Source organism: Nocardia pseudovaccinii (assembly GCF_050942345.1).
Lineage (GTDB): Bacteria > Actinomycetota > Actinomycetes > Mycobacteriales > Mycobacteriaceae > Nocardia > Nocardia pseudovaccinii.
The window spans coordinates 7,505,853-7,560,935 of sequence record NZ_CP192074.1 but is presented as its reverse complement, the minus strand read 5'-3'; the positions used below and the strand labels follow the sequence as shown (position 1 = coordinate 7,560,935).

General features: G+C 65.1%; 56 protein-coding genes, 1 tRNA gene and 1 pseudogene (2 of these 58 running past the window's edge). 30 read left to right on the top strand and 28 right to left on the bottom strand.

From position 1 onward, the window contains the following. A protein-coding gene (locus ACQPZ2_RS34145) for a nitroreductase family deazaflavin-dependent oxidoreductase (RefSeq protein WP_433522183.1) crosses the window boundary here: on the bottom strand, positions 1-313 show its 5' portion. 119 nt of this gene lie to the left of the window's left edge; 313 of the gene's 432 nt are visible here — the first part of the coding sequence; it begins with the start codon at positions 311-313; its stop codon lies off the left edge, out of view. A 147-nt stretch (positions 314-460) separates the two neighbouring features. Here ACQPZ2_RS34145 and ACQPZ2_RS34140 point away from each other — a divergent pair. Then, positions 461-534: transfer RNA gene (locus ACQPZ2_RS34140), tRNA-Ile, on the top strand. 92 nt (positions 535-626) lie between these two features. On the opposite strand, the gene ACQPZ2_RS34135 is transcribed toward ACQPZ2_RS34140, so the two are convergent. After that, positions 627-1,568, bottom strand: a complete 942-nt coding sequence (locus ACQPZ2_RS34135; RefSeq protein WP_433522182.1) for a hypothetical protein — start codon at positions 1,566-1,568, stop codon at positions 627-629. A gap of 505 nt (positions 1,569-2,073) precedes the next feature. Between ACQPZ2_RS34135 and ACQPZ2_RS34130 the strand changes: the two genes are divergently transcribed. Further along, a complete protein-coding gene (locus ACQPZ2_RS34130; RefSeq protein WP_433522181.1) occupies positions 2,074-3,423 on the top strand; it encodes a serine hydrolase domain-containing protein in 1,350 nt (449 codons plus the stop codon). Positions 3,424-3,534: 111 nt separating this feature from the next. Here ACQPZ2_RS34130 and ACQPZ2_RS34125 read toward each other — a convergent pair. The 3 genes from ACQPZ2_RS34125 to ACQPZ2_RS34115 all read right to left on the bottom strand — a co-directional run bounded on the left by ACQPZ2_RS34125 (position 3,535) and on the right by ACQPZ2_RS34115 (position 6,272). Then, a protein-coding gene (locus tag ACQPZ2_RS34125) for an IS5 family transposase (RefSeq protein ID WP_433520531.1) occupies positions 3,535-4,361 on the bottom strand; the annotation gives its coding sequence in 2 pieces (ribosomal slippage) (positions 3,535-4,011 and positions 4,014-4,361; 825 coding nt in all). A 43-nt stretch (positions 4,362-4,404) separates the two neighbouring features. Next, positions 4,405-5,085 carry a class I SAM-dependent methyltransferase gene (locus tag ACQPZ2_RS34120; protein ID WP_433522180.1) on the bottom strand — a complete coding sequence of 227 codons (681 nt, stop codon included), beginning with the start codon at positions 5,083-5,085 and terminating at the stop codon, positions 4,405-4,407. A 293-nt stretch (positions 5,086-5,378) separates the two neighbouring features. Beyond that, the gene (locus ACQPZ2_RS34115; RefSeq protein WP_433522179.1) at positions 5,379-6,272 is read right to left on the bottom strand and encodes a hypothetical protein; all 894 of its coding nucleotides are present in this window, start codon (positions 6,270-6,272) and stop codon (positions 5,379-5,381) included. Between the two features lie 537 nt (positions 6,273-6,809). On the opposite strand from ACQPZ2_RS34115, the gene ACQPZ2_RS34110 reads away from it, so the two are divergent. After that, complete coding sequence (locus tag ACQPZ2_RS34110; RefSeq protein ID WP_433522178.1) at positions 6,810-7,022, top strand: hypothetical protein; 213 nt, start codon at positions 6,810-6,812, stop codon at positions 7,020-7,022. Positions 7,023-7,577: 555 nt separating this feature from the next. On the opposite strand, the gene ACQPZ2_RS34105 is transcribed toward ACQPZ2_RS34110, so the two are convergent. From ACQPZ2_RS34105 to ACQPZ2_RS34095, 3 genes are all read right to left on the bottom strand, one after another. Beyond that, complete coding sequence (locus ACQPZ2_RS34105) at positions 7,578-8,411, bottom strand: SAM-dependent methyltransferase (protein ID WP_433522177.1); 834 nt, start codon at positions 8,409-8,411, stop codon at positions 7,578-7,580. A 199-nt stretch (positions 8,412-8,610) separates the two neighbouring features. Beyond that, positions 8,611-9,582: a DUF5996 family protein gene (locus ACQPZ2_RS34100; RefSeq protein WP_433522176.1), complete on the bottom strand. Its 972-nt coding sequence runs from the start codon at positions 9,580-9,582 to the stop codon at positions 8,611-8,613. Positions 9,583-9,641: 59 nt separating this feature from the next. Beyond that, positions 9,642-9,830: a hypothetical protein gene (locus ACQPZ2_RS34095; protein WP_433522175.1), complete on the bottom strand. Its 189-nt coding sequence runs from the start codon at positions 9,828-9,830 to the stop codon at positions 9,642-9,644. A 511-nt stretch (positions 9,831-10,341) separates the two neighbouring features. On the opposite strand from ACQPZ2_RS34095, the gene ACQPZ2_RS34090 reads away from it, so the two are divergent. Then, positions 10,342-10,659, top strand: a complete 318-nt coding sequence (locus ACQPZ2_RS34090; RefSeq protein ID WP_433522174.1) for a hypothetical protein — start codon at positions 10,342-10,344, stop codon at positions 10,657-10,659. A gap of 193 nt (positions 10,660-10,852) precedes the next feature. Here the strand turns inward: ACQPZ2_RS34090 and ACQPZ2_RS34085 are convergent, their stop codons facing one another. Then, on the bottom strand, positions 10,853-11,089 hold the full coding sequence (locus tag ACQPZ2_RS34085; protein WP_433522173.1) for a hypothetical protein: 237 nt from the start codon (positions 11,087-11,089) through the stop codon (positions 10,853-10,855). 285 nt (positions 11,090-11,374) lie between these two features. Between ACQPZ2_RS34085 and ACQPZ2_RS34080 the strand changes: the two genes are divergently transcribed. The 3 genes from ACQPZ2_RS34080 (at position 11,375) to ACQPZ2_RS34070 (ending at position 13,557) form a co-directional block, all read left to right on the top strand. Next, the gene (locus tag ACQPZ2_RS34080) at positions 11,375-12,445 is read left to right on the top strand and encodes a sensor histidine kinase (RefSeq protein WP_433522172.1); all 1,071 of its coding nucleotides are present in this window, start codon (positions 11,375-11,377) and stop codon (positions 12,443-12,445) included. A 151-nt stretch (positions 12,446-12,596) separates the two neighbouring features. Continuing rightward, complete coding sequence (locus tag ACQPZ2_RS34075) at positions 12,597-12,797, top strand: DUF7489 domain-containing protein (protein WP_433522171.1); 201 nt, start codon at positions 12,597-12,599, stop codon at positions 12,795-12,797. Positions 12,798-12,894: 97 nt separating this feature from the next. Next, on the top strand, positions 12,895-13,557 hold the full coding sequence (locus ACQPZ2_RS34070; protein WP_433522170.1) for a response regulator: 663 nt from the start codon (positions 12,895-12,897) through the stop codon (positions 13,555-13,557). Between the two features lie 58 nt (positions 13,558-13,615). Here the strand turns inward: ACQPZ2_RS34070 and ACQPZ2_RS34065 are convergent, their stop codons facing one another. From ACQPZ2_RS34065 to ACQPZ2_RS34055, 3 genes are read right to left on the bottom strand one after another with little or no spacing between them, the layout of a single operon-like run. Next, a complete protein-coding gene (locus tag ACQPZ2_RS34065; RefSeq protein WP_433522169.1) occupies positions 13,616-14,416 on the bottom strand; it encodes a crotonase/enoyl-CoA hydratase family protein in 801 nt (266 codons plus the stop codon). Continuing rightward, positions 14,409-16,577, bottom strand: coding sequence for an acetate--CoA ligase family protein (locus ACQPZ2_RS34060; protein WP_433522168.1), 2,169 nt, complete (start codon positions 16,575-16,577; stop codon positions 14,409-14,411). The genes ACQPZ2_RS34065 and ACQPZ2_RS34060 overlap by 8 nt, the downstream gene beginning before the upstream one ends. 2 nt (positions 16,578-16,579) lie before the next feature. After that, positions 16,580-17,353, bottom strand: coding sequence for an enoyl-CoA hydratase/isomerase family protein (locus ACQPZ2_RS34055; RefSeq protein WP_433522167.1), 774 nt, complete (start codon positions 17,351-17,353; stop codon positions 16,580-16,582). A 160-nt stretch (positions 17,354-17,513) separates the two neighbouring features. Here ACQPZ2_RS34055 and ACQPZ2_RS34050 point away from each other — a divergent pair, with 160 nt between their 5' ends. Continuing rightward, complete coding sequence (locus ACQPZ2_RS34050; RefSeq protein WP_433522166.1) at positions 17,514-18,923, top strand: amino acid permease; 1,410 nt, start codon at positions 17,514-17,516, stop codon at positions 18,921-18,923. Here ACQPZ2_RS34050 and ACQPZ2_RS34045 read toward each other — a convergent pair. Next, positions 18,908-19,798 (bottom strand): MurR/RpiR family transcriptional regulator, encoded by an 891-nt coding sequence (locus ACQPZ2_RS34045; protein ID WP_433522165.1) that lies wholly within the window; start codon positions 19,796-19,798, stop codon positions 18,908-18,910. The genes ACQPZ2_RS34050 and ACQPZ2_RS34045 overlap by 16 nt on opposite strands. A gap of 91 nt (positions 19,799-19,889) precedes the next feature. Here ACQPZ2_RS34045 and ACQPZ2_RS34040 point away from each other — a divergent pair, with 91 nt between their 5' ends. Beyond that, positions 19,890-20,051, top strand: a complete 162-nt coding sequence (locus tag ACQPZ2_RS34040) for a hypothetical protein (protein ID WP_433522164.1) — start codon at positions 19,890-19,892, stop codon at positions 20,049-20,051. A gap of 34 nt (positions 20,052-20,085) precedes the next feature. On the opposite strand, the gene ACQPZ2_RS34035 is transcribed toward ACQPZ2_RS34040, so the two are convergent. Beyond that, positions 20,086-21,315, bottom strand: a complete 1,230-nt coding sequence (locus tag ACQPZ2_RS34035) for a helix-turn-helix domain-containing protein (protein WP_433522163.1) — start codon at positions 21,313-21,315, stop codon at positions 20,086-20,088. Between the two features lie 133 nt (positions 21,316-21,448). On the opposite strand from ACQPZ2_RS34035, the gene ACQPZ2_RS34030 reads away from it, so the two are divergent. Together ACQPZ2_RS34030 and ACQPZ2_RS34025 are read left to right on the top strand one after the other, a co-directional pair. Continuing rightward, a complete protein-coding gene (locus tag ACQPZ2_RS34030; RefSeq protein ID WP_433522162.1) occupies positions 21,449-21,742 on the top strand; it encodes a hypothetical protein in 294 nt (97 codons plus the stop codon). A 1,056-nt stretch (positions 21,743-22,798) separates the two neighbouring features. Then, the gene (locus ACQPZ2_RS34025; RefSeq protein WP_433522161.1) at positions 22,799-23,245 is read left to right on the top strand and encodes a phage tail protein; all 447 of its coding nucleotides are present in this window, start codon (positions 22,799-22,801) and stop codon (positions 23,243-23,245) included. 260 nt (positions 23,246-23,505) lie between these two features. Here ACQPZ2_RS34025 and ACQPZ2_RS34020 read toward each other — a convergent pair whose 3' ends face one another. From ACQPZ2_RS34020 to ACQPZ2_RS34010, 3 genes are read right to left on the bottom strand one after another with little or no spacing between them, the layout of a single operon-like run. After that, entirely contained in the window at positions 23,506-24,186 is a 681-nt protein-coding gene (locus ACQPZ2_RS34020; protein ID WP_433522160.1) for a GntR family transcriptional regulator, read from the bottom strand. Beyond that, entirely contained in the window at positions 24,173-24,904 is a 732-nt protein-coding gene (locus ACQPZ2_RS34015; protein ID WP_433522159.1) for a maleate cis-trans isomerase family protein, read from the bottom strand. Before ACQPZ2_RS34015 ends, ACQPZ2_RS34020 begins: the two co-directional genes overlap by 14 nt. 10 nt (positions 24,905-24,914) lie before the next feature. Beyond that, positions 24,915-25,655 carry a maleate cis-trans isomerase family protein gene (locus ACQPZ2_RS34010; protein ID WP_063040696.1) on the bottom strand — a complete coding sequence of 247 codons (741 nt, stop codon included), beginning with the start codon at positions 25,653-25,655 and terminating at the stop codon, positions 24,915-24,917. An 85-nt stretch (positions 25,656-25,740) separates the two neighbouring features. On the opposite strand from ACQPZ2_RS34010, the gene ACQPZ2_RS34005 reads away from it, so the two are divergent. Together ACQPZ2_RS34005 and ACQPZ2_RS34000 are read left to right on the top strand one after the other, a co-directional pair. After that, the gene (locus tag ACQPZ2_RS34005; RefSeq protein ID WP_433522158.1) at positions 25,741-26,706 is read left to right on the top strand and encodes a D-2-hydroxyacid dehydrogenase; all 966 of its coding nucleotides are present in this window, start codon (positions 25,741-25,743) and stop codon (positions 26,704-26,706) included. 89 nt (positions 26,707-26,795) lie between these two features. Beyond that, positions 26,796-28,184: an amidase gene (locus ACQPZ2_RS34000; protein ID WP_433522157.1), complete on the top strand. Its 1,389-nt coding sequence runs from the start codon at positions 26,796-26,798 to the stop codon at positions 28,182-28,184. On the opposite strand, the gene ACQPZ2_RS33995 is transcribed toward ACQPZ2_RS34000, so the two are convergent. Beyond that, positions 28,160-28,585, bottom strand: a complete 426-nt coding sequence (locus tag ACQPZ2_RS33995) for a MerR family transcriptional regulator (RefSeq protein ID WP_433522156.1) — start codon at positions 28,583-28,585, stop codon at positions 28,160-28,162. The genes ACQPZ2_RS34000 and ACQPZ2_RS33995 overlap by 25 nt on opposite strands. On the opposite strand from ACQPZ2_RS33995, the pseudogene ACQPZ2_RS33990 reads away from it, so the two are divergent. Together ACQPZ2_RS33990 and ACQPZ2_RS33985 are read left to right on the top strand one after the other, a co-directional pair. Next, a pseudogene (locus ACQPZ2_RS33990) lies at positions 28,584-28,925 on the top strand (methyltransferase domain-containing protein); the annotation flags it as partial. The gene ACQPZ2_RS33995 and the pseudogene ACQPZ2_RS33990 sit on opposite strands and share 2 nt — an antisense overlap. A gap of 182 nt (positions 28,926-29,107) precedes the next feature. Then, a complete protein-coding gene (locus ACQPZ2_RS33985) occupies positions 29,108-29,302 on the top strand; it encodes a hypothetical protein (protein WP_433527723.1) in 195 nt (64 codons plus the stop codon). Positions 29,303-29,317: 15 nt separating this feature from the next. Here the strand turns inward: ACQPZ2_RS33985 and ACQPZ2_RS33980 are convergent, their stop codons facing one another. Beyond that, on the bottom strand, positions 29,318-29,812 hold the full coding sequence (locus tag ACQPZ2_RS33980) for a DUF3830 family protein (protein ID WP_433522155.1): 495 nt from the start codon (positions 29,810-29,812) through the stop codon (positions 29,318-29,320). 16 nt (positions 29,813-29,828) lie between these two features. Further along, on the bottom strand, positions 29,829-31,076 hold the full coding sequence (locus tag ACQPZ2_RS33975; protein WP_433522154.1) for an aspartate aminotransferase family protein: 1,248 nt from the start codon (positions 31,074-31,076) through the stop codon (positions 29,829-29,831). Positions 31,077-31,199: 123 nt separating this feature from the next. Here ACQPZ2_RS33975 and ACQPZ2_RS33970 point away from each other — a divergent pair, with 123 nt between their 5' ends. From ACQPZ2_RS33970 to ACQPZ2_RS33940, 7 genes are all read left to right on the top strand, one after another. Continuing rightward, positions 31,200-32,672 (top strand): NAD-dependent succinate-semialdehyde dehydrogenase, encoded by a 1,473-nt coding sequence (locus ACQPZ2_RS33970; protein ID WP_433522153.1) that lies wholly within the window; start codon positions 31,200-31,202, stop codon positions 32,670-32,672. Further along, positions 32,666-33,751 (top strand): tartrate dehydrogenase, encoded by a 1,086-nt coding sequence (locus tag ACQPZ2_RS33965; RefSeq protein WP_433527600.1) that lies wholly within the window; start codon positions 32,666-32,668, stop codon positions 33,749-33,751. Before ACQPZ2_RS33970 ends, ACQPZ2_RS33965 begins: the two co-directional genes overlap by 7 nt. A gap of 98 nt (positions 33,752-33,849) precedes the next feature. Further along, complete coding sequence (gene ehuB, locus ACQPZ2_RS33960) at positions 33,850-34,737, top strand: ectoine/hydroxyectoine ABC transporter substrate-binding protein EhuB (protein WP_433522152.1); 888 nt, start codon at positions 33,850-33,852, stop codon at positions 34,735-34,737. Positions 34,738-34,741: 4 nt separating this feature from the next. Next, on the top strand, positions 34,742-35,467 hold the full coding sequence (locus ACQPZ2_RS33955; RefSeq protein WP_433522151.1) for an amino acid ABC transporter permease: 726 nt from the start codon (positions 34,742-34,744) through the stop codon (positions 35,465-35,467). Next, positions 35,467-36,135, top strand: coding sequence for an ectoine/hydroxyectoine ABC transporter permease subunit EhuD (ehuD, locus tag ACQPZ2_RS33950; RefSeq protein WP_063040682.1), 669 nt, complete (start codon positions 35,467-35,469; stop codon positions 36,133-36,135). Before ACQPZ2_RS33955 ends, ehuD begins: the two co-directional genes overlap by 1 nt. Positions 36,136-36,139: 4 nt before the next feature. Beyond that, positions 36,140-36,904, top strand: a complete 765-nt coding sequence (gene ehuA / locus ACQPZ2_RS33945; protein ID WP_063040680.1) for an ectoine/hydroxyectoine ABC transporter ATP-binding protein EhuA — start codon at positions 36,140-36,142, stop codon at positions 36,902-36,904. A gap of 25 nt (positions 36,905-36,929) precedes the next feature. Next, a complete protein-coding gene (locus ACQPZ2_RS33940) occupies positions 36,930-37,667 on the top strand; it encodes a glutamine amidotransferase (protein ID WP_433522150.1) in 738 nt (245 codons plus the stop codon). 6 nt (positions 37,668-37,673) lie between these two features. Here the strand turns inward: ACQPZ2_RS33940 and ACQPZ2_RS33935 are convergent, their stop codons facing one another. The 3 genes from ACQPZ2_RS33935 to ACQPZ2_RS33925 form a co-directional block, all read right to left on the bottom strand. Beyond that, on the bottom strand, positions 37,674-38,567 hold the full coding sequence (locus ACQPZ2_RS33935; RefSeq protein WP_433522149.1) for an MHYT domain-containing protein: 894 nt from the start codon (positions 38,565-38,567) through the stop codon (positions 37,674-37,676). 364 nt (positions 38,568-38,931) lie between these two features. Continuing rightward, positions 38,932-39,423 carry a YybH family protein gene (locus ACQPZ2_RS33930; protein WP_433522148.1) on the bottom strand — a complete coding sequence of 164 codons (492 nt, stop codon included), beginning with the start codon at positions 39,421-39,423 and terminating at the stop codon, positions 38,932-38,934. Further along, on the bottom strand, positions 39,389-40,018 hold the full coding sequence (locus ACQPZ2_RS33925; RefSeq protein ID WP_433522147.1) for an NADPH-dependent FMN reductase: 630 nt from the start codon (positions 40,016-40,018) through the stop codon (positions 39,389-39,391). Before ACQPZ2_RS33925 ends, ACQPZ2_RS33930 begins: the two co-directional genes overlap by 35 nt. 138 nt (positions 40,019-40,156) lie before the next feature. On the opposite strand from ACQPZ2_RS33925, the gene sigJ reads away from it, so the two are divergent. After that, a complete protein-coding gene (sigJ, locus tag ACQPZ2_RS33920; protein WP_433522146.1) occupies positions 40,157-41,047 on the top strand; it encodes an RNA polymerase sigma factor SigJ in 891 nt (296 codons plus the stop codon). 89 nt (positions 41,048-41,136) lie between these two features. Here the strand turns inward: sigJ and ACQPZ2_RS33915 are convergent, their stop codons facing one another. Together ACQPZ2_RS33915 and ACQPZ2_RS33910 are read right to left on the bottom strand one after the other, a co-directional pair. Next, positions 41,137-41,967 (bottom strand): helix-turn-helix domain-containing protein, encoded by an 831-nt coding sequence (locus ACQPZ2_RS33915; RefSeq protein WP_433522145.1) that lies wholly within the window; start codon positions 41,965-41,967, stop codon positions 41,137-41,139. A gap of 115 nt (positions 41,968-42,082) precedes the next feature. Continuing rightward, positions 42,083-43,765 (bottom strand): hypothetical protein, encoded by a 1,683-nt coding sequence (locus tag ACQPZ2_RS33910; RefSeq protein ID WP_433522144.1) that lies wholly within the window; start codon positions 43,763-43,765, stop codon positions 42,083-42,085. A gap of 38 nt (positions 43,766-43,803) precedes the next feature. On the opposite strand from ACQPZ2_RS33910, the gene ACQPZ2_RS33905 reads away from it, so the two are divergent. The 3 genes from ACQPZ2_RS33905 to ACQPZ2_RS33895 all read left to right on the top strand — a co-directional run bounded on the left by ACQPZ2_RS33905 (position 43,804) and on the right by ACQPZ2_RS33895 (position 47,456). Then, positions 43,804-44,550 (top strand): NADPH-dependent F420 reductase, encoded by a 747-nt coding sequence (locus tag ACQPZ2_RS33905; RefSeq protein WP_433522143.1) that lies wholly within the window; start codon positions 43,804-43,806, stop codon positions 44,548-44,550. Positions 44,551-44,961: 411 nt separating this feature from the next. Beyond that, positions 44,962-46,224 carry a cytochrome P450 gene (locus ACQPZ2_RS33900; protein WP_433522142.1) on the top strand — a complete coding sequence of 421 codons (1,263 nt, stop codon included), beginning with the start codon at positions 44,962-44,964 and terminating at the stop codon, positions 46,222-46,224. An 11-nt stretch (positions 46,225-46,235) separates the two neighbouring features. Next, positions 46,236-47,456 (top strand): cytochrome P450 family protein, encoded by a 1,221-nt coding sequence (locus ACQPZ2_RS33895; RefSeq protein WP_433522141.1) that lies wholly within the window; start codon positions 46,236-46,238, stop codon positions 47,454-47,456. Between the two features lie 94 nt (positions 47,457-47,550). Here the strand turns inward: ACQPZ2_RS33895 and ACQPZ2_RS33890 are convergent, their stop codons facing one another. The 3 genes from ACQPZ2_RS33890 to glpK (ACQPZ2_RS33880) all read right to left on the bottom strand — a co-directional run bounded on the left by ACQPZ2_RS33890 (position 47,551) and on the right by glpK (ACQPZ2_RS33880) (position 51,655). After that, the gene (locus tag ACQPZ2_RS33890; protein WP_433522140.1) at positions 47,551-48,327 is read right to left on the bottom strand and encodes a hypothetical protein; all 777 of its coding nucleotides are present in this window, start codon (positions 48,325-48,327) and stop codon (positions 47,551-47,553) included. Positions 48,328-48,458: 131 nt separating this feature from the next. Next, a complete protein-coding gene (gene glpD / locus ACQPZ2_RS33885) occupies positions 48,459-50,138 on the bottom strand; it encodes a glycerol-3-phosphate dehydrogenase (protein WP_433522139.1) in 1,680 nt (559 codons plus the stop codon). A gap of 47 nt (positions 50,139-50,185) precedes the next feature. After that, positions 50,186-51,655, bottom strand: coding sequence for a glycerol kinase GlpK (gene glpK / locus ACQPZ2_RS33880; protein ID WP_433527599.1), 1,470 nt, complete (start codon positions 51,653-51,655; stop codon positions 50,186-50,188). A gap of 196 nt (positions 51,656-51,851) precedes the next feature. Here glpK (ACQPZ2_RS33880) and ACQPZ2_RS33875 point away from each other — a divergent pair, with 196 nt between their 5' ends. The 4 genes in view from ACQPZ2_RS33875 to ACQPZ2_RS33860 are tightly spaced (at most 48 nt apart) and all read left to right on the top strand, a layout consistent with a single transcriptional unit that may run on beyond the window. Then, positions 51,852-52,616, top strand: coding sequence for an IclR family transcriptional regulator (locus ACQPZ2_RS33875; RefSeq protein WP_433522138.1), 765 nt, complete (start codon positions 51,852-51,854; stop codon positions 52,614-52,616). Positions 52,617-52,664: 48 nt separating this feature from the next. Next, positions 52,665-54,170, top strand: a complete 1,506-nt coding sequence (gene glpK / locus ACQPZ2_RS33870; protein ID WP_433522137.1) for a glycerol kinase GlpK — start codon at positions 52,665-52,667, stop codon at positions 54,168-54,170. A 45-nt stretch (positions 54,171-54,215) separates the two neighbouring features. Beyond that, complete coding sequence (locus ACQPZ2_RS33865) at positions 54,216-54,890, top strand: hypothetical protein (RefSeq protein ID WP_433522136.1); 675 nt, start codon at positions 54,216-54,218, stop codon at positions 54,888-54,890. Positions 54,891-54,936: 46 nt separating this feature from the next. Then, a protein-coding gene (locus ACQPZ2_RS33860) for a DUF5995 family protein (protein ID WP_433522135.1) crosses the window boundary here: on the top strand, positions 54,937-55,083 show its beginning. 747 nt of this gene lie beyond the right edge of the window; only the first 147 of its 894 coding nucleotides appear in the window; the start codon lies at positions 54,937-54,939; the stop codon falls past the right edge of the window.

The following is a 55,083-nucleotide window of genomic DNA, read 5'->3' as shown; positions in this document are numbered from 1 at the left end:
CGTCGGGCAACGTCGCCCGCGCGATCACCGCCACCTTGCGCCGCCCGACCTGAATCTCACACTCCGGCTTCGCCTTCACATTCGCCAACCACCCCGGTGGCCGCGGCGACCCACCATTCGATGCGGTCACCAAATAATTCGCCCCATCCCGCCCGTATGTCAGCGCCGACGTCCGCGCCTGCCCCGTCTTGCGCCCCACCGTCCGCAACAACAACGTCGGATTCCCGAACAGCAGCCGATGCCCCACCACCCCGCCACTCTTCTCATAAACCCACTGATGCACCTTCAGCACATTCGCAAACAAACTCGCCACAGCCCACCCTCCAGCCTGTTCCGGGTTACACCCCCACCCTATCCACCCCCACCCTCAACTGCCCGTCACCACGCCACCCCCATCCGACTGGTGCCACCCCCACCCCACCCGGTACCATCCCCAACGCTGTCGGTATCCACCACACACGGGGCGGTAGCTCAGTCGGTTAGAGCCGTGGACTCATAATCCATTGGTCGCGGGTTCGAGCCCCGCCCGCCCCACAAACCCCCTGGTCAGCGAGCCAAGGGATCGGCTGGTGCGCTAGTCCTCAGCTGTCACCGGTATGTGCGGATGGCGGCCGAAGCGGCGTAGGTCAGTCCTCGCACCGCGACTTGATCGGGCTGCTGTTGGGTGATTTGGTCGATGCTGTGACTGTCACATCCCGTGCGGGTAGCCGCACCGTGGTTTCCGCATCAACATCGAACACGACGACAATGCCTCCCGCTTGACCGAGATACATCAGGCAATGGGCCAGGGTCTCGCCCAGCGCAGTATTCGGCTCACCCATCCAGATGATTGAGGCCGGCAGGGTCGGCGGAAAGAGCCCGCCCGAAATGCCGTGTCCCGCCGACACGTCTCGTGCGGCCCTGCTGGCGTCATAGGGCAACCTGACCAAGTGGGCAATCACGAATACAGCCACCGTACAACCTGCCATGAGAACCGCGATGCGCGCTCTGTCTCGCTTGCCCTGCCGTTGTGGTTCTGGCTCTGGTGGTTGCACCGATCTGTTCAAACGTGCGAGGACCACCCACAGCGCAATGAAGCCGACGACTACGACAGTTGCCAAGTTGGCCCAAGAGAATCCGAACGACCGCTGTCGGTCGTTTACAACCGGCACGACGGCGAAGAACGCCACCACCGACCCGGCGACCGCAGCGCGATGAAGAAACCACAAGGCGACCTTGCGATTGCCCCCAGCCGAATACAACGAGTGCACGGTGGCACGAAGTTTGAGCCACATTCCGGCGACAAGCACTAGTCCATACACGTACATCAGCACGGCCATCGCTACCGAAGTCACACCCAGCGTCAGCACCGAGCGTTCAACAGCAACGGCGGTTGCGCCGACCCCGACTTCCTCCGGCGTGACACCCAGTCGGAAATAGAAAATTGAGATCGCCCACCGATGGAACGCGAACACGATTCCCACAGTCCCGGCCACCAGCACCGGCCACGTGAGTCTGTCCTCTGGCAGCAGACGCCGCAGGCCAAGGCTCTTGGCCTGCTGGGACCCGCCTTCCGCTGAGCGATCCACCTGTCACATCCCTACATGCTCGCAGGAGAAACGATGTATCGCGGCATGCAATGCCGAGCATCAGCATGATGCATTCCGGTGACCTATTTCCGGGGTTCCGCGCAATCGGCCACAAGGCACGCCGACATGGTCGAGTGCTGTCGCAGGTGTCGAAGGCAGCCGGCATCGCTCCTAGAGGTCGACGCCAGTACCCGCCGACACCACGGCTTCCTAGCCGGCGCCGACGTCGTGCGCGTCGTCGCAGGCCTTGACCCGCCCTAGCGACGAGAACGCGCTACTTGGCCAGCTGTGCGGGAAGACGCAGCGGTGTTGGGGATTACGCGGCCGCGGTGTTATGCGATCCTGCGGGTGAAGGGCATGGTTCGCAGAATGGACATGCCGCCGATGTCCTGCAAGAGGAATCTTGGAATATTCGACGTCGAGCGCGACACCTGGCTCATAATCGGCTGAACCGTGTTCAGCCTGTTGTCCGCTCTGGCTCGATTGGGCACGATAGCCTTTCGCTATGTGTCGCATCTACAGATTCCTGGCCGGAACTGCGGTGGTGTCGCTGGTGGCGGGGAGCGTTGTCGCCGGGGGCGTGCACGCCGCGCCCGCCGAGCAGCTGTCGTGTGGGGTGTCTTCCGGGCGCGAGCCGGAACGGGCGGCACCGGAACAGGTTGGACTGGATTCGGGGCGGCTCGCGGAGGCATTGGAATTCGCGAGCGGCCGTAATCGGTTGAATGTGCAGGTGTTCCGGCACAATTGCCTGATCGGTGCGGGGCCGACGAACGACCAGACCGGGAATGTCGCCTGGAATATCTGGAGTGCGACGAAGAGCGTTGTGTCGTTGCTCGCCGGAATAGCCTGGGATCAGGGGAAACTCGATATCGAAGCGCCGATCGATCGGTATCTTCCGCCCGGGCTCGGTGATGCGCAGCATCGGTCGATCACCGTGGAGAATCTGCTGACCGAATCGTCCGGCCTGGCGGTGGGTATACTCTCCGAGGGTATCACCGGGGTGATTCCGATCGATCCGAATACTGCCGTGCAGGCGCTCGGAGTGCCGTTGGAGAATCCGCCGGGCGCGGCATTCAGTTACAGCGAACGCGCTGTCGATCTACTCGCCTATGTCATCGAGTTGGCCATGGGTGAGCCATTGCAGCAGTTCGCGCAGCGTGAGCTTTTCGATCCGCTCGGTATCGAACGCGGTGATTATTATTGGGCGCGCGATCGCGCCGGGCACACCTACGGATACGCCCATCTGCTGATCCCGCCGAACAATTTCGCGAAGCTCGGCCTGCTGGTGAGCAACAACGGACGCTGGGGCACACGGCAACTCGTCTCCGAGACCTATCTGCGCATGGCACGCCAGCCGTCACCAGCGAACAAGTGCTTCGGCTACCTGTTCTGGATCGGCCTCGGATGCTCTGAGAACTCCGGCTTCCAGCCCGCCGACATGTACTTCATGGTCGGACTCGGCATGCAGAACGTCTTCATCGTGCCGAGTCTGGATTTGACGGTGGTGTGGACCGGAGTCTTCGGAAGTGTCAGCAACCAGGGCATTACGGGGGCCCTGCAGGACACCACGGAGCTGCCGTACGAATTCTTCCGCCGACTGTTCGCGGCATTCCAGGACCATCCTGTGTCCGATCCCGGTCCGTATGTCGAACCGCCGCAGCGCGCGGATCCGAGCCGGTTCGTGGATACGAATCTGCTGCTCGGGGTCTTCGGTGTCGGGCCCGCGGCCTATCCGGGCTGCAATGTCTTCAGCTGCCTGAACTACCCGTTGGCACCCCCATCAGCGGATACCCCGCCGGGCTGCGTCGTTCAAGTCTGCCTCGGTCCGGATCCGCGCACGCCGGGCATCCGCTGAATCGGACGCCGAAGAAGGGGCGCCTATCAGCTCGGAAATTCGGCGTCAGCGATCATGTCGCTACGAGATCCGCAGGAGATCATTTCGGTGGATTCGGGCTAAGAGCGTGTCTCACGTCGCTGTTTTCCCGGCTTTCGCGAGTTTCTTGTAGCAGGTCAGTGTGGCGGCGAGGGTGAGGAAGCCGAGGTAGTGGGTGGCCTTGCGGTCGTATCGGATCGAGAGCCGGTGGTAGCCGAACAGCCAGGCGATCGACCGTTCGATGACCCAACGGTGGCGGCCGAGTTTCTTGCTGGATTCGATGCCCTTGCGAGCGATGCGGACGGTAATTCCCCTGTCTCGCACCCATTTTCGTAGTTCGACATGGTCGTATGCCTTGTCGGCGTGCAGTTTGGTGGGTTTGCGTCGCCGCGGTCCGCGTCGGGACTTGATCGCGGGGACGGCTTTGACGAGAGGTTTGAGCGCGTCGGCGTCGTTGGTGTTGGCGGCCGATATCGCCACCGACAGCGGCAGGCCGGCACGGTCGGACATCACGTGGATCTTCGAGCCGGCCTTGCCCCGGTCGACGGGGTTCGGGCCGGTCATGGATCCCCTTTTTTCGCCCTGACCGATGCCCCGTCCAGGACCGCGCGTGACCAGTCGATCAAGCCTTGGCTGCCCAGTTCGTCGAGGACCGCCCGATGCAGGCGCCGCCACAGACCGGCCTCGGTCCACGCCGTGAACCGGCGATGCGCGGTGGGCACCGTGACCCCGAACGACGGTGGCAGATACCGCCAAGCGCATCCGCTGGTCAGCACGAACACTATCGCGGTGAACACCGCCCGATCATCCATCGGCGCGGTACCCCCACCCTGCGGGCGCGCCTCGAACCGCGGAATCAGCGGTTCAGTCAACGCCCACAACTCATCCGGCACCAGGCGCCGCGAAAGTTCGTCCACCACAACATGATCACAGGATCAGACCCAGATCCACGTGAGACACGCTCTAAGAGCGTCGGCCATCCGTTTTGGTCGCTGCGCCGATAATCAGCGGTCGGACAATGGGGACCATCATTCCGCGCCACGTCGCTTCCTGGACGTCGTCGAGCTCCAATCCGGATGCCCGGATCAGCTCGAGCGTGGCACGGTTGCAGCGGCAACCCTCCGCGAACCGTCGCCACGGGCCTTCGAGGCGGTCTTGCCATTGGGCAAGTCGCGGCGACTGTGAGCGGACGTGTTCGAGGAACAGCAGCTTGCCGTCGGGGCGCAGCACGCGCTTGATCTCGCGCAACACCGCATCGGGGCTGTCTACAGTGCACAAGACAAGCGTGGAGACGACCGTGTCCACGGATTCTTCCGCGAACGGCAGCTGATCCGCCGACGCGTCGAGCACCTTCGCCCGACGTTGGGTGCCGCGCAGCCTCCGGTCCAACCGCGCACGCATCGCAGCCTCGGGTTCGGTCAGGATCAACTCATCGAGGTGGTCGGGGTAGTACTGCAGGTTGAGGCCGGTACCACTGCCGAGCTCGACCGTCCGTCCTGCTGCGCGGCCGAGCAACTGGCGTCGGCGAGCCCCCATGCCCGCCCGCTCGCCTCTCCACAGGAGCGGGTCGTACAGTGCCGCGAACGCCCGCGCCCAAAGGTCCGATCCCTGTCCGGCCGCCGCCGGTGCGGTGCCACTGGTCATACACTCGACTATACGTCGGCAGGCGTTGTCGCGAATCTCCAGCTACCTCGACTGAGGGCCGGTGCGCAGATGCGACTGTGCCGCCGCAGCGGTGGAGCGCCGTGGGTGCCCGGTGGCGCGCGCGGGTCTGTTCGCCTCGACCTTCGGTCACGCCCGCACCGCCGGACTGATCACCGCCACCGAGGTCAACTCCCGCGACAAACTCTCCGAAGCCACCTGCCACCAGAAAATCAACTACTGGAAGGCCGAACTCGCCCCGCTCGCACGCACTATCAGCAAACTCGACCAACAGTTCAAGATGGACTATCGGACGGCTCCGCATCTTGTAAAACAGCTCGCAGCAGGCGATGCCGTCGTTCGTTCGCCTCTTCATCGGAAATCGACTGAACGTGAATACGTCTCGCGATATCGGGTGATACATCCAAGATCGCATCGAGCGAGCGGCGCGCCGCTGCGGCCTCTGTCGAGGTTCGGATTATCTCCAACAGAGCCTCGTTCTGGTGGATAGACGCTTCCGCTTCCAATGCCGCGATCCGGGCCGCTCGCTCCGCCTTGATGGTGGTTGCCCGCACGATGACATCGAGAATCGCCGGTACGTTGCGTAGTGCGACCCACCCCGCGCGTGCCGCAGCGGCCATCAATCCACCTGTCGTGACGGCAGGAACTGTAACTTGAACGACCTCTTGCCACGGGTTGACCGTCACACTGCTGGAGATCGACAACGATGCTTCGATCCGTGCGGGAAGCCGCCCCGCGAGACCGGAGACGACCGTGGCCAATACATCGGCATCTTGGGTCTTGAGGATTTCCCGGACCAAGTCGCCGACTTCGGTGTGATCCTCGGCAGCCTCGTTGATGATCTGCATCAACTTTTCCGCGGTCTCCGAGTCCGGATCTGGGCGTCGCTCAGGAAGTTTCGATACCTCGTAGTCGACGAGCGCGAGCAGTAGCGCCCGGACCGCCCTCTGTGTCTCGGACACGTCCCGCAGATCTGGAAACTCTCCGAAGTCGACTTCTATCAGCAGCGCATGCCCCACGTCCGACCCGACAGCCCGCACCACCATGTTCACGCCTGAATCGACATATGCGACATTGCGTGGCCACGACAAAGTGACAGGCATGTCGACCGGTTTTCCCGGCTGGGAGTCCCCGGGGACGTCGACTCGGCTCGGCTCCCGATCAGTCATCGGTGCATCTTAAATGCCGCCCTTGTCGGCGATGAAGTCTGCAATCCTTGCCGCGCCCGAGGGGCCGATCTCTGGAATCGGCCTGGATACCAGCCCCGCAAACCCCTCAGAGCCCGTGCGGAACGTCGGCGTTCCGTAGGTCGGCAATCAGGGCCCGACCACGGTGAATTCTTTCAGGAGGGCACCATCATGCCCGTTCAGCACACTGCCTGTTACCGCGCGGTCACTGCGGCGACGATGGCAGCCCTCGCATTCTCCCCGCATACAATTCTGCGGCAATCGCGTCGGCGCAGGTGTTCCACGCATCGCCCGCCGCGACAATGCAAACCGAGCTCTACACCGAGATGCGCACACTATGGGGTCAGCACATGGACGGCACCTGGTCGACCGTGGTCGCGTTCGCCGACGACCTCCCTCGCGCTGCCGTCCAGTCTGGACCGACTGCTGCGCAACCAGGTCGACATCGGTAACGCGTTCGCGCCGTACTACGGCCAAGAGGTCGCCCGGCAGCTCACCGGCCTGCTGACTGTCCACATCTTGGAGGCTGTGCCAGTCCTCACCGCCGCCAAGATCGGCTACAAACCGGCAATCGACACGGCAGTCGCGGCCTGGCATGCCAATGCTCGAGATATCGCCGACTTCTTCGCTGGGATCAACCCCAACCGGTCGCAGCAGGACATGCGTCAGGCGATGAGCATTCACATCGACCAGACCGTCGCTTACGCAGCCGCCGTCATCGGCGGCAAGTAGAGCGACGCGACCGCCAAGTTCGACGAGGCCAAGGCACACATGATGGACGTCGCCGTCGCCATCAGCCACGGCATCATCACCCAGTTCCCGGACAAGTTCTGAATTCCCGGACCGGTGGACGGCAGGTCGAGCCGGTCATGCGTACATAACCCGAAAGTAGAGACATGGTGCCGGTTCCGCGGAGTAGCCTACGGTTCCATGAGCGCATGCGAGGTTTGCGGTAACGATTACGCTATGCCGATCGTCGTCGAGGCTCAGGGAACACGGCATGTCTTCGACTGCTTCGAATGTGCGATCCACCGGATGGCACCTATCTGCGAGCACTGCGACTGCAAGATCATCGGCCACGGAGTGGAGTCGGATGGTCGATTCTTCTGCTGCGCGCACTGCGCCGTGTCCGAGGGTGCCAGAGGCTTGGTCGACCACGTGTGAGGGTGGTGTCGTCCCGGGACCCGAGACCGAGGCACGGCTTGCCCGCCTGAGTGCCCCGGATACGAGATCACTGAGCACTTTCCGGGTTTCCTCCCGGGTCGGTGTGCTGGGTGCGGGGTTGTATTACTTGCGTGCAACGCCCGCGTAGGCGGACACTTGCTCGTCCATTTTCTTCGGGGGTATGACACCGTCCGGGTGCCAGCGGTGCGGCACCTCTATACCCGGATCGACCAGTTCTAGTCCCTCGAAGAACCGCATGAATTCGTCTCGGCTTCGAACTTGGCATGGCAGGCCGCTGCGGCGGTAGATGTCGACCACGGTAGCTATTGCCGTCGGATCGAAGTCGGGCGTGACGTGTGTCATCACCAAATACGAGCCAGGAACGAGCTCGTTCATCAGCGTATCGACGATTCCGTAGGCATCCTGCTCGTCGGGGATGAAATGCATCAGTGCATTGAGACTGAGCGCGACCGGTTGGGTCAGGTCCAGTGTCTCGCGTAATCCCGGAGCGTTGAGGATCTTTTCGGGTGTCGTGACATCGGCGGAGACGTAGTTGGTACGCCCCTCCGGTGAGCTGACCATCAGAGCCCTGGCGTGGACGAGCACGATCGGATCATTGTCGACGTAGACGACTCGCGCGTCAGGCGCGACCTGTTGGGCCACCTGATGCAGATTCGGCTCGGTCGGGATACCGGTTCCGATATCGAGGAATTGACGAATGCCCGCGTGTGCAAGGAACCGCGTCACGCGGTGTATGAAGGCCCTGTTCTGCCGGGCGGCCACCCGCACTCCTGGCCAGATGGCCACGACCTGTTCGGCCGCGGCCTCGTCCGCGCTGTAATGGTCCTTGCCGCCGAGGTAGTAGTCATACATTCGGGCGGTGTGCGGCTGATTCTGCCGCAGGTCGACAGGAGAGCTGGGTTCCACGGTCGGAGTCTTTTCATAGTCGAGGCCCATGCTTGCCACGCTAGCCTATTCCGCGCCTTTGATCTGGCCATCGGTCCGCCCTACCGCCGGATCCGAGATCGCAAGCGGTGGACCGAGTTTCGAGCAGTCATGTGCGCCAGCGCCGCCCGGGCGAGAAGTTGGATGTGATCGTCGATAACGTCCGGGCGCCAACGCTGTGAGGCGCTCGAGCGTTTCCTGTGGCGGACGGTCAGCGCAGTGACCACGGTGCGGCGGCTCGCTGTTGAGCCCACCGATGCGGATCGCATTCGAGTGTGCTGCGATCCCAATGGCCGAGTTCGGCTGCGGCCTCATATGTTTCGTGGAGGAACGCGGCGACCGCGGCGTTCGGATCGTCCGCGGTGCGGACCGTTTCGTAGGGTAGGACGAATTCACCCAGGTTGGGGTCGTAGGTCGCGCCGGGCACCTGCAGGCGGCGTTCGCGGTAGCCATCGGGTTCGGGATAGGAGTAGGCGTAGAACGCGCCTTCCGCTCCACCGCCGGGCCAGAATCCGCAGCTGCTGAGCTCGTGCGAATAGCCCTCCACCATGACCCAGTCGGCGCAGTGCGGTGCGCCGCCACTGTGTTCGGGAGCGGTCCGTCCCGAAAAGCGGGTGTAGGCAAGATCCATTGCGCCCCAATAGAAATGAACCGGACTGTTCTTGCCGGTGTAGCCGGAGCGAAACTCGTTGAGCAGGCGGTTGGCATGGACGAGCTGCCGCCAGAATGCCTGCGCGGACATCGGATCGTAGGCGGCGTGCTGGGTGTCCTCAGCGAACGGAATCGACACCTCGACTTCATTGGGGTGCCCTTGAATTCGGGTCTCGAACCCGAGTTCGTCGAGCGCTTGCATGGTTTCGGTGTAGAACTGCGCCACCGATTTCGGCGCGAGTGCCACGGTGCGGGTATCGCCGTTGTCGGCGCGGATGACCAATCGGTGCGCGAGGAAATCGAATTCGATATCGAAGAGGCGGTCGGCGTAGGGGATTGCCGAGGTCGTCAGCCCGCGCGGGCTCACATACAGGGTCACCTGCCACCAGTGATTCAACAATGGGGCGTGGGCGAGCCGGATCTTTCCCACCACCTGCGTCCACATGTGCAGGGTGTCACGCGTACCCGTCCAGTCCGCCACACGCAGCCGCGGCCACGTCGCGGTGGAATTCGCTGCCGATAGCTCCGACATGTCAGATTCCCTTCGTCGCTGGATTCGATTCAGTCGTGGATTCCGCGGAACGGGCCTATTCAGCGTGTGAGGGTTCGTTGCGTCCAGTAGCGAGACGACGTCCAGTCACCCTGGGGGTTCGAGCGATGCAGCGCATCGATATCGACGCAATAGCCGCCGCCGTCGAGGAATGTCCACATGGCGTGCATGTCCGCGGAGGATTTGTCACAGCACCCCAATCCGAGCAGTAGGTCCGAAAGTGCCGACATAGCTACCGTAGCGCGAACTCTGAAGGTCGTGGCAGGGTCCGCCGGACCTCGTCGGCTCATGACCCAGAGGTCGCAGGTTCGAATACCGCGCAGAAGGAATACCTCGACGTTGGTGGCACCGGTCGGTGGGACGCGTTCTGCGCCCGATACGCGGCCCACACCGCGACACTTCCGGTCCTTGCAGGCTCAGTGTTAGCTGCGGCGGGCATTTTCGCGCTCTGGCGCGATGGCCTTTCGCCATATGGGATGGCTGGTCTCGCCGCGCTTACTGTTGTCCTCGCCGCCGCACTGCTCACCACGACCCGGCGAATCACCCCGCCCGCTGGTTACAGCCCGTCATCGGCGCGGACCGGATGACGGCTTTCGGATGCGCGAGCCGAAGGGGGTCTCGATGAGTCCAGCCGCCGCGCTCCCGCTGGCGGTTCCGGATCAGCAGGTGCCGGTGCCGAGCATGGCGATCAGGGTCTCACGCCGTGGCGCTACGATCAGCCCAACGTTCTGAGAGGAAATCATGACCAAGTCGACGGCCTTCGCCGCTGTGCTCTCCGCGGCCGCTGCCGCTCTGCTATTCCTGCCCGCCGCACCCGCGCACGCCCAGTCCCCCCACTGCGCCAAGGCTATCGAGCTGATCAACGTCGCGATCGACACGAGCGGTGGCACCCTGGACGGCGCGACGGCGACAGCGCTGTCCAGCAGGCTGAGCGGCCTGGCCGATCTGGCCCAGGGCGCGGAGAAGGATGTCATCGCCGCCTACGCCGACGCGCTGGTAGATGAGAACGTCGCCAACCTCGACCCCTACACCGACGAGCTCAATCGCGTCTGCGCCTGACCACTACCAGGCCTGAGTTGCTGAGCTGAAGCTATGTAATCTCGAGGCTCGTCGAGATCGCTGGATGAGCGGCTCGACTGCGATGTATTTGCTCGAATGCTCTGTCCTGGCCAGCGTTTCGCCTGGCCAGGACAGCGGCACCCGAAGACTCCACGTCGTCTGCGTGCAGGGATGCCGCCCTTTCGCCATGTCGCTATGCGGGACGATGATCGACCAGCCGGGCTTCGATGGTCTCCCCGAGCTCGCCCATCGTCTTGGTGAAGACGGTTTCGAGATCTCTCTCGTATCGGTGAGCCAGGATCAGCACTGACCAAAGGCAGTCGGCGAGTTCGTGTTCCAAAGCCGCGTGGCCTCCGGGCATCGACCGGGTGCCTTCGGCCGCCATGACCAGCTTCGCGAGATCACCGACATCGCCGACGAACCCGAGCATGAAGTCCCGGCGACTCCATGGGCGGCCTCGCCCGGCGAGGTTCAGTGCGTCGTAGAGGTCGTGAATCGTGATCGCGCGGGTCTGAAGTTCCGGTAGACGGCTGCATCTGCCGAGCCTGCCGCACCGATCGGGCGCGACCTACTACTGGATTTTCGCCGCTGCGTGGGGTGTCAACTGCCGCAGGGAGTTTCCGATCTCCCGACGTCACACGCGAGTCGATGGGAGTAGCCGACGATCCGGTTGGAGATACGGCGGCTGCGGTGTCGGAGCGGTAGCGTCGGTGACGTGCGGGATCAGTTCGAGGTGGGGCTGTCGCGGCGTTGGAGGGTACTGCTGGTCGCCTGCACCAGTGCCACGTTGTTGCCGGTAGTGTTGCTCGTTCCGCAGGGGGTACCCACGGCCCGTGTCGTTGTGATCGGATTGGTGGTGTGCCAGGCGGTCGTCGTTTGGTGGATGGACCGTCGGCCTGTTTTCGTCACGATTGCCTCCCTTTTCGTGGGAGCAACGTTGGAACTGCTGCACGTTCCGGTGGGGTCGGGCGTCGCCCTGATCGTGTTGACGACCCTTTCCTGGCTGCGTCCCGCGCGTACGTCGTTGTCGGGTCTTGCCGCGGCGGTGTTGTTCTTCGTGCTCGCGTTGGGAACGACCGGGCGAGGGGTGCAAGCCTTGCTGTGGTCTGGTGCCGCCCTGCTGGCCTGGAGTTGGGGCGCGTTGGGACGCGCGAGATCTGCACAGCGCAACTCCGAAGCCCGGCGTATGGTCCAGCAGGAACGTGCCCGCATTACGCGCGAACTACACGATGTGCTCGCGCACACGGTGTCGCTGATGGTGCTGCAAGCCGCAGCGGCCAACGATGTTTTCGACACTCACCCGGACAAGGCCCGGGAGGCTGTCGCCGCCCTGGAGTCCGTTGGCCGACAAGCTCTCGGCGAAGTACGCCGGCTGCTCGAGGTGATCGACCGCGACCCGAGCGTTTCCTCCGGACTGGAGGATCTGGACAGGTTGGTGGAGTCGATGTCACAGGCGGGAGTCGAGGTGGTCGTGCATCGGCACGGGACGGACGACGCCGCTGTCGCGCCGAAGGTTGCGGAGACTGCCTACCGGATCGTGCAGGAGTCCCTGACCAACGTCTTGCGCCACGCGAGAGCCGATCGAGCCGAGGTCGAGGTTCGGATTGCCGCGGGGCAACTCATGGTGGCGATCACCGATAACGGCGGCGGTGGCCGGCCCGGTCACGGTAGCGGTCGGGGCATGGACGGCATGCGGCGACGTGCCACAGAACTTGGCGGACGATTCGAGGCAGGCCCTTCCACTGGTGGTGGCTTCCGCGTCGCGGCGTGGCTTCCGGTCCGGTAGTCGGCAGCCCTTCCGATGGCTGTCTACAACTTTCGACAGAGGCGAATACCCGCCTGCAAGTTGATGTTCCCGGCTCGGCGACAAGAAACACTGAAGTTACGCCGTTAGGGATCCCGCGGCGTGAACACTCGGTGGAGTAAGGAGTCGATCAGTGGTACGGCAGGAATGGCGCGGAACGGTCATCAAGAAGTCGCGTGGATTGTTCGACGGGGCAAACCTGTACCGGCGCTTGATTATTCGGCTAGAGGACGGCAGTACCATGAAGGTCCGGGTAAACCGGGAACTGTGGAATACGGTGGAAGCCGGTGATTCGGTGACCAAGCACGCGGGAGCCGATCCGGTGAAGGACTGACATGCCCGCATGGATCTCCGCACCCGGATGATCGGATGCTCGCCATGAACCGGCCACCGCGACGTGCGTGCACCCGGCAGATCACATGGAGGCGGGGATGACTGTCAGTGTGCTGGTCGCCGATGATCAGGCCTTGGTCCGTACCGGGCTTCGGATGATCCTGGAGGCCCGTGAGGACATCCGAGTCGTCGGTGAGGCTGGGGACGGGGAGGAAGCGGTCCGCTTGGCCGCTCAGATGCTGCCGGATATCGTGCTGATGGATCTGCGTATGCCCGGCGTCGACGGTGTGCAGGCGACACAACGACTTTCCGCATTCCAGCGCGGGCCCTCGGTCATCATCCTGACCACCTTCGACGAGGACGAACTGCTCTACGCGGCCCTGCGTGCCGGTGCGGGCGGGTTTCTGCTGAAGGACACCCGCCCCGCCGAACTGGTCGAGGCGATACGGGTGGTGGCAGGCGGCGAGGCACTGCTCGCGCCGCGGGTGACGCGTCGGCTGCTGGATCGGTTCGTCGCCGACATACGCCCCGAAAAGGCGGCAATGCCGGATCTCGCCGATCTCACGCATCGAGAGGTCGAGGTCCTCACGCTCATCGCGCAAGCGGCCTCCAACGCCGAGATAGCGGCGAAACTGGTTGTCACCGAAGGCACTGTAAAGAGCCATGTCTCGGCGATTCTGCGCAAACTCGGCCTGCGGGATCGAGTGCAGGCGGTGGTACTTGCCTACGACATCGGCTTGGTCCGGCCCCGAAATTCCTAGGGGCCGCAGCATGGTCCATGCATTGTCCGCGTCGTTGAAATCGTCTTCGCGAGACCGCTCATCCGCCGGTGAAGGCAGGCGGTCTGCGCTCCAGCATGGCCGTGACCGCCTCGCGGTGATCTTCGGTGTGGTGGGCGGCCGCCTGCATCGCGGCGGACAGTTCGAGGTGGCTGTCGAGGCTCTGGTGTCGGCTCTCGCGGAGTAGTCGCTTCGTCATTCGAAGTACGTGTGGTGGGTTGGTGGCTATCCGGGCGGCGAGGCGGTGGGCGGTTTCGAGGAGGGCGTCGGGTTCGACGACATCGGAGATCAGGCCCCAATCGAGTGCGGTTTGCGCATCGATCGGCTGACCGGTGAAGGCCATCTCGCATGCTCGGGCCATGCCGATTGCCTTCGGCAACAGCCACGAGCCACCGTCGCCGGGCACGAGTCCGACCCGGACGAAGCTCTCAGCGAATACCGCGGTGCGCGCGGCGATCCGCAGATCGCACAGCAACGCCAGATCACACCCCGCACCGATGGCCGCACCATTCACGGCTGCGATGGTTGGGATCTCACAGTGGTACAGCGCTTTTGGAATGCGCTGGATGCCGTGCCGGTACCCCTGTCGCAGTTCCACCGGTGCGCCACTGAACATCCCGGCACGATCGCGCATCTGCTTTACGTCGCCGCCGGAGGAGAAGGCCGTTCCCGCGCCGGTGAGAATCGCCGCCCGTACGCTGTGGTCTCGATTGACCGCCGTCACCGCGTCCTCGAGGGCGGTTATCGTGTCGACCGCGGATATCGGGTTGCGCGCTGCCGGGCGGTTCAGTGTCCAGACGACGACATGGCCGACACGGTCGACGAGGACCGGCTCAGTCATTGTCGTCTCCAGCCGTCTCGCGCAACACAATTCGAACGTCGACCGGGACTATGCCGGAACCGGAAGCAATCACCGGATTGAGATCGAGTTCGGATATCTCCGGGTGCGCGGCTACGAAATCGCCTACGCAGACCAGAAGTCGGGCCAGCCGGTGCCGGTCTACCGCCGGGAGATGGCGATAGCCGTCGAGCATGCGTGCGGCGATCGTCTCGTCGATCATTTCGCGAGCCTCGAACTCGGTGAAGGGCGCGGCGCGAAATGTGATGTCGCGCAATGCCTCGACCATCACCCCACCGCTACCGAAGGCCACCACCGGCCCGAAAATCGGATCGCGAGTGGCGCCGACCAGCAGTTCGATTCCAGCATCGGCCATGGGGGCGACGATCATCCCGTCGATGCGGGCGTCGAGTATGTGCGCGTGGACAGAGTCGATGATGGCCTGTGCGTCCTGGGCTGCTTGGACGGACAGCACGCCGACCTTGACCCCACCCACCTCGGATTTGTGGATGACCTGCGGGGAAACAACTTTCAGTGCGCACGGTCGCTGATAGTTGGCGACGGCCGCAACCACATCCTCGACGGTCCGTGCAAAAGTCCATGCGCCGAGGTCGATTCCGGCGGCGGCGACCACCCGTCGTGCGGTCGGTTCATCGAGGAGTCCCGATCCGGGGATGGCGGGTGCCTGCGGTGGAAGTACGAGCGCGGAGCGTTGCGGGGCAGTCGCCAGCAAGCGACCACGCCGCTCCAGGGCCGCCACGACCCGCACGGCGTGATCGATGGAGCTGATCACCGGTACGCCGCCGGCTCGCAGACGGTCGTGGTTGGCGATGGCGAGACCGGCGTAGCAACTCTGGATCACCAGGGGGACATCGTGTTCGGCGACGAGTGTGAGCAACACTCCGGCAGCGGCATCCTCGATTGCGCGCAGCTTTGGGTCGAAGCGCAGGTGGTAGCCGCCATAGAGACCGATGACCAGCACGAGACCGACATCGGGATCGCACATGAGGATTTCGGCGGCCTCGGCGAACACCAATGGGTCGGTGTCGGTGGCGCCGGCCACGTCGACCGGACCGGCCACGGCAGCGGTAGCGCCGAGTAGGTGCCGCAGCCGCTTCTGGGTTCGCTCGCCGAGCCGGGCCACTTCGATGCCGCGCGCGGCGAGGGCGTCGGCGGCCAGCGTGGCGTGGCCACCACCGTCGCTGAGGATCGCGACCTTGCGCCCGGGGGCGATCGGGGCGCAGTCGGCAAGGGCGCCCGCGACGACCGCGAGCTCGTCGGAGCGGTCGACCAGCTCCACCCCGGCTTGCCGCAGCACCGCGGTCGCGACGGCGTCGAGTCCGGCGATCGAGCCGGTATGCGATCGCGCGGCGCGGCGGCCCCCTTCCGAACGGCCACCGCGCAGCACGGCAATCGGTTTATCCGGAACCGCCCGAGCCGCGGCGATCAGGAACGACCGTCCGTCGGTAAACCCCTCGGAATGAATGGCAACGACGCCCGTACCCGGATCGCGGACGAATTCGGTGAGGCACTCGTCGTACCGGATATCGGCCTGGTTACCCAGTCCCACACAGATGTGGAAACCGGGGCCTTTGATCGCCCGATCATCATTGACCAGCGACAGCAGCATATTCCCGCTCTGCGTGATCACACTGATCGGGCCACACGGAACACCCTCGAGGCCAACGAGATTCGCGCCCGATGCGACGTTGAGCAGGCCGGAGGTGTTGGGCCCGATGACCCGAATGCCGGTCTCGGCGATCGCCGCTGCGAGCGCGGCGGCGAGTTCGGCGCCGGTTCCCCCGATCTCCGCGAAACCATTGGCGAGCACGACGGCTCCGGCGATACCGGCAGCGGCGCACCGGCGCAGCATGTCGGGGACGGCGGCGGCGGGTAAGGCGATCAGCGCGACGTCGATGCCGTGCGGGAGCCGATCGATCGAGGCGTAGACGCCGAGGCCGAGGATCTGCTGTGCCGTCGGGTGAACCGGGTAGATGGGATGGGCATAGCCGGACTGCTGCAGGGCGCGGATGGCCTGGAACCCACGCTTGGCCGGATTGCCGGACGCGCCGATGATGGTGACGGAATGCGGGTCGAACAATCGCTCGAGTGCGGTGCGGGCGGGCGCGCCGAGGCTGGACGTGCGGTCGTCGATGCTGGTCATCGCTACTTTCCTTCGAAGACGGGGGTGCGGCGTTCGGGGAATGCGGCGACGCCCTCGGCCCAGTCCCGGGTCGCCATCAATTCCAGGAGCTCGCGCTGCTCAGTGGCGAACGCGACGTCGAGGGGATCACCTCGGTGCAGCGCCGCTTTCATCCGGGCCAGCGCGAGTGGCGCCTTCGCGGAAAGGGTTTCGGCAAGCGCTCGAGCCGACCCGAGCAGAAGGTCCGTGGCTACCGCGGAATGCGCCAACCCCCAATCGAGTGCCTGCCGACCGGTGAATCGCTCTCCGAGGATCAGCATGTCCGTAGCCCTGCGCAGGCCGACCAGACGCGGGAGCCGGTTGGTCACGCCACCACCGACGAAGGTGCCGATGCTCACCTCGGGAAACCCCATCTGCGCGTCCTCGGCCATGACCAGGAAGTCCGCGCTGACGGCCAGTTCCGCACCGGCACCGAGGGCGTATCCGTTGACCGCCGCCACCACGGGGGTGCCCATCGTCTGGATCTGCTCGCAGGCGCGCTGGCCCAACTCGACGTAGCGCGCCTGCTCCGCGGGAGTCCTGGTGCCGGAGTTGTGCGCTTTCAGGTCGGCACCCACGCAGAACGCCCGTCCGGCACCGGTGAGGACGACACAGCGGATACCCGGATCGGTGTCGGCGGTATTCAGCTCGTCGACCAGCGTCCGGTACAGCTCCGCACTGACGGCGTTCAGTCGTTCGGGCCTGTTGAGAACGAGCGTTGCGATGGAACCGGATCTGCTCACCAGCACGGTGGACATGGGCCTCACTTCTTCCTCGGCGGGGTCTGCGACTGCACTATGCCATAAATTTTGCATAGTTCAAATGTTCTGCAATTACTATTGCGTCTAACCGGCTGGGCGTGTTCCATGTCACTACTGCTATCGGGCAACGGCCCCACGGTTCAGGGAAGAAGGCATCGTGCCAACCTCGGGAAATCTGAAGCACAGCATCAACACTCGGCAGCTGACGATGATCGGCATCGGTGGAGTGATCGGCGCCGGGTTGTTCGTCGGCAGCGGCAAAGCGATCTCCGCGGCAGGCCCGGGCATAGTCATCGTGTATCTACTCACCGGCCTGGTGATCATCCTGGTAATGCGCATGCTTGCCGAGCTGGCGACGGCCAGCCCCGAAACGGGATCGTTCTCGAGCTACGCCTCCCGTGAACTCGGTACCTGGGCTGGACTGTCGGTGGGCTGGGTCTACGCCTATCACTGGTGTGTCACAGTCGCTTTCGAGGCCATTGCCGGCGCGGCGGTCGCCCATCAGCTCCTGCCGTCGGTGCCGACCTGGCTGTATTCGCTGATCTTCATGAGCGCCTTGACCGGCGTAAACCTCGCGGCGGTAACGTCTTTCGCGCGTTTCGAGTTCTGGTTCGCGATGATCAAGGTCGTCGCGATCGTCGCCTTCATCGCAATCGGCATCGCGGCCGTCTGTGGCCTGCTTCCGCACTACCGGGCGCCGGGAACGGTCAACCTGTTCGGGCACGGCGGCCTGTTCCCGAATGGCGCGATGCCTTTGCTCGTGGCGTCGTTGACGGTGTTCTTCTCGTACTTCGGCACCGAGCTGGTAACGATCGCCGCGGGCGAGGCGCAGGATCCGGTCAGCGCGGTGCGCGCGAGCATGCGCAGCGTCGCCGGCCGCATCCTGATCTTCTATGTCGGCTCGGTACTTGTTGTCGTCACGCTATTGCCCTGGAACACAACGCAAGTCACGGAGAGCCCGTACACCGCGGTGCTGGACCAGCTCGGCATTCCCGGTGCGCGGACAATCATGAATCTGGTGGTACTCACGGCGGTGCTGTCGTGCCTGAACTCGGGTCTGTACTCGTCATCGCGGATGCTGTTCTCGCTCTCGCGCCGCGGTGAAGGCCCCCGCGTGCTGGGCAGGACCGCTCGTTCCGGGGTCCCGGTCGCCGGTGTTCTCGCCGCTTCGAGCGCCGGATTCCTGGCGGTCGTGGCGAACTACTTCCTGCCCACCGGAGCGGTTTTCACCTTCCTGCTCAGCTCCTCGGGTGCGGTCGCGGTCGTGGTCTACCTGTGCATCTGCGCCACTCAGATCGTCGGGCGTCGCCGTAAGACCGCCGCGCAGATCACTGCTCTACCGGTGAAGATGTGGGGCGCCCCGTACGTGTCCTACGCGGTTGGCATCATCCTGCTGGCCATCGTCGGTGGAATGGCCCTGAATTCCGGCACCCGTACGCCGCTCGCGCTGACCCTACTGGTCACCACGACCGCGGTCACCGCGGGCGTGATTCATCAGCGCCGGTCCGTTGCGGCCCAACTGGCCACAGCGGAACAGCTGACGCGCCCAGGTCAATCGGGGGCGTAGACGCCGAACTCGCTCAACAGCTTTTCCTCCTCGAGCAGTGTCGGGCGCACTTCATGCCCAAGGACTTGTGCAACGGCACCCGTCATCGCCTGGGCGAGGGAGGTGAAGGCGGTCATCGATCGCAGGATGCCGGCGCTGGACGCATCGACGTAAAACGTATCGTGCGCCGACACCGCGAGCGGTGATACGGCGGTATCGGTCAATGCGATGACGTGGGTACCGCGCTGGCGAGCCCACTGCGCGGCGCGCACGGTGTCGAGGCTGTATCGGTGGATCGACATCGCCACGAAACAATCGCCCGCACGCACCCGGCGCAGTTCATCGGTCAGCGTGCCCGCAGTGGCATCGATCGCCGAAACATCCTCCCGCAGCATCCGCAGCAGGTAGGTCAGCAGATACGCCGGAGCGTGGCATTTGCGCAGACCCATCACGTGCACCCGGGGAGCGTGGGCCAGCCGATCGACGGCCGAATCCCACATCGCGTCGTCGATACGCGCGAAGGTGCGGGCGATATTCGCTTGATCCAGCGCCACGGTCTGTTCGCGCGTCCCGACACCTTCGGCGACGAGGTGTTCGAGGTTGTCGAAGCGGCGCAACAGTTGCGCTTGCTCTTGCAACCGTTCGCGACACAATCGCGTCAGCCCCGGGTACCCCTTCAAGCCCAGACCATTGGCAAAACGTACGACCGTGGCCTCGTTGACATTGACCGCGCTGGCGAGCTCGGAAACAGTCATGAACGCCACCGCTTCGGGATCCGACAGCACTCGCTGAGCCAGTTTCTTGTGCGCGGTGGACAGCGAATCCATCCGGCGGCGTATCTCGACTGCCAGTTCGTCGAAGCTCGCCGAACCCGTCGTCTCCGCGCTCGTATCCATCGAACCTCCTCCGCAACCTCGCACCGCTTGCCTTGCCACGCGGTTCTCTGCCAAGTTAGCCGACTCCGCTGATGGCGGATCGCCAGGTTCGATGGCGGCTGGAGACCGCCCCGCTGGCGAATCGCGCAATCCGCCGCGGCGGCGGCGCGAACGCATCCGGCGCCGTGGCCGCAGTGGGTACCTATCGGCGGCGCAGGCGCTGGACTGTGCCGTCCACGTGCTCGACGAGGAGGTGGAGCAGGTCGGGCAATGATGCCCGCGCACAACTTTCCGGTCGGCAGCGCCGCCTATGACGGGACCACGCCTACCCGCTGCGCCAACCGGCCGAGATCGCCGGTAGTCAGGTCTCGGCGGGCGGTCCGCATCATGTGGGCGACGAGTTCGCGGACGTGGACCATATTCCGGACGTGCTGCGGGGCGGTGTGCTCGGCCCGCAGCAGCGCGTATAGCGAGTCGCGGTAGTTGCGCTGCATGGCGTGTGCGCGGCCGATCTCTACGAAGTATTGCGCCCGGCGGCCCTCGGCGGGCAGATCGTCTGGCGACAGCTTCGGCGCGAGTGCGAGCACCTGGCCCGGTTCCCGTCGTTCCATCGCTGCCGAAATACGCCACAGCGCTACGTTCGCTGGGCCGAATGTCGGGTTGCGCAGAATCGACGATCCCGGTCGCGCGTCGGCGAGCCTGGCCGCTTGCTCGGCTGCCTCGTCGAGGTGCGGCTCCGGGTCGCCGCCGAGCGCGGCCACGACGAGAGACGCTTGTAGGTGCAGCATCCCGTATGTCTCGATCTCGCCGACCGTGTGGACGTTGGCGGCGATTTTGTCGGCTGTGCCTTCGGCGTGGTCCAGGGCGGCGGGCAGGCAGCCGGGCCGGGACAAGAGCACCTGACTGCGCGCGAACGCGGTGGCAGCGAGTGCGGCTGTCCCGCCGATATTGCGGGCCGCATTCTCTGCCTCCTGCGCGGCCGTCCACGACAGCGCGCCGTACCCGCGTGCCTTCAGCGCCGCCGCCGTGGTGTGCGCGACCGTGGACAGTACGTCCCAAGCCCGCTCGTGGTCGGCTCCGGTTGCGTCCTGCGTATGTCGGTAGCAGTCGGTCAGCATCGGCGCGAGCATTGGCCCCAGTGCGGCGTAATCGCACGCGATGCGCAGTTCGGCCGCGCGCTGCGCGGCGGTGCTCAGCTCGTCCATGGGGCGCGGCGGCGCGGCGTCGGTGGTGTTGCCCGCCGTCCACAGTGCGATCTCGACTTCCGGGACCGCCATATGGAACCCGGCGGCGGCGGGGTCGAGCTTTTCTTGTTCGTGGCCAGTCAGGTCGGTGATGGTGACGCCGAGCGCCGACGCCAGCGCGAGCAGCGTCCGGCGTGAGTCGACCGGCCGTTCGCCGTTCTCGTACTTGGCGATAGCGCCGCGAGACAGCCCGGCCCGGTCGGCGAGAACCTGTTGTGAGATGCCGCGCCGGGCGCGGATGACTCGCACCTGACGACCGACATAACGGCTGTCGTCTGGCTCGAATGCACTCATAGCCTCACTGTCCCACAGCGGGACCGGTTGTGAAGGTTGCGCTGTCAAGGTTCCTGTTCAGGCCCCGCCGCTGGGTTGACGGTGTTCCTCGGCGGCGGGAGCTTGCCAATCACAGGGGACGAAAGGCAGGGGAATGTACGCACTCGGATGGATAGATCCGGCATCACCGACACCCGAATGGGATTCGGCTCAGGTGCGTCGGTTAGCGCGCCGGTTGGGCTATCCGCTGCACTGGGCGGACCCGGGTTCGGCGCTTGGTCTGGCTGAGCAGGTCGAGTCATCGGGGGCCGATGTGGTGTTGCTGCCGTCGTCGGCGCATGTGGACGCCGTGACGCTGGATCGTGTGATGGCTGTTGCCGATGTCGAATGTGCAACGCCGCGAGCGTCGTTCGGCCGCTGGTCGCCCTTGGGCGGGGTGCGTCGATGAGTGTGGCGCAGGTCGGACTCGTGTTCGCTATCGGTCTGCCTCTTGCGGTGTTCGTCGCAATGATCTTCTGGCCGTCCGACTATGACGACTGAGAACGCCGTCTGGCTCGAGCCCCGGGTCGTGGGGTGAAGTGTCGTTCCCCCAGTGGACCAGTGGCGGCCGACTCCGTCACCCATCCTGGCGGGGCCTCCGACCCCGGCATCTGTCGCGACGGCTCGAAATACTGTTGAGTTCGTTGCGGCGGCGAGTGACCGAGTCTGAAACTGCTTGGTGCAGTTCGGAGTTCGACGACGTTTATTGCCACAGTCGCTGACAAGGCAGGGGCTGCAGGGCTTCTCGCATATCTTGGTCGATCAGAATTGTTGCCAGTTGCATGGTGTGCACTGCCTTGGCGAAAGTGTGGGCTGCTATGGAGTCTGCCCAGTAGTGCAGGGACGGCCAACCCGGAAACTTAACTGTGACATGGCATTGCATTGCGTTACTCGGCTATGTGGTGGACATGCGGTGCGTGGTCCGAGGTCTGTCGTTGCATAGGGATGTTCGCTTGGGCGAAGCATCGCGTCGGACTCGTGGTCCGATTGCGGGCATTCGGTGGGATTTACCCGTGCCAGCCGCATACCGCGCTGACCGATGGCGATTGGTTTCTCCGGACCTGCTGGTCCGACCGGAGGGAACCTCCGACAGGTGGTAAGTACAGCGGTTCGCCAACTGGGTGGCCAGTAACAAGAAATCCAAAGTCTGACTCGGTTTGTCCGATTGTCTTTGTATGATCCTCCAAAATCACCCCGTATATCGCCCGATCCAGGTGTTGTACCTCCGGGTTGCGATCGACGTGGCGCCCCCGTCGCAATGGCACCCTGCTTGTCGGGGGGCGGATAGGTCCGATCTGCTGCGGACCCGCCACGGATCGCCGCATGATGGGTGATGTGGGAATCGCCCCACGGGTTCTGGCCGAGTTCGTTGTGCTCTCCATGACGTAGACGATGGCGCGACAGTATGTACAGGCCACGCGGGTAGCGAGGGCTGTGCCGCGCCCCGACAGGCAAGGAGATTTCCATGGCTATCGGCGACACAATCAGCGGTTCCACCTTCGTTGTCGATTTGGGAAAGTTTCAGGTGGAAACGGTTCAGCAGATCAGTGGGCTGTCGCTCGAGGAGGACGCGGTCGAAATCAAACAGGTGACTCCTGATGGCGAGGTGATCGTCGGGAACCAGCCGGGCTCCGCGCGCAGTGGGGAGATCACGATCACTCGCGGGTTGGACCAGAGCAAGGTGTTCACCGAATGGATCTATACGACCATGACCATGCGGGGTGTGGACGATGCTCGCCAAGACATCACGTTGATGGTGCTGGACCCGAATAAGAAGCCGGTCAAGCGGGTGCACTTGGCGCGCGCTCGGGCGTCCGACTGGCGGGGGCCGTCGCTGGATCCCGGAGCGAACAGTCCGGCGACCGAAGCGGTGACGATCGTCTATGAGGACATCACGGTCGAGAACACCTGAATGTCGTCGCGGACCGAGCAGCAGGCGGTCCATACCGGCTCGAGCTGACTTCATCCTCGCGATGTGCCGCGGGAAGGATCATCGCGCGGGATCGTCGGCCGGTCGACGTGCTGATCGCGAAGCAGCTGACGAGGGCCGAGGTGGGTAAACTTCGCACCCTCGCCAGCTGCCCTTCGGTCGATCGTTGGACCCGCGCCCAGCGAGCTTCTGTTAACCGGCGGAAACACCTGCGGGTGGATTCGCTTGGGTAGCAGTCGACTTCAGGTTGCCTGCTCGCCGAGGGTGTACTGGTGGTGGAGGCGCTGGACCGCGTCGTCCATGTGCTCGACGAGCAGCGTGCGCGCTCGGCGCACCGGGCCGGAGCCGATCGCGTCGCGCAGCTCGACGTGCTCTCGGGCCTGCTCACGCAGGTCCGGATACGTTGTCTGCAACGCCCCCAAGCACATTCGGGTTTCGATCAGAAGGGTGCGGGCGGCGCGGACCAGGCGGGGGCTGCCCGCGCTGTCGACGAGGGTCTCGTGGAAGGCTTGGTCGGCGTCGGAAACGCCTGCGGCGTCGCCGTTTTCGGCGTGGGCGCACATGGCGGTGACACTGGGCTCCAAAGCCGCATAGGCGAAATCTCGGCGGCCGTCGAGGATGAGGGCCAGGGCGCCGCCTTCGATGGCGGTTCGGGCGCGGTAGATGTCGACGACATCGTCGATGGTCAGTTCGATGACGAAGATGCCGCGGTTGCGGATGCTGTACAGCAGGCCCTCGGTGAGCAGGCGCTGCAGTGCTTCGCGGACCGGGCCGCGCGATACGCCGAATCGGGTTGCGAGGTCGGCTTCACCGAGTTGGGCGCCGGGGGCGAGATTGCCGCGCATGATCGCCTCACGGAGCCGGTCGGCGATCATTTCCGCCGTCGACTGCCGGTTCACCGGCTCGAAATCAACGACCGACATGGATGTGCCTTTCCGAGAAGAGAGAGCCGAGCACCCCGGATGCCATTGTGCTGCCGGTCAGTCGCAGGCCCTCCCAGATGGTGACCTGATTGGCCGTCAACACGATCTTGCCCAATCGGGCCTCGAGTTCCGGCAATACCCCGAGGGTGTGCATGGCGGTATCCGGGATCAGCAGCGCCTGCGCGTCGGGATGATCGTTGGCGGCCGCCAGCTCGCGCACTTGCTCGGCGGTCAAAGTGCCGACTTCCGCGGCGGTATCGATACCGGCGCTGGAGAAGGCAACCACCTCGATTCCGGCATCGGCCAGGAACTCCACGAACAGCCGCGCGACCTCGTCCGGATAGCTCGCGGCGATCGCGACGCGGCGCACGTCGAGCGCCTGCGCCGCCGCGACAAAGGCGAGGCTGGTGCTCGAGGCAGGCACCCCAGCGGCCGAGGCCAGTTCGCGCACCTGCTCCCGCGCACCCTGCGGTCCGTATACGAAACTCCCTGAGGTGCAGGCCCATACCACTGCGTCGGGCTGGTCGGGCGCGAGCAAGGAAGCGCCGTGGCGCAGCTTGTCCGGACTGCCCAGATCGAGCAGCTCCGGAATGGCGTGCAGATCGGTGCCATAGATGTGGGCCACCGGCAACCGCACGCCGAGCAGCGATGCTGCGAGTGGGTAGTCGTCCTCGGCCGCGTGGTCCGGGTAGATGAATCCGACGGTGGGTGCCTGCATGCTCTTCCAATCAGAAAACGTTGAGTAGCCACTTTCCCGGACCGGTCATCGGCAGCTTCATCCGGCCCAGGCAGGCCCACATGGTGAGCTGATTCGCGGTGAGTACGGGTTTGCCGAGCGCCTGTTCGAGCGGCTCGATGACGTCGTAGGTGGGCAGGTTGGTACAGCTGACGAAGATCGCCTGGGCCTGCGGGTCGTCCGCGCCGACGATGCGTTCGGCGATGGTGCGGTAGTTGACCTTCCAGATGCCGCCGCCCAATCCCAGGTGGTCCGAACGGATTACGGTGCAGCCCGCCTCGGCCAGGAAGTCGTGCAGTTTGTGGGTGAGGATTTCGTCGTAGGGGGTGAGCACCGAGACTCTGCTGATGTCCAGATGCTGGATCGCCTCCACGAGCGCACCGGAGGTGGTGACGGCGTCCTGCGCTCCGGCCCGGCAGATGGTGTCGCGCAGCGACCTCTCATAGGCGAGCCCCCGGATGAAACTGCCCGAAGTGCACAGGTAGGCAACGACTTCCGGCTCGACATGCATCACATCGCGGGTCGCCGCCGTCAGATGGACCGGATTGGAGACCAGCTCGGCCATCGCCATCGAGACCGGCACCGGTTCATACGGCGTGCGGGCCAGATGCAGGCTGACGTCGAGCGGCGCCCAGCGCCAGAGCTCGCGTTCGAGTGCGAGGTCGAACGGTGCGATGATCCCGATCCCCCGTTGTGCAACGGGCCCTTCGATATCGGGAAAGCCGAGTTCCAATGCGGCCCCTCTCGCGCTCAGCCGTCAGACCTCCGAGAACGATCGGATTGTTGACAATCATACGATGCGATTTTAGTGTGTCAATGTGGAACAGGGCCCGATTGTCACCGTCCTGCACAGTGACAGTGTGCCCGACGCGGACCTCATGGCCCCGGTGGCCGATCGAGCCGAAGTGCGGTACACGGAAGCGCCCGGACTCGCCGACGCATTGCGCGGCGCCGACGCGTTGTTCGTCTACGACTTCCTGACTCGTGCGATCCCGGGCGCCTGGCACGCGGCCGATCGTTTGCGCTGGCTGCACATGGGTTCGACCGGGGTCGATCCGGTGATGTTCCCCGAACTTCGGGAAAGCGAGGTCGTGGTCACCAATACACGTGGCGTATTCGATACGGCCATCGCGGAATACGTCTTGGGTCAGATCCTCGGTTTCGCCAAGGATCTGTCCGGATCGCTGCGTTTGCAGCAACGACATGAATGGCGGCACCGCGAATCCGAACGCATCTCGGGCGCCTCCGTCCTGATAGTCGGAACCGGCTCGATCGGTCGTGCTATTGCGCGGTTATTGCGCGCGGCCGGTATGACTGTGCGGGCGGTGGGACGCCGGGCGCGGGCTACCGACCCGGATTTCGGCACCGTGAGCAACGACATGCTCGCCGAACTTCCCATTGCCGATTACGTCGTCGCGGTCGCGCCGTTGACGCCGCAGACCCGGGAAATGTTCGATGCCAAGGCATTCGCCGCGATGAAGCCACATGCGAGGTTTGTCAATGTCGGCCGTGGGGAACTCGTTGTGACCGACGACCTTCTCGCCGCACTCAGCACCGGATCGATAGCCGGGGCGGCACTCGATGTGGTGGATCCGGAACCGCTACCGGCGCGGCATCCGCTGTGGGATCTGCCGAATGTGCTTATTACTCCGCACAATTCGGGTGATTTCAGCGGCTGGCGAACCGAGGTCGTCACGGCGTTCACCCGCAATTTCGATAATTGGATCGCCGGCCGGACTTTGGACAACGTGGTCGATAAAGAGCTGGGGTACGTGCCCGGCTGAAGGAGCCCTGCCGTGAGCGAACGAAGTGAGCGAACCATGTGCCAGCGCGCCTTGCGCATGCCGGAGCCGAGCGTTGGCGAGGCGCAGGCATGAGCTATCCGGACAAAACGCAACCGGCCGCGATGACCGCCGTCGAATTGGTTTCGGCCTACGCGGCCGGCACCCTGTCCCCGGTCGAGGCGACCGAGGCGATTCTGGAAGCCATCGCGGCGCGCGACGGTGAGGTGAATGCCTACTGTCTGGTCGATCCGGATCGCGCATTGGTGCAGGCGAAAGATTCTGAGGCGCGCTGGAATTCGGGTTACGCCCGAGGGCTGCTCGACGGTGTACCGATTTCGATCAAGGACATTTTCCTGACCGAGGGCTGGCCGACTCGGCGCGGCAGCACCTCGGTCGATCCGAGTGGTCCCTGGCAGGTGGACAGCCCGGTCGCGGCCCGGCTGCGCGAGGACGGCATGGTGTTCCTCGGGAAGACGACAACGCCCGAAATCGCTTGGAAGGGCGTCACCGACAGCCCGCTGACCGGCATCACCCGCAACCCGGTCGACCCCACGACAACCTCGGGCGGCTCCTCCGGCGGCAGCGCGGCTGCGGTGGCGGCGGGAATGGGTCCGGTGTCGGTCGGCACGGACGGCGGTGGGAGCATTCGCATTCCGGCCGCGTTCTGCGGCATCGTCGGTTTCAAGCCGACGCATGGCCGGGTCCCGCTGTATCCGGCGAGCCCGTTCGGTCCGCTGGCTCACGCCGGGCCGATGACCAGGACGGTCGAGGATGCCGCGCTGCTCATGGACATTCTGGCGCTGCCCGACCCGCGCGATCCGACCGCACTGCCGCCCACGGTGACGACCTTCCGCGGCCAGATATCGCGCGAGGTGCGCGGACTCACCGTCGCCTACTCGCCGACGCTCGGTTATGCGCACGTCGACCCGGAGGTCGCCGCGATCGTGGATGCGGCGGTGCGGCGGCTGGCCGATGCCGAGCTACGGGTCATCGCGACAGATCCGGGTTTCGAAGACCCGCGCGACGCATTCGAGGTGCTGTGGGCCGCCGGTGCGGCGACCATGTTGGCGAAATTCCCGGACAGTGCGCGCGAAAAGGTGGATCAGGGGCTGCGCGCGGTCTGGGAACGCGGCGAAACCGTCAGTGCCGTCGACTATCTCGACGCTCGCGCGGTTGCCGCCCAACTGGGCATCACCATGGGTGCCTTCCATGACACCTACGACCTGATGATCACCCCGACGATGCCGATCACCGCATTCGAGGCGGGGCACGATGTGCCGCCCGGCAGCGGACTCGACGGCTGGCCGCAGTGGACGCCGTTCACCTATCCGTTCAATATGACCCAGCAACCCGCGATCAGCATCCCCGTGGGCAAGACCGCCGCGGGTCTGCCGGTCGGACTGCAGATCATCGGGCCGCGCCACTCCGATGACCTGGTCCTCGCGGTCGCCCGCTACGCCGAATACGTCCTGGGCTGAGTCGCGTCCTCGGGATTGGTCACCGAAGAGGACTGCAGTCGATCATCCAGGAGTCCCTGGAAACGCGGGCACGTCATGATGTCGTCGTACGGGCATTCGCCCTCGAGCATGTCGAGTGCGGCCTGCGCCCGGGCGATCCGGGCCAGCAGCCTCTCACGGTGGCGGACCGTCACCTCGTGGCGGTCCGGTGCGGACCGGGCAGCCAGCATCGTCCGGATGTCGGCGAGTCCGAAGCCCGCCTCCTTCGAGATCAGGATCGCCGCCACTCGGTGCAGGTCCGCATCGGTGTAGCGGCGACGGTCACCGACGCGGGCCGGTGCCAGCAGTCCTTCCGCCTCCCAATGTCGCAGCACATGTGTCGGCAACCCGAACCGAGCCGCCACCTCACCGATTGACTTCATGTCGACATTAAGTCGCACAATTGCGGCCATGTCCACGCTGCTAACTCTTCTCGACGCCCTTGACGACCTTCCCCAGGCTTGTAGCCTGCGGGAACGCACGTATGAAGCGTTGGGCGACATCATCGTCGACGTCGGTTGCGGGAGCGGGCGCGCCGTCGGCGAGCTGGCCGCTCGCGGGGGGCGGGCCATCGGCGTCGACCTCGACCCCGCCATGATCGAGGTCGCCATCGAGCGCTGGCCCGCAGGTGAGTTCCATGTCGGCGATGCCACTGCGCTGCCTCTCGATGACGGCTCGGTCACCGGCTACCGCGCCGACAAGGTTCTGCACACTCTCGCCGAGCCCGAGCTAGCCGTCGCCGAGGCCCGTCGAGTACTGGCCCGAAACGGCCGCGCGGTGCTCATCGGCCAAGACTGGGACACGTTCGTGATCGACTCCGACGATCCCGAACTCACCCGCACGCTCGTCCACACTCGCGCGGACGGTATGGCCACCCCCGGGTCGCTCGCCGTTACCGAAACCTCTTGCTGGACAACGGGTTCGTCGACATCACCGTCGAGGTTCACACGATCGTGTGGACCGACGCCGCGTGCCTGCCGATGCTCGCCGACATCGCGGGAGAAGGCGCTTGGCTCGACGGTCAAGTCGCCAGGGCACGCGATGATCGGCTGTTCGTCGCCGTCCCGATGTTTCTCGCCGCCGGGACGCGCGCCGATTGAGCCGATCACGAATTCTCAGACGCGGGCGAATGCCAAGGTCTCGCCTTGGACACCGTGCAGCCAGAGCGCGTTGCACGCCGTCGCGATATCGGCGAGGCCCTCCTCGATGGTGGCGAAGACATTTCCGGGCACCCAGCCCAGATCGCCATTGATCAGTAAGTTGTTGCGGCCGTAGAACAAAGCGAGGTCGGTGGCGCCCTGCTCGTGGTGCGCCGCCGTACCGGGCTCATAGCCGTAGGCCGGGTTGCCGATCTCCCACGCTTCGAAATCGAACAGGCATACGTCGCCGGGAATCGGGGTGACGGTCGGGTTCTCCCGATGCGGTGCCGCAACGATCCGCGGCAGCAGGGTGTACACCTCGTTGCGGGCGTATTTGGCGTGGAAGGCGTCGCCTTCTTGCGGCAGCGCATCCCACACCGCCGCGCAGGTCCGCGGTGCCTCCGCGTCGAGCAGCCGGGCTCGGCAGGTCACGCCCGCCTTGGTCAGAGTGATCGAGATGTAGCGGGCCATCGGTTCTGCCTCCTGGTCACGCGGGGAGTTCGGCGAGCACGGTGGACCAGATCGCGAGCGCATCGTCGATCTGGGTATCGGTCACGATCAGCGGCGGGATCATCCGCACCACGTTCATATACGCACCGCAGGTGAGCAGCAGCAGCCCCTTCTCGACCGCGAGCCGCTGGGCCGCGACGGCGGTCGCGGTATCGGGTTCGCCTGTGGCGGTAGTGAATTCGGTTCCACAGAGCAGTCCGAGGCCGCGCACATCGCCGATCGCCTTGGTGGCGCCCTCGCACAGTCCGGTCAGCAGTTGTGCGCCGCGCGCGGCGGCGTTGTCCACCAACCCCTCCGATTCGATCACCTCGAGTGTGGCGATCGCGGCCGCACAGGCCACCGCATTGCCGCCGTAGGTGCCGCCCTGCGAGCCCGGCCAGGCCTTGGCCATCAGCTCGCGCGGCGCCGCGATTCCGGACAGTGGGAACCCACTGGCCAGGCCCTTCGCGATGGTGATGATATCGGGCCGGACGCCGAAGTGCTGATGTCCGAAGAACTTTCCGGTCCGGCCGAAGCCGGTCTGGATCTCGTCGAAGATGAGCAGAATGCCGTGCCGGTCCGCGCGTTCACGCAGCCCGCGGAAGAACGTGGCATTGCCGGGGACGTAGCCGCCCTCGCCGAGCATCGGCTCGACCACGAATGCGGCGGTTTCGGCGGGGGAGGTGACGGTGGCGAAGAGGTAATCGAGTTCGCGCAGTGCGAAGTCGGTGGCCTCGGCCTCTGTCCAGCCGTAGCGGTAGGCGGTGGGGAACGGAGCCACGTGCACACCGGACATCAGCGGGCTGAATCCGGCGGAGAAGCGGGTGCCCGAGGTCGTCATGGTCGCCGCCGCGACGGTGCGACCGTGGAATCCGCCTTGGAAGACAACGATATTCGGCCGCCCGGTGGCCTGGCGGGCCAGGCGCAGCGCGGCCTCGACCGCCTCGCTGCCGGAGTTGGCGAAGAACAGCGTGTCCAGACCCTCGGGCAGGACGGTGCCGAGGCGCTCGATGAGTTCGAGCAGCGGCCGGTGCATGACGGTGGTGTATTGGCCGTGGATCAGGCTGGCGACCTGGGCCTGGGCCGCCGCGACCACATGCGGATGGCAGTGACCGGTGCTGGTTACGCCGATGCCCGCGGTGAAGTCGAGATAGCGGCGGCCGTCGGTGCCGTAGAGGTAGCAGCCCGATCCGTGGTCGACGGTTACCGGGGTGGCCTGCTTGAGAACGGGGGATAACTCGGTCATGATCCGCCTCCCGGGCGCGTATCCGCTGATTGTCTATTGTCGGATTGTTGACAATATGCATAACATGGGCACGGGGTTCACAGCAATGGCCGAAGGCCGCGTCGGGAATGAAAAGGAGCCCACATGCTCACCGAAACCGCCCTGACCGCAGCCGAACGCGCGGCGATCGACACGGTTCCGACCGGACTGTTCATCGACGGCGGATGGCGCGGAACGGCCGCTACGCTCCCGGTCGCCGATCCGGCAACCGGCCAGTTGCTCTGTGTGGTGGCCGATGCCGATGCGACCGACGGGCTGGAGGCATTGGCCGCGGCCGATCGGGCCCAAGCGGAGTGGGCGCGAACGACGCCGAGGCAGCGCAGCGACATCCTCATGGACGCGCACCGGGCACTGCTCGCCGATACCGAACGACTCGCGCTGATCGCGACGCTGGAAATGGGTAAGCCACTGGCCGAGGCGCGCGGTGAAATCGCTTATGCGGCAGAGTTTTTCCGGTGGTTCGCCGAGGAGGCCGTCCGTCTGGACGGTGGGTACATGCCTGCACCGGCGGGTGGTTCGCGCTTCCTGGTGACCAGACAGCCGGTCGGTCCGAGCCTGCTCATCACGCCGTGGAACTTCCCGATGGCCATGGGGACCCGCAAGATCGGTCCGGCACTGGCCGCAGGATGCACCTGCATCGTGAAACCCGCTGAGCAGACACCACTTTCGATGCGGGCGCTGGCCGACATCCTGGATCGGGTGGGGGTCCCGGCGGGGGTCGTCAATGTGATCACCACATCCGATCCGGCGGCGGTGATGACGCCGCTGATTCTGGACAGCCGTTCGCGCAAGCTGTCGTTCACCGGTTCGACCGCCGTCGGGAAGTTGCTGCTCGAGCAGTGCGCGCGGACCGTGATGCGCACCTCGATGGAGCTCGGCGGTAACGCGCCGTTCATCGTATTCGACGATGCGGACCTGGATGAGGCCGTCGAGGGCGCGCTCGCGGCGAAGATGCGCAATATCGGGCAGGCGTGTACTGCCGCGAACCGAATCTTCGTGCAGCGCGGTGTCGTTGACGAATTCGCGACTCGGCTCGCGGACCGGCTGACGGCGCTGCCGATGGGGCGCGGGACCGAGCCGGGAGTCGTGGTCGGCCCGCTGATCGACGCCGATGCGGTGGCCAAGGTGACCGGTCTGGTCGCCGATGCGGTCCGCCGCGGGGCCGCCGTGCGCACCGGCGGCGCTGCCTTGGCGGGACTCGGAAACTTCTATCCCGCAACGGTATTGACCGATGTGCCCGATGACGCCGAGATGTGCCACACCGAGATTTTCGGACCGGTCGCGGCGATCGCCGCCTTCGATACCGAAGACGAGGTCGTCGCGCGCGCGAATAACACGCCATACGGATTGGTGAGCTATGTTTTCACCGAAAATCTGCGGCGCGGACTGCGGGTGTGTGAGGCGCTGGAATCCGGCATGGTCGGCTTGAACCAGGGAGTAGTGTCCAACCCCGCCGCACCGTTCGGCGGCGTGAAAGAATCCGGGCTCGGCCGTGAGGGCGGACTCACCGGCATAGACGAATTCCTGGAGACCAAATACATCGGAGTGCGATTGTGACGACCTATCGGATAGCTACCATTCCCGGCGACGGCATCGGTGTCGACGTCACGGCCGAGGCGGTAGCGGTACTGAACGCGGTGCTGCCCGGTATCGAATGGACCGAATTCGACTGGTCCTGTGAGAATTACCTGCGCACCGGAGCGATGATGCCCGCGGACGCACCCGGTCAACTGGCCGGATTCGACGCGATCCTGCTCGGCGCGGTCGGCTTTCCCGGTGTACCCGACCATATTTCGCTGTGGGGTTTGCTGATTCCGCTGCGTCGCGCCTTCGCCCAGTACGTGAATCTGCGTCCGGTCCGCCTGTTGCCCGGCACCGAATCGGCCTTGCGCGACCGTACCGCCGAAGACCTGGACATCCTGATCGTGCGGGAGAATTCCGAGGGCGAATACTCTGCGATCGGCGGCATGCACCATCCGGGCCGCACCGACGAATTCGTCCGGCAGGAGTCGATCTTCACGCGGGTCGGCTGTGAACGGATCATCCGCTACGCTTTCGAACGGGCCCTCGAACGCGACGGCCGCCTGTGCTCGGCCACCAAATCGAATGGGCTGCTGCACTCGATGCCGTACTGGGACAGCATCTTCGAGCGCATTTCCTCGGAATATCCGCAGGTGGAGACCCGACAGTTGCATGTCGACGCGCTGGCCGCCGAAATCGTGCTGCATCCGGATCGGCTCGATGTGATCGTCGGATCGAATCTCTTCGGCGATATCCTGTCCGACTTGGCCGCCGCGGTAACGGGTGGCCTCGGCCTCGCCCCATCGGGCAACATAAATCCCGAGCGTACGGCGCCGTCGATGTTCGAGGCGGTACACGGTAGCGCACCCGATATCGCCGGGCAGGGCATCGCGAATCCGGTGGCGCAGATTCTCGCCGGAGCAATGTTGTTGGAGCACTTGGGCGAGCATGCGGCCGCCGCGGCGGTCGATCGCGCGGTCTGCGATGTGCTGCGCGAAGGTCGGATTCGTACACCGGATCTCGACGGCACCGCGACGACCGGTGAGTTCGGCAGTGCCATTGCGCACCGTGCGGTCGAATTGGTCGAGACGGGTTCGGTATTCGCGCAACCCTAGATCCGTATCGTCATGTGACCGCAAAGAATTCGGCGGGCCGATCGCAAAGTTCATCCGAGATCATGGGACGACTCGCGTGTCTGCGGAAGGACTGGGTCATGACGTTCGAATTCGGGGGTGCGCGTAAGCGATTGCGCCGCGCCATGGCCGCGGCGGTGGCTGCGGCCAGCCTCGTGGTGATAGCGGGCTGCGGATTGGGCGGCGACGATGCGGCTGCGGTGACCTACGAGGATGCGAAATCCTCGGGCAAGATCAAGGTCGGCTTCGCCAACGAGGCGCCGTGGGCATTCCTCGGTGCGGACGGCCAGCTGACCGGATATGCGCCGACCGTCGCTCGCGCGGTATTGAAACGACTCGGCATCAACGAAATCGAAGGCGTTGTCACCGATTTCGACGGACTGATCGACGGCGTTCGGGCCAAGAATTACGCATTCGTCGCGGCGGGCATGTTCATCAATCCGAAGCGGTGTGCGAGTTCGGCATTCGCCACTCCCGACTACCAGGTGGGTTCGTCATTCCTGGTGCCGGAAGGCAACCCACGCAATATCAACAAGTTCGAGGACATCACCCGGGAGAACGTCCGGATAGCCACGCTGGGTGGCGCGGTCGAGAACGGCTACGCGCAATCCTCGGGCGTGCCGTCCCAACTCATCGAGCCGATGGCCAAACAGGACGACATCCTGCGCGCGGTGCGTAACAAGGACGTTTACGGCGCGGCGATGCTGGACGTCACGGCCGCATGGCTGGTGAAGAACAATCCGGACGCCAACCTGGCGGTGGGCCCGTCCTTCCGCTTCGGCAATAAGCCGGATGTCGGCACCTTCAACTTCCGCATCGGCGACGACAAGTTCCGCGAGGACTTCAATCGCGAGCTGCGCGCACTGCACGAAAGCGGTGAATGGTTGAAGCTGGTGGAGCCGTTCGGCCTGACCAAGGCGAACGAGGCGGATCCCGCGGCCACGGCCGAGCAGTACTGCACGGCTTGACCTCGTGTCATCACACTTCTCGACCTACCTCGAGCGGGTACTCCAGGGTCTACCTTTCACGCTGTGGGCGGCGGTCGGCGGCATCGCGCTGACCGTCGTGCTGTCCTTCGTCGCCGGGATCGCCATGCTGTCGCCGTATCTGCCGGTGCGGTTCGTCACCCGCATCTATGTGGAGGGGTTCCGCGGCAGCTCGGAGGTGGTGCAGCTGTTCTTCTTCGCGGTGGCGATACCGATCTTTTTCGGAGTATCGCTCGGTGCGACGGCGAAGGGTCTGCTGGTCATCGGCATTATCGTGCTCGGTCTCAACCACGGCGCCTACGGTGCCGAAATAGTCAGGGGTGCGATCGGATCCGTGCCGCGGGCACAGGTCGAGGCCGCGATCGCGCTGAATCTGTCACCGGCGCAACGCATGTGGCGGGTAATCCTGCCACAGGCCGTGGTGGAGATGCTGCCGTCGTTCAACAACCTGTTCATCCAGCTGGTGAAAGCAACTGCGCTACTGAGCTTTATCGCGGTGCCCGAGGTTTTCAAGAAGGCCGATGAACTGCGTGCGGTACCTGCGTTCTCTCGCGAACTCGGTCTCATCTACGGGATTCAGCTGGTCGTGTACCTGCTGATCGCGGTCGTGATCACGGTGATCATGCGGGTACTGGAGCTGTTGGCGGCCCGGCGGGTCGGGCGGCGGCCGAAGCGATCGAGCATTCGACTCTCGGCACATGTGGGGGTCTGATGGAGAAATGGCGGTGGGACCGCTTCTTCGATGCCTTTCCCTTCATTTGGGACGGGCTGCTCGTCACGATCCAGTACACCCTGCTCGGGTCACTGGTCGCGTATGTGCTCGGTCTGATCTTCGCGGTGATTCGGCGGCTGCGGATTCCGGTGGTCGATCAGTTGTTGTGGGCATTCATCGAATTCATCCGCAGCACACCGCTTTTGGTGCAGATCTTTTTCCTGTACTGGGTGGTGCGTCCGGATCTGCTCGGCGGGCTGTCCATCGACACCCAACGGCTGGTTGTCGGCGTGACCGCACTAGGCGTGCACTATGCCTGTTACACCTCGGAGGTGTTCCGCGCGGGCATCGACGCGGTGCCCGCCGCGCAATGGGAGGCGGCTACGGCGCTGAATCTGCCGCGCACCCGCACCTGGGTCGATGTGATTCTGCCGCAGGCGGTGCCCAGGGTGCTGCCCGCGCTGGGCAACTACACCATCGCCATGTTCAAAGAGGTGCCGCTGCTGTCCTCGATCGTCATCCTCGACATGGTCTATCAGGTCAAAACCGAGTACGCGGCCGATACCGGCGGCGCGGGACCCGAGGCCTGGTTCGCGGCCGGTCTGACCTTCCTCGCGCTGAGCTATCCGTGCTCGATCCTGGTACGAAAGTTGGAACGACGTGTCTGAACCGATGATCCGGTTCACCGGTGTGGAAAAGCGCTACGGCGCCACGGTGTGCCTGGACGAACTCGATTTCGCCATTGCGCCAGGTGAATTCGTCACTTTGATCGGGCCGTCGGGCTCCGGCAAGACCACCATTCTGCGTCTGCTCATGGGGCTCGAGCGGATAGACGCGGGCACCATCGAGGTCGGCGGAGAATTGCTCAGCCACCAGCGGCGCGGCGACAAACTGGTGCCCGCCGGTCCGGCACACCTACGCCGGATGCGCCGCAAGATCGGGATGGTCTTCCAGCAGTTCAATCTGTTCCCGAATATGACCGTGCTGCGCAATGTCACCGAGGGCCCGGTCCGCGGTCTCGGCCAGTCCAAGGACGCCGCCGAGGAGCGGGCACGAAAGTTGCTCGAACTGGTCGGGCTCACCGACAAGATCGACGCCCGTCCCGCGCACCTGTCCGGCGGCCAGCAGCAGCGAGTCGCCATCGCCAGGGCGCTTGCCATGGAGCCCGAGGTGCTGCTGCTCGACGAGGTGACCTCGGCGCTCGACCCGGAGTTGGTGACCGGAGTTCTGCATTTGCTGGCGGATATCGCGGCCGATACCGAGATCACCTTCCTTTGCGTCACCCACGAAATGCAGTTCGCCCGCAAGGTTTCCGATCGCGTAATGATGTTCGACGCGGGGCGCGTGCTCGAGGACGGTGATCCGGAACGGATCTTCACCGATCCCCGGCAGGATCGGACTCGCGAATTCTTACAGGCGGTGTTGGATGAAAACTGACCGCCGATCTTCCACAATCTGAAGCATGACCAAGCCGTGTCTAGTCCTGCAGTTGCGGCCGGAGCGACCCGCCGCGGATGACGAATACCGCGCCGTCCTGCGCATGGCCGACCTCGCCGAGGGGGACACGGTGCGAGTGCAGATGGATCAGGAATTCCCGGATATCGATCTCGACCATTACTCGGCGGTCATCGTCGGTGGCGGGCCGAGCAATGTCAGCAGTCCGGATGCCAAGAAATACGGTTACCAGCGGACATTCGAACCCAAGCTGAAGAAGCTGATGACCGAGATCGTCGGCCGGGATTTCCCTTATCTGGGCGCCTGCTACGGATTGGGCATCCTCGCGGACGTGCTCGGCGGCGAGGTGAGCGTCCAGAAATACAGTGAACCGGTCGGTGCGCAGACCATCGATCTGACCGAGCACGGCCGCACGGACCCGCTGCTAGCAGGAATTCCGCAGACATTCCGAGCGTTCGTCGGACACAAGGAAGCCTGTCAGGAGGTGCCACCCGGTGCGGTGCTGCTGGCCGGATCGGCCGATTGCCCGGTGCAGATGATTCGCGTCGGGCAGCACGTGTACGCGACTCAATTCCATCCCGAATTGGACAGCGACGGATTGGCTTTGCGTATCGAAGTTTACCGGCACGCAGGCTATTTCGAACCGCACGAGGCCGAGGACCTGATCGAGCTCGGTCATCGGGAATCGATCACGGTGCCCAGTGTGATTCTGAGCCGATTTGTCGCGCGGTACTGCCGCGGGTAGGTCCGATTACCGATCGTCGAGGCGATGGCGATTTCGGTGTTCGGTGCGCGAGCTGGTACGCAGCGCCCAGCTGGGTGAGTCGAGGTCGGTGCGCGCGTCGGTGATCACGGGCCAGGATCCGGTCGTCGTGGCTGACGGTTCGCGTGGTGCGCGCCGGACGGGCATCGCTTCGCGGGTGCTGCGGTCGTCGATTTCGGCGAGTCCGACGACGACCATCAGGATCATGATGACCAGCGTGACGGTCACGATCAGTGGCGACACCAGCTGGAGGGGATCGATGCCGCCGCTGTCGACCTGGTGGTCGGCATGGCTGGCGTGCATGGACGTCATCCCGACGTAGTGCATTCCGCAGACCGCGACACCCATGATCAGCGCGGCGCCGATGGTGGCGAACAGACCGCGGACATGCAGCATGAACCACAGTGCAGCGGTGGCCGCGACCACCGCGATCACGATCGACACCACCACCGTGTTGCGGTCGTATTCGACGTGTGCGTTGGTCTTCATCGCGTACATGCCCAGGTAGTGCATGGCGGCCACGCCGAGTCCGGTGACCGCGCCGCCGATGGGCAGTGCCACGAACTCGTTTCGACCACGTACCACGATCGATAGCCCGACCCACACGACCACGATCGCGATGACGGCACTGAGCAATGTCATCGGAATGTCGTAGCGAATGGTGGCGCCGTGGATGGAGAAGCCGAGCATGGCGGTGAAATGCATGACCCAAATGCCTGCCCCGCCGAGGGAGACGGCGGCGGTGGCCAGCCACCCGGCCGGCCAATCGGAGGACCGAGCGTGCGTCACACAACGGAGCGCGAGGCCGGATCCGATAAAGGAGACGAGGTAGGCCATGACCGGGGTCAACCAGCCATGGCTGAAATGATCGAGTTCTAGCATGTGTACTCCGCGTTCACCAGTTGTGCCGTGGTGGCCGAATGCCGGTCGGTCGGGGCGACCCGCTATCGGTCGGCGGCAACCAGCTGTCCGTCGAGCACAGCGGCAGTAAACCAATGAACATCGGGTGGAACCTCACGATCTGCGGAAATTTACAGTGATATTTCCGCCAGGCGCTGACAATAGCCAGACCGGACGCGCATGGCCAGCGCGGGTCCCGGATTCACAGCTAACGCATGGTTTCCTGATGGACGTACAGAGAGCAATCGGCCAGCGATCCGTTTCGGCCGGGCTGGCGCAAACTGCCCGCTATGACGCACGAAAGCCCCCGCGCAGCGGGGGCTTCGTCGATGTCGGAGAGAAGGCCCTAGGTTTTCGTCACCGGCTCGAGGTCGACCACTCCTTTTCCGCTCGCGATGTCGAGCGGCACCGAGACCTGGTCGTGCGCGATCAACCACGTGTCGTCGATCTTCCGGAAACCGTACGTGACTCTGACCCACATACCGCTCGTCGTCGCCCCGTTTCGCAATGTGCCGCTGAGACGAGCGAAGGCGTGCCCGAACGCCACCTGATCGCCCATCGTGAGTGTCAGGTCGCGCACCTCGTAGCTCACGCTTTCGAAGACCTCGAACACCCTCGTCCAATTCTCGAGTTTCGCCGCTATGCCGACATGCTGGAGCGGCGGCTCGACATCGAATGACACGACGTCGGTTGTGTACGCCTGCTCGAGGGTCTCGAGATCCTCGGCTCGCAGCGCTGCGACTATCTTGTCGATTTGCTGGCGAACCTTGGCCTCCTCCAGCTCGCGTTGCGTTTCGATTCGGTCAGCGGGTGACAGAAAGTCGTTCGGTGTCGTCATGATTGGCTCCATCAACGGTGTGCGGGGTATCGGTGCCGGGCTGCCGCAGCGGCGCGAGCGCGTTGCTCCATGCGACGAGCTGATCCAGCAGCGTGTTCAGGGCTGTGAGGTGCCGGTCGCCGGGCGTGAAGGTGGTGAAGTTCTCGAAATCGTGGTGCAGCGAGATCGTGACCTGGGGGCCCACACCAGCCATGCCCAGCGTGCTGCAGATCAGCCGCAGCTGGTCCACCGCGTGGCCGCCGCCACCCGCACCGTAGGAGACGAATCCGACTGCCTTACCGGCCCATTCCCGGAACAGGTGGTCGATGGCGTTCTTCAGTACACCAGGGAGGCCGTGGTTGTACTCGGGAGTCACGATCACGAACCCGTCGAAGGGGGCGATCCGCTCGGCCCACGCGCGGGTGTGTTCATGGACCGACGGGCCGAACATCGGTGGCACCGGTTCGTCGAGATGCGGTAGCGGGTGGTCGCGCAGGTCGATCAGTTCGAACTCGGCATCGCCGTGGCGCGATGCCGAGTCGAGAACCCACTGGGCCACCTGCGGACCATTGCGGTTGGGCCGGGTACTGCCGAGAATGATGGCGATTCTGATCATGTCCGCAACTCCTGCTCTGCTGAAACTGTCACGACCTCCCGACGATGCAGGCGGTCGGAATGTCAGGCCGTCTCACAGTTCGGGCCGCTATTTCGTCGGATTCGGTGAGGGATGCACCGACCGAAGGAGCCGAACACCATGACCGATCCGCAACTGCCCTCGGTGATCAGTGAACGCCGTCAGCTGATCAATCTCGCCTATCGGCTGCTCGGCTCGCTCGCCGAGGCCGAGGATGTGGTGCAGGAGACCTATCTGCGCTGGTACGCGCTATCGGAGCGGCAGCGCAATGAGGTAGCGGTGCCCGGCGCTTGGTTGACGACGGTCGCCGGCCGGATCTGCCTCGATCTGCTCGGCTCGGCGCGAGCCAGGCGGGAACGGTATGTGGGCGAATGGATTCCGGAGCCGATTCCCGGCCACTCCGAATGGTTCGGTGGTCCGGCCCCCGCCGATCCGGCCGACCGGGTCACCCTCGACGAGTCGATCAGTATGGCCTTCCTCGTCGTGCTCGATTCCATGACACCGGCCGAGCGGGTGGCGTTCGTCCTGCACGACGTCTTCCGCTATTCCTTTGCCGAGGTCGCCGACGTTGTTGGGCGCACTCCCGCGGCCTGTCGCCAGCTCGCCTCCTCTGCCCGCCGCCGTATCGACACATCGCGGGGCCCGTCGAGCGCCCAGCGCTCCGAGGTGGTCAGGGACTTCAAACGGGCCTGGGAGACAAGTGATATCGAGGCCCTGATCGGTTTGCTCGATCCGACCGCGACCGCGACCGCCGACAGCGGCGGCCTGGCCACGGCCTTCCGTCAACCGATCATCGGCGGTGAGCAGATCGCGCGCGCCTGGATCGAAATTGCCGCCCGAGGCCCCGAGGTAATGCTGCTCGAGCGTACGGTGAATGGCCAGCCTGGCCTGGTGGCGCAGCTCGCCGACACGATCGTGTCGGTTTACGCCTTCGACATCGCCGACGGCCGGATCACTCGCATCTGGGCGATCCGGAATCCGGAGAAACTGCGGCCGTGGACAGTTGGCTGAACTCGGTGTCGCAACCGGCTGGCCGACCAAGCGAAGCCGGGGCCGCGATCCCATGCGCTACGAAGCCGCCGAGGACCAGCCGAGCCGGGCTACTGATTCCCGAGTTCCCGAAGCGCCTGCTCGGATGCCGAACCGGGCTCGGCGGCGAACAGGTCCAGGCCGCAGCACGACGGTGCGTCGGGGAGTGCGATGAGTTCGCCGTGCAGGGTCAGCTCGCCGACGAGCGGATGGTGCAGCGCGTACGTCCGGTTGCGGACCTGTGCGACCGGGTGCTCGGCCCACATTCGTGCGAAGTCCGGACTCAGCTCTTGCATGGTGTCGATGTGCGCCTCGAGTTCGGCGTGTCCGCGATAGCGTCCGAGCAGAACACGCAGATGCGCCACGTGCGCGAGTGCCGCCTGATCACAACCGGTTCCGAGCAATTCGCGCAGGTGAGGCTCGACGAACAGGAGGTGTGAGAGGGTGCGGCGGTCGTGGGGGAGTGCGGGAAAGTCGCCGAACACCGCCACCGCCAGCTGGTTCCACCCGATGATCTGGGTGTGGCGGCCGACCACCAGCGCCGGTGTCAGCACGAACGAGTCCAGCAGATAACGCAGGCCCACCGGCATATCCGCCGATGGCGTCTCCTGTGCGCACGGTTGTGGACGCCGTGCGATCCGGTGCAGATATGCCGATTCGTCCGTGTCCAGCCGCAGCGCCGCGCTGATCGCCTGTAGGACCTCGTCCGACACGCTGTCACTCTTGCCCTGCTCCAGCCGCGTGTAGTGGGCGATGCTCACCCCCGCGATCTGGGCCAATTCCTCCCGCCGCAGGCCCGCGACGCGGCGCACTCCGCCGTGATCGCGCAACCCGACATCCTGTGGGCGCAGCCGAGCTCGGCGCGATTTGAGGAACCCGCTCAGCTCGGTCCGGTCGTCCACTCGACAACCCTACGTCCGGGTGTCCGTGCGGAAAGGCACCGTTACTTCGAGCCCTGCCACCAGTCTCTGAGCAGCCGATATTCGGACGTTCGCTGTGGCGGTCGAGCGACGCAAATCATTCAATGATCACGGAGTAGGGATTGATCCATTCCTCATCGATGGAGAACGCGCCGTGATGGCCCTTGCGCAGGCCGCAGACGGTGAGCGCGAGTACGCCGTGACCCTGCACGCGCGTGTGCGGGCCGAACCCGGCTGGGTCGATCGACGCCTTCGCGGCGACGTTGAGTGGTGTCGCCAGATCGGGGATTCCGGTCACCTGCTGAAACTGGCGCCACAGGCTGCGGTCGTCGAGCGCTCGAGGGGCACCCCACGGCGTCGGTTCCGCGTTTTCGACGCGAACCCGCGCATCGCGGGTGTAGGAGCCCCACTCGTTTCCGTTGAATCCGTTGTCGGACAACCACTGCCGCACGTCGTGATATCGCAGACCGGCTTCGGCGGGGTGTGGTGCGCCGAAATTGTAGAAATTCCGATCGTCGTCGTCTTGGTACCAGTCGTGTTCGTAGTAGCGCTGTAGCCGACCGTGCTCGGCCATGCACCATCCCCACCGGTCGCCGCAGCCACCATCCTCGATCAGGCTGTACCACTGTGCGCGCCCGAATCGCCTGCTCAGCTCGATACAGCGGGATTCTCGAAGCTCGCGCTCAGAGGGCGGGTCTATCTCGATCACATCCTCGATCGTGATCGAGTGCCGTCGCCTCAGCTCGATCTCGCGTTCGTGGGCGTCGCCCTCGCGCGTCAGCACCGGGTTGCCGAAAACCAGTGTCCAACCGTTCAATACCGGGCTGACGTACATGCGGGTGCAGTCGCGGTGTTCGGAGTGGTCGTGTTCGAACGGCCTATACGGCATGGCGTTGCGCCAGAGTTGGGTGCCCATGCACCAGGTCGCGGGAATCGAATCGTGGAGGTCGAACGCGTCGAGCACAGCGGCTTGATCGTCGGTCTCGACGGCATACCATTCGCCTTGAGGCACAATGGGTCTTGGTTTCGCTACGGCAATCTTCGCGGCGATGAGCCGTGCCAATGCGGTGAGATCGGGTGTGTCGAGTTGCCGCCATCCGAGCCGCACCAGTGCCAGCAGAGCACCGCGGCGCTCCGGAATCGGTGCGCGCCTGGTGGCATGCAACAGTGGCAGCGTAGCGGGACCCAGCTTCGCGAAAGCCGCTGCGGCCTCGTCGCGAGCCGAGGCGTGGGCCAGCACCGGAATCAGCAGCGGCGCGTAAGCGACCGCCCGATCATCGCCGATCTGCCTGGCGACATTCTCCGGCCCGAGCGGCCAGCCACGTTCGACCTTCGCATCACCATTGACAATCCGATTGGCGTAGGTCGCCACCTTCTCCAGGTCATCGGTGGGCAAATCCATTGCGATACAGCAGAGTTCAAGAATTCTGCGGGTCCGCTCCGGATCGTCGAGCAGCGGCGCATTCGCGATCGCTTCGGTAAGCCGCCGATATGCGGGCGGGCCGATGCGGTGCAACACCGAAACGATGATCTCGTCATCGACGAATGGTTCGGGCGCCAAGAGTTGCGCCACCAGTGGTTCGACCGCCGCTCGGCCCACACCGACGAGAGTATTCGTGGCGGCGTTACGGGTCTGTGGGTCGGCCAACTCGAGCAACACCGCGTACAAATCCATACCGAAGTCGTAGCAGAACCCCCCGACAGTGCTGGTGGCCAATTGGGTGATCACGCTGTGAGTACGCAGCACACGGGTCTGGTTGCGCGGCCGCGGTGGTTTCACGCTGTCAGGCGGCACTCACACCAACGAACGGAGAAGCCGTGCACGGAACGCTCGGACTCATCGGCAGTGGAATGATCGGTACTTCCATTGCCCGCCTGGCCATCTCGGCGGGCATGGATGTCGTCCTCAGTAATTCGCGAGGCCCCGCGACCCTCGCTGATCTCGTCGCCGAACTGGGCGGGCAGGCCCGAGCCGCGACCCCAGCGGAAGCGGCGCGCGCCGCAGACCTGGTGGTGGCGGCGATACCGCTGATGGCGTTTCGAAAGCTTCCCGCGGCAGCGCTGGCTGGAAAGACGGTCCTGGATACGGCGAACTACTATCCGGAACGGGACGGTCACCTGACCGAACTGGATACAGGCGCACTGACTTCCAGCGCTCTGATCCAGCGCCACCTCGCGGATTCCCACGTGGTCAAGGCATTCAACACCATCACCCCACACCAACTGCTCTCCCTCGCCCGCCCCACCGATGCCACGGACCGCAGCGCCCTCCCCATCGCAGGCGAAAACACGGCAGCCAAAGCCGAGGCCACCCGCCTGCTCGACCTCCTCGGCTACGACGCCGTAGACATCGGCCCACTCTCGGCCAGCTGGCGCACCGAACCGAACACCCCGGCATACATTCGTCCCTACCTCGGCGAAATCCCGGCCATGGACGTCGACGCCTTCCTGGAATGGACCCTCCGAACCCCCGGCATTCCCGTCCCCGTACCCCAACTCACCGAACTCGTCGAAACCGCAGTCCGCCAGCCCGCAGGCGAAGCCGAACTTCCCAGCGCCGACTGAGCGGCCCCGAGGACTGCGTTGGCGAGCCGACCTTCGCTGAGTGACGTGATCAATAGCAGTTCAACATATTTGCCGGTTGCACGGGGTGTGCAGACGTTGCGGGCGGATCTGGAGAGAGTTCTTCCGGATACTGATAACGTGGGCGAGTCGTCGAGTTCTGGGCGGCTGGTAGGGCGTCCGGTGATTGTGCGTCGAAATCGCCTGTCCTGCAGGGACTGTGGGGTGACCGCAGTCGACTGTGGTTGCCTCGCCAGGGTCCGAGTTCTCGACGCGGACCTCATGGCCGGGGTCACATACGGTCGGCGTCGCGAGGAGGGCTGAACTGAGTGCTGTGGCCGCAGGCTGTGTTATCGCCGCGGTGCTTCGATTGATCCTGGCCTTCTTGCTGATCCAACGTCTGGAGCCACGCCTTTGACTACGCCATCGTCAACCCACGCCACCGCGACCGGAGTCTGCCCCGCCCTGCACGGCTCACCGCTCGATCCCGGTGAGCCCCGAGTGCTGTTGCACACGCCGGAGTTCGCCGCCGATCCGCATCGGGCCTATCGGGAGGCGCGCAGCCAGTACGGGTCGCTGGTGCCGATGGAGTTGGCGCCTGGCGTGCCCGCCACCCTGGTGGTCGGGTATCAGACCGCGGTGCGGATCCTCAATGATCCGGAACACTTTCCGGCGGATCCGCGGCATTGGGAACAGACGGTTGCCGACGACTCACCCGTCAAGCCGATGATGATGTGGTACCCGAACGCACTACGCAATGCCGGGGCGGCGCATGCTCGCTACCGCCAGGCTTACACCGGCAGCATCGACGGAATCGATCTGCACGAACTGCATTCGACGGTCGAGAAGATCGCCATCCCGGTGATCAACACCTTCTGCGAGGTCGGCGAGGTCGACCTGGTCACCCAGTACGCGCTGCCGGTCGTCTTCGAGGTCATCAACCAGATGGTGGGCTGCTCAGCGGAACTGGGGCAGCGGGTCGCGACCGGTATGGCGATGCTCTTCGACACCGTGGAGGCCGCCGCCGGTATGGCGATGCTCAGCGAGGCACTGCTGGAGCTGGTGCAGCTACGCAGGGCCGAGCCCGGCGATGACGTCACCTCGCGCATGGCCCACCACCCGTCCAAGCTCGACGATACCGAAATGCTGTGCCAGCTGATCAGTTTCTACGGGGCGGGCATCGAACCGATGCAGAATCTGATCACGAACACCCTGCTGCTGATGCTCACCGACGACCGGTTCGGCGGCGACATGCTCGGCGGTAGCCTCTCGACCCGCGACGCACTCGACGAGGTGTTGTTCAACGACCCGCCGATGGCCAACTTCAGCATCACCTACCCGCGCCAGCCGATCCTCATCGACAACACCTGGTTGCCCGCCCATCAGCCGGTTGTGGTCAGCCTTTCCGGCTGCAATAACGATCCGGCGATCCGCGGCGGCGATCGCACCGGCAACCGCTCGCATCTGGCGTGGGGCGCCGGGCCGCATGCCTGCCCCGCGAAATCCGTTGCCTACCTGGTCGTTCAGGACGCCATCGATCAGCTGCTCGACGCATTGCCGGAGATGGAACTCGCCGTGCCCGCGGACGAATTGGCTTGGCGGCCCGGACCCTTCCACCGCGCATTGGCGGCGCTGCCGGTCGTTTTTCCCCAGTCCCCTCCGCTGCCCGTCTTCTGAAGGAGATAACGATGGAGCATGAACCGCTGGTCCTGGATCTGACCGGCGCCGATATCCAAGGCGAGAACGAGCGGATCCGGGAGCGCGGGCCGGTCGCGCTGGTCGCCCTGCCCGGCGGCGTGCCCGCGTGGTCGGTGACCGATGCCGCCGTGCTCAAGAGTCTGCTCGCCGATCCGCGGGTGTCGAAAGACGCACGGCAGCACTGGTCTTCGTTCATCAATGGCGAGATCACCCAGGAGTGGCCGCTGCTTCCGTGGATCGCGGTCGACAACATGTTCACCGCGTACGGCACGGACCACCGCCGCCTGCGCAAGCTGGTCTCGCCCGCGTTCACCCACCGTCGCACCACGGCGCTGCGCCCGCGCATCGAGGCGATTACCGAGGGTCTGCTGAACGCGCTCGCGGCCACCCCGAAGGGCGAGGTGGCCGATCTGCGCGAGGGTTACGCCTATCCGGTGCCGATCGAGATCATCACCGAAATGATGGGTGTGCCCGAACATCTCGGACCCGGTCTGCGCAAATGCGTCGACGGCTTCTTCGACACCTCGTTCGGGCCGGAGGAAGCGCAGGCCAACTACCTCGAGATGTACCGCCTGGTCAGCGAACTCGTGGCCTACCGGCGCGAGACCCCGGGCGACGACGTCACGAGTGTCCTCATCGCGACCCGCGACGAGGACGACGGCTCGCAGCTGAGCGAGAAGGAACTCGTCGACACGCTGATGCTGGTCATCAATGCCGGTCACGAGACCACGGTCAATCTGCTCGATCAGGCGATCTTCATCCTGCTCACCCATCCCGAGCAGCGCGCCGATCTGGTCGAGGGCCGGGTGCCGTGGTCGGATCTGGTGGAGGAGACGCTGCGCTACGAGGCGCCGGTCGCACACCTGCCATTGCGCTATGCGGTCGAGGATATCGAGCTCGGTGAGATCCGAATTCCCAAGGGCGAGGCGATTCTGGCGTCCTATGCCGCCGCGGGCCGCGATCCGAACCTGCACGGTGCGACCGCCGCGACGTTCGATCTGCACCGGGTCAACAAGGAACATCTGTCCTTCGGGCACGGCGCGCACCACTGCATCGGCGCCCCGCTCGCTCGGCTGGAGGCGACGATCGCCCTCCCGGCCATCTTCGAGCGCTTCCCGAATTTGCGCTTGGCCGTGGATCCGGCGGAATTGGCGCCGGTCGGCAGTTTCATTTCGAACGGGCACCGCACGCTGCCGGTTTTCCTGGACTAGATCGTGGTCGGGGTGCCGCACAGCGGCACCCCGACTCGATCGATCCGAGTAGCTGCGGCAATGGTCATATCCGACAATCGCCTTGCGACGCGCGTCAGGAGATCGTCGGTTGCTCCTCGGTTGGTATCGGGGTGACGGCACCGTGGACAACTCCGACGGCCGCGCCGGCGGCGGCGCCGGCCGCGGCGGCCGGGATGGCGATCACCGCGTAGCCGATGGCCGCGCCGATGATGGGGACGACCACCAAACCCGCCGGGAGGAATGGGATCCCGGCGATGAGCCCTGCGCCCGCGCCGACGACCGCACTGGTGGCGGCGAGTGGGCTCGCCAGGGTGGAGCCCACCGACGCGCCTACGACCGCGTCACCCACGACAGCACTGGCGATTTGGTCGGAACGAGCGCGTTCGACGCCCACCGACTGGAGGCCTTGGGACAGTGCGCCTTCGGTAGCCGTGGAGGCGCCGTTGATCTGGTCGGCCACGTCGGGCGGCAGAAAGTCCGGGCGATCGACCTGGATATTGCCGATGCGGATGTGATTGGTGGCAACGGGCGCCTGCGGGACTTGATCCGGCTGTGCCGCATTCGGAATGTCCGGCACCGTGGCGTCCGGCTCGGCCACCGGTGCGGTGGCGTCGCGCAGCGGCAAGGTCGCGAAGACGGCGGGGTCGTCGACCGGAGCCGATGGATCGGCGATGTGCGCCAGTCCATATGGCGTCCGCGAGAGCGTCGCGGTGCCGAGTGATTGCGATTCGGCGCTAGCGGGTGTGGTGCTGATCAGGGCGGCGGACAGGGGAAGCGCACTGGTCAAAACCAGTGCGGCTGTCCGTCGGCGGATGGGACGAACCGGATGTGTGGGTCGATGTTTACCCATGGATTACCTCATTCCGAACATCGATGATTACTTACCTACATTCGGAACCGCCCGCCTTTCGGATGAACCCATTTTTGGAGAGCCGATTCGGCCCGGTGCGGGGCGTCCGCACCGGGCCGAATCGGCTCGGATCAGGCCACGGCGACCAAGCGGGCCGCGTTGGCCGACTCGTCGTCCGCGGCCTTGTTGGCCGCGAGTTCGGCCTCGACCCGCTCGCGGTAGCGGGTGATTTCGCGTTCCGTGGTCGCGGCGTCCCAATCGAGCCGGGCGCCCATGAGGAAGGCGATCGCGGGTGCGGCGGTCAGGCCGCGGTCGGCGGTTTCGATCGAGATGCGGGTGCGGCGGGTGAGGACATCGTCGAGATGCAGTGCGCCCTCATGCGTCACCGCGTAGACGACCTCGGCACCGAGGTACTCACCGGCACCGGGTAGCGGCTCGGCCAACTCCGGTTCGGCCGCGATCAGATCGAACAGCTCGGCGACGCCCGAACCATAGCGACCGAGCAGGTGCTCGACGGTCGCGACGGGCAGACCGGCCCGCTGCGCGACGCTGTTCACATCGGCGGCCAGTTCCTGGTAGCCGACGGCACCGAGCAGCGGCAGGTGTTCGGTCACCGACGGGGCGGCCGCGCGACCGAGTCCCTCGACGGCCGCGTCCACCACATCGGCGGCCATCACGCGGTAGGTGGTGTACTTACCGCCCGCGATCACGAACAGACCCGGAACCGGTTCCGCGACGGCGTGTTCCCGCGATAGCGTCGCGGTATCGGCGGACGCGCCGGACAGCAACGGGCGCAGACCCGCGTAGGTGCCGACAATATCGTTGCGGGTCAACGGCTCTCGCAGCACCGCGTTCATATGATCGAGGATGTACTGCACATCGGCATCGCTGGCCACCGGATGGTTCTTGTCCAGCGCCCAATCGGTATCGGTGGTGCCGATGATCCAGTGCCGGGCCCACGGGATCACGAACAGCACACTCTTCTCGGTCCGCATGATCAGACCGGTATCCAGGTCGAGCCGCTCGCGCGGGACCAGGATGTGCACGCCCTTCGACATGCGCACGTGGAATGGGAATTCCACGCCGGTCATCTTGTTCATCTCGTCGGTCCAGACGCCGGTCGCGCTGATCACCCGGCGGGCGCGCACGGTGTATTCGCGACCGGTCTCCACATCGGTGACGTGCGCGCCGATCACCCGCTCGCCGTCTCGCAACAATCCGGTGACCTTGGTGCGGGTGAGTACCGTCGCGCCGTGCTGGGCGGCGGTGCGGGCGATGGTCATGGTGTGGCGCGCGTCGTCGACCTGTGCGTCGAAGTAGCGGATCGCGCCGATCATCGCGTCGTCGCGCAGTGCGGGCGCCAATTCCATTGCGCGCGTATGCGACAGGTGCCGGTGCATGGGCAGCGCCCTGGCCCCGCCGATGGTGTCGTACAGCGCGACGCCCGCGCCGATGTAGGCGCGCTCCCAGACCCGGTGCTGCAGCGGCAGCAGGAACGACACCGGGCGCACCAGATGCGGGGCGAGCCGGTGCAGCAGCAGGCTGCGCTCCTTCAAAGCCTCGCGCACCAGCCAGAAGTCGAGCTGCTCCAGATAGCGCAGGCCGCCGTGGATGAGCTTGCTGGATCGGCTCGAGGTGCCCGCCGCGAAGTCCCTTGCCTCGACCAGAGTTACGGTCAGGCCGCGGGCGGCGGCATCGAGGGCGGCACCGGCGCCGACCACGCCGCCGCCGGTAACGAGTACGTCGATTTCATTGTCGCCCAATGTGTTCAATGCATCGGCGCGGTAGTTCGAGTCCAAACGTGCGGACACGGTATGTCTCCTTGTTTCGGTGCTACTGCGTCTTCGGGGTGGGTTGGTCAGTCGTCGACGTCGATCCAGTCGAGCGTGTGCGAGACCGCCTTCTTCCAACGTGCGTAACCGCGTTCGCGCTGCTCCGCGGTCCAGGTGGGTGTCCAGCGCCTGTCCTCGTGCCAGTTCTGTACGAGTTCGTCGGTGTCGCTCCAGAATCCGACCGCCACCCCGGCCGCATAGGCCGCGCCGAGTGCGGTGGTCTCCGCGACCACCGGCCGCGAGACCGGCACATCGAGGAAGTCCGCCTGCAGTTGCATGCACAGTTCATTGGCCGTGACGCCACCGTCCACCCGCAACGTGCCCAGGCGCACACCGGAATCGGCCTCCATGGCCTCGACGACATCGCGGGTCTGATAGCAGATCGACTCCAACGTGGCACGCGCGAGATGGGCATTGGTGCTGTAGCGCGACAGCCCGACGATCACCCCGCGCGCGTCCGATCGCCAATACGGTGCGAACAGGCCGGAGAATGCGGGCACGAAGTACACCCCGCCGTTGTCCTCGGCCTGCCTGGCCAGCGATTCGCTTTGTGCCGCACCGGAAATGATGCCGAGCTGATCGCGCAACCACTGCACGGCCGAGCCGGTGACCGCGATCGAACCCTCCAGCGCGTACACCGGTTTCTCGTCGCCGAACTGGTAGGCGACGGTGGTGAGCAGTCCGTGCTGGGAGCGCACGAGTTCGGTCCCGGTATTGAGCAGCAGGAAGTTTCCGGTGCCGTAGGTGTTCTTGGCCTCGCCGGGGCGGAAGCACACCTGACCGACGGTGGCCGCCTGCTGATCGCCGAGCACACCCGCCAGCGGCACCTCGCCGCTGAACGGTCCGTCGGCGCGGGTCCTGCCGAACAGTTCCGGATTCGACGAGGGCGCGATGGCGGGCAGCATGGCGCGCGGAATTCCGAAGAGGGACAACAGTTCGTCGTCCCAGTCGCAGGTCTCCAGGTCCATCAGCATGGTGCGGCTGGCATTGGTCGGATCGGTGACGTGCACGCCGCCGTCGATGCCGCCGGTGAGATTCCACAGCAGCCAGGTGTCGGTGGTGCCGAAGACGGCCTCGCCCGTGTCCGCATCGGCGGCGACGCCGGGCACGTTGTCCAGGATCCAGCGCAGCTTGCCGCCGGAGAAGTAGGTTGCGGGCGGCAGCCCCGCCTTGCGGCGGATGATTTCGCCGTGACCCGCGCGTTCCAGGTCGGCGGCGATCTTGTCGGTGCGGGTGTCCTGCCAGACGATGGCATTGCAATACGGCCGCCCGGTCCGGCGATTCCACACCACGGTGGTTTCGCGCTGATTGGTCACACCGACCGCGGCCAGATCGCTCGCGACGAGATTCGCCTTGTTCAGCGTGGACACGATGACCGAACGGGTGCGCTCCCAGATCTCGGTCGGGTTGTGCTCTACCCACCCCGCGCGCGGCAGGATCTGCTCGTGCTCGAGCTGGTGCCGGGCGATCTCGTTGCCACCGTGGTCGAACACCATGAAGCGGGTGCTCGTGGTGCCCTGATCGATGGCGCCGACGTACGAGCCGAGTTTCACCGTTGAGCCTCCGTCTGCAAAGACCGCCGCGGTTGCTGCCGTCGGGGCCGACGCTATTAGCGGATCGCCGAAACGGACATAGCGTGCGTTCGACAATGCCGAACGGTTGTGATGGCCATCGCCATGTAGGTTTCGGCGTATGCCCGGTCCGATCCAATCGATCGAACGAGCGGCGGCCGTCCTGCAGCTGCTCGCTCGGGGTTCCGGCCGCCTCGGGGTCGGCGAAATCGCGGGTGCGCTCGGGCTGGCCAAGCCGACCGCGCACGGCATCCTGCGCACATTGCAGGGCGTGGGATTCGTCGAACAGGATCAGGCCACTGGCAAGTACCAGCTCGGGGCGGCCGTACTGCATCTCGGGACAAGTTATCTCGACAACAACGAACTGCGCTCGAGGGCGATCAACTGGGCCGATGCCCTGGCCGCGCGGACCGGGGAGTCGGTGCGAATCGGTGCCGCGGCGGACGAAAGCGTGGTGGTCGTGCACCATGTCTTCCGGCCGGACAACACCGAACAGGCGCTCGAGGTCGGGGAACTGCTACCGGCGCACGCGACCGCGCTCGGCAAGGTGCTGCTCGCCTATGACGCCGAACTGGCCGTCGCTGTTCGCGGTGGTGAATTGGCGCCGCTCACCCGGCGCACCATTGTCGATCGGGCGGCGCTCACCCGGGCGCTTGCCGCGGTCCGGCAGGCGGGATGGGCCGGGGAGACCGAGGAATTCCGGTCCGGGGTGGCCGGTATATCCGCGCCGATCCGGACACACGGTGGACTCGTGGTCGGTGCGATCGGGATCAGCGGTCCGGTCGACCGGCTCTGCGATCCGCAACTGCGGCACCGGCCGACGCTGGTCGGGCAGGTCCGCGATGCCGCGCATGCGGTATCGCGGGATCTCGGTGCCGGACAATGAATTTCGTACATCATGCCGCACCAATTCTCGTCCGACAGGAAGTAGCCGATGGCGCAACGCTATGTGCTGGCGATCGATCAGGGCACCACTTCCACCAGGTGCATTTTGTTCGATCAGCGCGCACGCTTGGTCGGAGTCGCGCAGCGTGAACATCAGCAGCACTATCCGCGGCCCGGCTGGGTCGAGCAGGATGCGCTGGAGATCTGGCGCAATGTCGAGCGCATCGTGCCGCAGGCGCTGCGGGATTCCGGTATCGCCGCGGAGCAGGTTGTGGCCCTCGGCATCGCGAATCAACGGGAAACCACGGTGGTGTGGGATCGCCACACCGGTGTGCCGATCCGGCGGGCGGTCGTCTGGCAGGACGTGCGCACAGATGAACTGGTGCGCGAATTCGCGAGTAAGCCTGGTGCGGAACGAATTCGCGACCTGTGCGGCCTGCCGCTGGCCGGTTATTTCGCCGCGCCGCGGCTGCGCTGGCTGCTGGATACCATTCCCGGACTGCGGGATCGGGCCGAGCGCGGGGAAGTGCTGTTCGGCACCATGGAGACCTGGCTGATCTGGAATCTGACCGGCGGACCGGACGGCGGTGTGCATCGCACCGATGTCACCAATGCCAGTCGCACGCTGTTGATGAATATCGCCTCGCTCACCTGGGATCGAGAACTGTTGGAGTTCTTCGGAATTCCGGCCGCGATGCTGCCGGGCATTCAGCCCTCGACCGCGTCCTATGGGATGACCGGCCGGGTGGTGCCCGGCATCCCGATCGCCGCCGCGCTCGGCGACCAGCACGCCGCACTGTTCGGCCAAACCTGTTTCGCCCGTGGGGAAACCAAATGCACGTACGGCACCGGCGGCTTCCTGATGATGAATACCGGGCGCGAGCTGGTGCAGTCCTCGCACGGTTTGCTCACCACCATCGGATATCAGATCGAGCCCGAACCGGTGTACGCGCTGGAGGGGCCGATCGCGGTGACCGGCTCGCTGGTGCAGTGGGTGCGCGACAATATCGGTCTGGTGTCGAGTGCGCCCGAGATCGAAACCCTCGCTCGCACAGTCGAAGACAATGGCGGCTGCTATATCGTGCCCGCATTCTCCGGCCTGTATGCGCCGCATTGGCGCAGTGACGCAAGGGGTCTCGTCATCGGCCTGACCTCGTACATCAACAAGGGCCATCTGGCCCGCGCCGTCCTGGAGGCGACTGCCTGGCAGACCCGCGAAGTCGTCGACGCCATGAACGCCGACTCCGGTCTGCAGGCCAGCACCCTGCGCGTCGACGGCGGCATGACCTCCGACAACCTGCTCATGCAGATCGTCGCCGACGTCCTCGACATCCCCGTCATGCGCCCCTTCGTAGCCGAAACCGTCTCTCTCGGAGCCGCTTACGCCGCAGGCCTGGCCGTCGGCTACTGGCCCGACCTCGAGGGCCTGCGCAGCAACTGGCGCCTGGCCGGACAATGGATCCCCCGAATGGACCCCACCCACCGCCGAGACGAATACGACAACTGGAAACGCGCCGTAGCCCTGACCTTCGGCTGGTCCCGCTCGAAGCGCTAGGGTGTGGTGATCTTGCGGGGCTCGTCGGTGATGGAGAGGATCCAGATGATCGTGTCACGCGTTGTCGGTGTTGTCGTCGCCTTGCTCGTCGGGACCGTGTTGGTCGGGGGACCGGCGGAGTCGGCGCCGAATGCCTGTGCGGTGGGAAATCCGTTGCAGCCCACCGCGGAACTGTTCGCGACCGATAACACGGCGACGATCACCGAGCCGGATGACCAGCGGTTGCGAAACGGGTTGGCGGCGTTCGAACTTCAGGTCGACGGGATCGCGCTCGGGAATGTCGGGCTGCCGGTGGGGTCCACCTTGGTCAGTGGGGTGTTCTGGTCGGATGAGCGGCAGCAGGCTACCTATGAGCGTTCGCGTGAATTCCATCTCGCCTGTGTCGATGCCGTCGATTTGCATCGCATCGGCGATCAGGTGCGGACTCGATTCGGTCAGGAGTCGGTGCTGACCTTCCGGTACCTGCCGAATACCGCGTCGGAGGCCGACGCCTTCACGGTCGAGGTCGCCGGTGTCGATGTGCGTCGGTTCCGTGACGCGCTCGTCGCCGATCGCGAGGCGCGCGAGCATCTGGTCGGCGGGTCCGTCACCGAATCCGGCAGTCTCATCCTGGTCGCCGACCTCGCGGATTTCACGCTGACCCAGCGATTCGTCACCAGCATCGGCGGCACGTGGAATCCGGATACCGTCCACTACGGTGACCGCGAATTCGTGGGTTGACGTGTCACTGGTCGGTGGAAACCTCAATGGCCCTTAGACTTCGGCGGTGCGAGCTTCTTTGCGAACGGCCGTCCTCGGACTGATCACCGCGATATTCACGATGGCAGTCGGGCTGACTCCGATGGCCATCGCGGAGCCGGTTGCTCCGGCGTTCTGTGGCACACCGCTGTCGGCGGACGAACTCGATACCATC

Coding starts and splice junctions, on each gene's coding strand:
- ACQPZ2_RS34130 (WP_433522181.1), top strand. CDS start 2,074: ATGTGTCGCATCTACAGATTCCTGGCCGGAACTGCGGTGGTGTCGCTG.
- ACQPZ2_RS34120 (WP_433522180.1), bottom strand. CDS start 5,085: ATGACCAGTGGCACCGCACCGGCGGCGGCCGGACAGGGATCGGACCTT.
- ACQPZ2_RS34115 (WP_433522179.1), bottom strand. CDS start 6,272: ATGACTGATCGGGAGCCGAGCCGAGTCGACGTCCCCGGGGACTCCCAG.
- ACQPZ2_RS34105 (WP_433522177.1), bottom strand. CDS start 8,411: ATGGGCCTCGACTATGAAAAGACTCCGACCGTGGAACCCAGCTCTCCT.
- ACQPZ2_RS34100 (WP_433522176.1), bottom strand. CDS start 9,582: ATGTCGGAGCTATCGGCAGCGAATTCCACCGCGACGTGGCCGCGGCTG.
- ACQPZ2_RS34095 (WP_433522175.1), bottom strand. CDS start 9,830: ATGTCGGCACTTTCGGACCTACTGCTCGGATTGGGGTGCTGTGACAAA.
- ACQPZ2_RS34090 (WP_433522174.1), top strand. CDS start 10,342: ATGACCAAGTCGACGGCCTTCGCCGCTGTGCTCTCCGCGGCCGCTGCC.
- ACQPZ2_RS34085 (WP_433522173.1), bottom strand. CDS start 11,089: ATGCTCGGGTTCGTCGGCGATGTCGGTGATCTCGCGAAGCTGGTCATG.
- ACQPZ2_RS34070 (WP_433522170.1), top strand. CDS start 12,895: ATGACTGTCAGTGTGCTGGTCGCCGATGATCAGGCCTTGGTCCGTACC.
- ACQPZ2_RS34065 (WP_433522169.1), bottom strand. CDS start 14,416: ATGACTGAGCCGGTCCTCGTCGACCGTGTCGGCCATGTCGTCGTCTGG.
- ACQPZ2_RS34060 (WP_433522168.1), bottom strand. CDS start 16,577: ATGACCAGCATCGACGACCGCACGTCCAGCCTCGGCGCGCCCGCCCGC.
- ACQPZ2_RS34055 (WP_433522167.1), bottom strand. CDS start 17,353: ATGTCCACCGTGCTGGTGAGCAGATCCGGTTCCATCGCAACGCTCGTT.
- ACQPZ2_RS34045 (WP_433522165.1), bottom strand. CDS start 19,798: ATGGATACGAGCGCGGAGACGACGGGTTCGGCGAGCTTCGACGAACTG.
- ACQPZ2_RS34040 (WP_433522164.1), top strand. CDS start 19,890: ATGGCGGCTGGAGACCGCCCCGCTGGCGAATCGCGCAATCCGCCGCGG.
- ACQPZ2_RS34035 (WP_433522163.1), bottom strand. CDS start 21,315: ATGAGTGCATTCGAGCCAGACGACAGCCGTTATGTCGGTCGTCAGGTG.
- ACQPZ2_RS34030 (WP_433522162.1), top strand. CDS start 21,449: ATGTACGCACTCGGATGGATAGATCCGGCATCACCGACACCCGAATGG.
- ACQPZ2_RS34025 (WP_433522161.1), top strand. CDS start 22,799: ATGGCTATCGGCGACACAATCAGCGGTTCCACCTTCGTTGTCGATTTG.
- ACQPZ2_RS34020 (WP_433522160.1), bottom strand. CDS start 24,186: ATGTCGGTCGTTGATTTCGAGCCGGTGAACCGGCAGTCGACGGCGGAA.
- ACQPZ2_RS34015 (WP_433522159.1), bottom strand. CDS start 24,904: ATGCAGGCACCCACCGTCGGATTCATCTACCCGGACCACGCGGCCGAG.
- ACQPZ2_RS34000 (WP_433522157.1), top strand. CDS start 26,796: ATGAGCTATCCGGACAAAACGCAACCGGCCGCGATGACCGCCGTCGAA.
- ACQPZ2_RS33995 (WP_433522156.1), bottom strand. CDS start 28,585: ATGAAGTCAATCGGTGAGGTGGCGGCTCGGTTCGGGTTGCCGACACAT.
- ACQPZ2_RS33980 (WP_433522155.1), bottom strand. CDS start 29,812: ATGGCCCGCTACATCTCGATCACTCTGACCAAGGCGGGCGTGACCTGC.
- ACQPZ2_RS33975 (WP_433522154.1), bottom strand. CDS start 31,076: ATGACCGAGTTATCCCCCGTTCTCAAGCAGGCCACCCCGGTAACCGTC.
- ACQPZ2_RS33970 (WP_433522153.1), top strand. CDS start 31,200: ATGCTCACCGAAACCGCCCTGACCGCAGCCGAACGCGCGGCGATCGAC.
- ehuB (WP_433522152.1), top strand. CDS start 33,850: ATGACGTTCGAATTCGGGGGTGCGCGTAAGCGATTGCGCCGCGCCATG.
- ehuD (WP_063040682.1), top strand. CDS start 35,467: ATGGAGAAATGGCGGTGGGACCGCTTCTTCGATGCCTTTCCCTTCATT.
- ehuA (WP_063040680.1), top strand. CDS start 36,140: ATGATCCGGTTCACCGGTGTGGAAAAGCGCTACGGCGCCACGGTGTGC.
- ACQPZ2_RS33940 (WP_433522150.1), top strand. CDS start 36,930: ATGACCAAGCCGTGTCTAGTCCTGCAGTTGCGGCCGGAGCGACCCGCC.
- ACQPZ2_RS33935 (WP_433522149.1), bottom strand. CDS start 38,567: ATGCTAGAACTCGATCATTTCAGCCATGGCTGGTTGACCCCGGTCATG.
- ACQPZ2_RS33930 (WP_433522148.1), bottom strand. CDS start 39,423: ATGACGACACCGAACGACTTTCTGTCACCCGCTGACCGAATCGAAACG.
- ACQPZ2_RS33925 (WP_433522147.1), bottom strand. CDS start 40,018: ATGATCAGAATCGCCATCATTCTCGGCAGTACCCGGCCCAACCGCAAT.
- sigJ (WP_433522146.1), top strand. CDS start 40,157: ATGACCGATCCGCAACTGCCCTCGGTGATCAGTGAACGCCGTCAGCTG.
- ACQPZ2_RS33895 (WP_433522141.1), top strand. CDS start 46,236: ATGGAGCATGAACCGCTGGTCCTGGATCTGACCGGCGCCGATATCCAA.
- ACQPZ2_RS33890 (WP_433522140.1), bottom strand. CDS start 48,327: ATGGGTAAACATCGACCCACACATCCGGTTCGTCCCATCCGCCGACGG.
- glpK (WP_433527599.1), bottom strand. CDS start 51,655: ATGGTGTTCGACCACGGTGGCAACGAGATCGCCCGGCACCAGCTCGAG.
- ACQPZ2_RS33875 (WP_433522138.1), top strand. CDS start 51,852: ATGCCCGGTCCGATCCAATCGATCGAACGAGCGGCGGCCGTCCTGCAG.
- glpK (WP_433522137.1), top strand. CDS start 52,665: ATGGCGCAACGCTATGTGCTGGCGATCGATCAGGGCACCACTTCCACC.
- ACQPZ2_RS33865 (WP_433522136.1), top strand. CDS start 54,216: ATGATCGTGTCACGCGTTGTCGGTGTTGTCGTCGCCTTGCTCGTCGGG.